The 57671-nt window shown below is 73.5% G+C and carries 49 protein-coding genes (1 of these 49 cut by a window edge); 20 read left to right on the forward strand and 29 right to left on the reverse strand.

Annotation, left to right across the window (positions count from 1 at the left end; all coding sequences use genetic code 11):
- Positions 1 to 56 precede the first annotated feature (56 nt).
- On the reverse strand, positions 57 to 1022 hold the full coding sequence (locus tag FRAAL_RS19635; RefSeq protein WP_011605612.1) for a LysR substrate-binding domain-containing protein: 966 nt from the start codon (positions 1020 to 1022) through the stop codon (positions 57 to 59).
- Between the two features lie 123 nt (positions 1023 to 1145).
- Here FRAAL_RS19635 and FRAAL_RS19640 point away from each other — a divergent pair, with 123 nt between their 5' ends.
- The 5 genes from FRAAL_RS19640 (at position 1146) to FRAAL_RS19660 (ending at position 6250) form a co-directional block, all read left to right on the forward strand.
- The gene (locus FRAAL_RS19640) at positions 1146 to 1709 is read left to right on the forward strand and encodes a peroxiredoxin (protein WP_011605613.1); all 564 of its coding nucleotides are present in this window, start codon (positions 1146 to 1148) and stop codon (positions 1707 to 1709) included.
- Positions 1709 to 2266 (forward strand): alkylhydroperoxidase, AhpD family, encoded by a 558-nt coding sequence (ahpD, locus tag FRAAL_RS19645; protein ID WP_011605614.1) that lies wholly within the window; start codon positions 1709 to 1711, stop codon positions 2264 to 2266. Before FRAAL_RS19640 ends, ahpD begins: the two co-directional genes overlap by 1 nt.
- A 472-nt stretch (positions 2267 to 2738) precedes the next feature.
- Positions 2739 to 3638, forward strand: a complete 900-nt coding sequence (locus tag FRAAL_RS19650; protein ID WP_011605616.1) for a FadR/GntR family transcriptional regulator — start codon at positions 2739 to 2741, stop codon at positions 3636 to 3638.
- Between the two features lie 260 nt (positions 3639 to 3898).
- Positions 3899 to 5410 (forward strand): P-loop ATPase, Sll1717 family, encoded by a 1512-nt coding sequence (locus tag FRAAL_RS19655; RefSeq protein ID WP_231861113.1) that lies wholly within the window; start codon positions 3899 to 3901, stop codon positions 5408 to 5410.
- Positions 5411 to 5611: 201 nt separating this feature from the next.
- Positions 5612 to 6250, forward strand: coding sequence for a hypothetical protein (locus tag FRAAL_RS19660; RefSeq protein ID WP_011605618.1), 639 nt, complete (start codon positions 5612 to 5614; stop codon positions 6248 to 6250).
- Here FRAAL_RS19660 and FRAAL_RS19665 read toward each other — a convergent pair.
- From FRAAL_RS19665 to FRAAL_RS19700, 8 genes are all read right to left on the reverse strand, one after another.
- Positions 6211 to 6546 carry a hypothetical protein gene (locus FRAAL_RS19665; RefSeq protein ID WP_041940767.1) on the reverse strand — a complete coding sequence of 112 codons (336 nt, stop codon included), beginning with the start codon at positions 6544 to 6546 and terminating at the stop codon, positions 6211 to 6213. The two genes, FRAAL_RS19660 and FRAAL_RS19665, sit on opposite strands and share 40 nt — an antisense overlap.
- A gap of 298 nt (positions 6547 to 6844) precedes the next feature.
- The gene (locus FRAAL_RS19670) at positions 6845 to 8311 is read right to left on the reverse strand and encodes an alpha/beta hydrolase family protein (RefSeq protein ID WP_041940768.1); all 1467 of its coding nucleotides are present in this window, start codon (positions 8309 to 8311) and stop codon (positions 6845 to 6847) included.
- 129 nt (positions 8312 to 8440) lie between these two features.
- Positions 8441 to 8635 carry a (2Fe-2S)-binding protein gene (locus tag FRAAL_RS19675; RefSeq protein WP_041939521.1) on the reverse strand — a complete coding sequence of 65 codons (195 nt, stop codon included), beginning with the start codon at positions 8633 to 8635 and terminating at the stop codon, positions 8441 to 8443.
- 284 nt (positions 8636 to 8919) lie between these two features.
- Positions 8920 to 9741, reverse strand: coding sequence for a family 1 encapsulin nanocompartment shell protein (locus FRAAL_RS19680; protein WP_011605622.1), 822 nt, complete (start codon positions 9739 to 9741; stop codon positions 8920 to 8922).
- On the reverse strand, positions 9738 to 10148 hold the full coding sequence (locus FRAAL_RS19685) for an encapsulin-associated ferritin-like protein (protein WP_011605623.1): 411 nt from the start codon (positions 10146 to 10148) through the stop codon (positions 9738 to 9740). Before FRAAL_RS19685 ends, FRAAL_RS19680 begins: the two co-directional genes overlap by 4 nt.
- A 96-nt stretch (positions 10149 to 10244) precedes the next feature.
- Positions 10245 to 11399 carry an OmpA family protein gene (locus tag FRAAL_RS19690; protein ID WP_011605624.1) on the reverse strand — a complete coding sequence of 385 codons (1155 nt, stop codon included), beginning with the start codon at positions 11397 to 11399 and terminating at the stop codon, positions 10245 to 10247.
- Between the two features lie 267 nt (positions 11400 to 11666).
- Positions 11667 to 13034, reverse strand: coding sequence for a phosphatase PAP2 family protein (locus FRAAL_RS35865; protein ID WP_011605625.1), 1368 nt, complete (start codon positions 13032 to 13034; stop codon positions 11667 to 11669).
- Between the two features lie 692 nt (positions 13035 to 13726).
- Positions 13727 to 14998 carry a L,D-transpeptidase gene (locus FRAAL_RS19700; RefSeq protein WP_231861114.1) on the reverse strand — a complete coding sequence of 424 codons (1272 nt, stop codon included), beginning with the start codon at positions 14996 to 14998 and terminating at the stop codon, positions 13727 to 13729.
- Between the two features lie 928 nt (positions 14999 to 15926).
- On the opposite strand from FRAAL_RS19700, the gene pucL reads away from it, so the two are divergent.
- Positions 15927 to 16820, forward strand: a complete 894-nt coding sequence (gene pucL, locus FRAAL_RS19705; protein WP_041939523.1) for a factor-independent urate hydroxylase — start codon at positions 15927 to 15929, stop codon at positions 16818 to 16820.
- Between the two features lie 21 nt (positions 16821 to 16841).
- On the opposite strand, the gene FRAAL_RS19710 is transcribed toward pucL, so the two are convergent.
- Both FRAAL_RS19710 and FRAAL_RS35115 read right to left on the reverse strand, forming a co-directional pair.
- Positions 16842 to 17723, reverse strand: a complete 882-nt coding sequence (locus tag FRAAL_RS19710; RefSeq protein ID WP_011605628.1) for an SAM hydrolase/SAM-dependent halogenase family protein — start codon at positions 17721 to 17723, stop codon at positions 16842 to 16844.
- Positions 17720 to 18370, reverse strand: coding sequence for a DUF3099 domain-containing protein (locus FRAAL_RS35115; protein WP_050997186.1), 651 nt, complete (start codon positions 18368 to 18370; stop codon positions 17720 to 17722). Before FRAAL_RS35115 ends, FRAAL_RS19710 begins: the two co-directional genes overlap by 4 nt.
- Before the next feature lie 256 nt (positions 18371 to 18626).
- On the opposite strand from FRAAL_RS35115, the gene FRAAL_RS19720 reads away from it, so the two are divergent.
- From FRAAL_RS19720 to FRAAL_RS19735, 4 genes are all read left to right on the forward strand, one after another.
- On the forward strand, positions 18627 to 19793 hold the full coding sequence (locus tag FRAAL_RS19720; protein WP_197537209.1) for a glycosyltransferase family 4 protein: 1167 nt from the start codon (positions 18627 to 18629) through the stop codon (positions 19791 to 19793).
- Positions 19790 to 21199 carry a glycosyltransferase gene (locus tag FRAAL_RS19725; RefSeq protein WP_372665656.1) on the forward strand — a complete coding sequence of 470 codons (1410 nt, stop codon included), beginning with the start codon at positions 19790 to 19792 and terminating at the stop codon, positions 21197 to 21199. The genes FRAAL_RS19720 and FRAAL_RS19725 overlap by 4 nt, the downstream gene beginning before the upstream one ends.
- Positions 21200 to 21267: 68 nt before the next feature.
- Positions 21268 to 22062, forward strand: a complete 795-nt coding sequence (locus FRAAL_RS19730) for an SGNH/GDSL hydrolase family protein (protein ID WP_231861115.1) — start codon at positions 21268 to 21270, stop codon at positions 22060 to 22062.
- 29 nt (positions 22063 to 22091) lie between these two features.
- The gene (locus tag FRAAL_RS19735) at positions 22092 to 22886 is read left to right on the forward strand and encodes an Rv1486c family protein (protein ID WP_011605633.1); all 795 of its coding nucleotides are present in this window, start codon (positions 22092 to 22094) and stop codon (positions 22884 to 22886) included.
- Positions 22887 to 22901: 15 nt separating this feature from the next.
- On the opposite strand, the gene FRAAL_RS19740 is transcribed toward FRAAL_RS19735, so the two are convergent.
- From FRAAL_RS19740 to FRAAL_RS32505, 5 genes are all read right to left on the reverse strand, one after another.
- A complete protein-coding gene (locus FRAAL_RS19740) occupies positions 22902 to 23417 on the reverse strand; it encodes a DUF3090 domain-containing protein (RefSeq protein WP_011605634.1) in 516 nt (171 codons plus the stop codon).
- A gap of 16 nt (positions 23418 to 23433) precedes the next feature.
- Complete coding sequence (locus FRAAL_RS19745) at positions 23434 to 24600, reverse strand: ferrochelatase (protein ID WP_011605635.1); 1167 nt, start codon at positions 24598 to 24600, stop codon at positions 23434 to 23436.
- 5 nt (positions 24601 to 24605) lie between these two features.
- Positions 24606 to 24911, reverse strand: coding sequence for a hypothetical protein (locus tag FRAAL_RS19750; protein ID WP_041939524.1), 306 nt, complete (start codon positions 24909 to 24911; stop codon positions 24606 to 24608).
- Between the two features lie 425 nt (positions 24912 to 25336).
- A complete protein-coding gene (gene fabG, locus FRAAL_RS19755; protein ID WP_011605637.1) occupies positions 25337 to 26053 on the reverse strand; it encodes a 3-oxoacyl-ACP reductase FabG in 717 nt (238 codons plus the stop codon).
- A 164-nt stretch (positions 26054 to 26217) separates the two neighbouring features.
- Entirely contained in the window at positions 26218 to 26397 is a 180-nt protein-coding gene (locus tag FRAAL_RS32505; RefSeq protein WP_011605638.1) for a hypothetical protein, read from the reverse strand.
- Between FRAAL_RS32505 and FRAAL_RS19760 the strand changes: the two genes are divergently transcribed.
- Both FRAAL_RS19760 and FRAAL_RS19765 read left to right on the forward strand, forming a co-directional pair.
- Complete coding sequence (locus FRAAL_RS19760) at positions 26396 to 26722, forward strand: DUF167 domain-containing protein (protein WP_041939525.1); 327 nt, start codon at positions 26396 to 26398, stop codon at positions 26720 to 26722. The two genes, FRAAL_RS32505 and FRAAL_RS19760, sit on opposite strands and share 2 nt — an antisense overlap.
- A 333-nt stretch (positions 26723 to 27055) precedes the next feature.
- The gene (locus FRAAL_RS19765) at positions 27056 to 30217 is read left to right on the forward strand and encodes a thiamine pyrophosphate-dependent enzyme (protein ID WP_011605640.1); all 3162 of its coding nucleotides are present in this window, start codon (positions 27056 to 27058) and stop codon (positions 30215 to 30217) included.
- A 76-nt stretch (positions 30218 to 30293) separates the two neighbouring features.
- Here the strand turns inward: FRAAL_RS19765 and fabI are convergent, their stop codons facing one another.
- The 3 genes from fabI to FRAAL_RS19780 all read right to left on the reverse strand — a co-directional run bounded on the left by fabI (position 30294) and on the right by FRAAL_RS19780 (position 32930).
- Positions 30294 to 31067 carry an enoyl-ACP reductase FabI gene (gene fabI, locus FRAAL_RS19770; RefSeq protein ID WP_011605641.1) on the reverse strand — a complete coding sequence of 258 codons (774 nt, stop codon included), beginning with the start codon at positions 31065 to 31067 and terminating at the stop codon, positions 30294 to 30296.
- A gap of 177 nt (positions 31068 to 31244) precedes the next feature.
- Positions 31245 to 32426, reverse strand: coding sequence for a cation:proton antiporter (locus tag FRAAL_RS19775; protein ID WP_041939526.1), 1182 nt, complete (start codon positions 32424 to 32426; stop codon positions 31245 to 31247).
- Positions 32427 to 32447: 21 nt separating this feature from the next.
- Positions 32448 to 32930 (reverse strand): cation:proton antiporter regulatory subunit, encoded by a 483-nt coding sequence (locus tag FRAAL_RS19780; RefSeq protein ID WP_041939527.1) that lies wholly within the window; start codon positions 32928 to 32930, stop codon positions 32448 to 32450.
- 636 nt (positions 32931 to 33566) lie between these two features.
- Between FRAAL_RS19780 and FRAAL_RS19785 the strand changes: the two genes are divergently transcribed.
- On the forward strand, positions 33567 to 34097 hold the full coding sequence (locus FRAAL_RS19785; RefSeq protein WP_011605644.1) for a PGPGW domain-containing protein: 531 nt from the start codon (positions 33567 to 33569) through the stop codon (positions 34095 to 34097).
- A gap of 59 nt (positions 34098 to 34156) precedes the next feature.
- Here the strand turns inward: FRAAL_RS19785 and FRAAL_RS19790 are convergent, their stop codons facing one another.
- Positions 34157 to 34555: a hypothetical protein gene (locus tag FRAAL_RS19790; RefSeq protein ID WP_041939528.1), complete on the reverse strand. Its 399-nt coding sequence runs from the start codon at positions 34553 to 34555 to the stop codon at positions 34157 to 34159.
- Positions 34556 to 34925: 370 nt separating this feature from the next.
- On the opposite strand from FRAAL_RS19790, the gene FRAAL_RS19795 reads away from it, so the two are divergent.
- From FRAAL_RS19795 to FRAAL_RS19805, 3 genes are all read left to right on the forward strand, one after another.
- Positions 34926 to 36812 (forward strand): glycoside hydrolase family 15 protein, encoded by a 1887-nt coding sequence (locus FRAAL_RS19795; RefSeq protein WP_011605646.1) that lies wholly within the window; start codon positions 34926 to 34928, stop codon positions 36810 to 36812.
- Between the two features lie 209 nt (positions 36813 to 37021).
- Entirely contained in the window at positions 37022 to 38305 is a 1284-nt protein-coding gene (locus tag FRAAL_RS19800; RefSeq protein ID WP_041939529.1) for an L-2-hydroxyglutarate oxidase, read from the forward strand.
- Between the two features lie 100 nt (positions 38306 to 38405).
- Positions 38406 to 39689 (forward strand): aminotransferase class V-fold PLP-dependent enzyme, encoded by a 1284-nt coding sequence (locus FRAAL_RS19805; protein ID WP_231861119.1) that lies wholly within the window; start codon positions 38406 to 38408, stop codon positions 39687 to 39689.
- Between the two features lie 16 nt (positions 39690 to 39705).
- Here the strand turns inward: FRAAL_RS19805 and FRAAL_RS19810 are convergent, their stop codons facing one another.
- Positions 39706 to 41121, reverse strand: a complete 1416-nt coding sequence (locus FRAAL_RS19810; RefSeq protein WP_011605649.1) for an HNH endonuclease signature motif containing protein — start codon at positions 41119 to 41121, stop codon at positions 39706 to 39708.
- Between the two features lie 270 nt (positions 41122 to 41391).
- On the opposite strand from FRAAL_RS19810, the gene FRAAL_RS19815 reads away from it, so the two are divergent.
- Together FRAAL_RS19815 and FRAAL_RS19820 are read left to right on the forward strand one after the other, a co-directional pair.
- Positions 41392 to 42546 carry a DUF5685 family protein gene (locus FRAAL_RS19815; RefSeq protein WP_011605650.1) on the forward strand — a complete coding sequence of 385 codons (1155 nt, stop codon included), beginning with the start codon at positions 41392 to 41394 and terminating at the stop codon, positions 42544 to 42546.
- A gap of 214 nt (positions 42547 to 42760) precedes the next feature.
- The gene (locus tag FRAAL_RS19820; protein WP_011605651.1) at positions 42761 to 43441 is read left to right on the forward strand and encodes a response regulator; all 681 of its coding nucleotides are present in this window, start codon (positions 42761 to 42763) and stop codon (positions 43439 to 43441) included.
- Between the two features lie 414 nt (positions 43442 to 43855).
- Here the strand turns inward: FRAAL_RS19820 and FRAAL_RS35120 are convergent, their stop codons facing one another.
- The 3 genes from FRAAL_RS35120 to pyk all read right to left on the reverse strand — a co-directional run bounded on the left by FRAAL_RS35120 (position 43856) and on the right by pyk (position 50113).
- Positions 43856 to 44200, reverse strand: coding sequence for a hypothetical protein (locus tag FRAAL_RS35120; protein ID WP_231861120.1), 345 nt, complete (start codon positions 44198 to 44200; stop codon positions 43856 to 43858).
- Between the two features lie 652 nt (positions 44201 to 44852).
- Positions 44853 to 45500, reverse strand: coding sequence for a hypothetical protein (locus FRAAL_RS19830; RefSeq protein WP_193790316.1), 648 nt, complete (start codon positions 45498 to 45500; stop codon positions 44853 to 44855).
- A gap of 3197 nt (positions 45501 to 48697) precedes the next feature.
- On the reverse strand, positions 48698 to 50113 hold the full coding sequence (pyk, locus tag FRAAL_RS19845) for a pyruvate kinase (protein WP_041939531.1): 1416 nt from the start codon (positions 50111 to 50113) through the stop codon (positions 48698 to 48700).
- 271 nt (positions 50114 to 50384) lie between these two features.
- Between pyk and FRAAL_RS31940 the strand changes: the two genes are divergently transcribed.
- Positions 50385 to 50564, forward strand: coding sequence for a hypothetical protein (locus tag FRAAL_RS31940; protein WP_011605657.1), 180 nt, complete (start codon positions 50385 to 50387; stop codon positions 50562 to 50564).
- Between the two features lie 74 nt (positions 50565 to 50638).
- Here FRAAL_RS31940 and FRAAL_RS19850 read toward each other — a convergent pair whose 3' ends face one another.
- The 3 genes from FRAAL_RS19850 to FRAAL_RS19860 form a co-directional block, all read right to left on the reverse strand.
- The gene (locus FRAAL_RS19850; protein ID WP_505474298.1) at positions 50639 to 52537 is read right to left on the reverse strand and encodes an ABC transporter ATP-binding protein; all 1899 of its coding nucleotides are present in this window, start codon (positions 52535 to 52537) and stop codon (positions 50639 to 50641) included.
- 116 nt (positions 52538 to 52653) lie between these two features.
- Entirely contained in the window at positions 52654 to 53550 is an 897-nt protein-coding gene (locus FRAAL_RS19855; protein ID WP_011605659.1) for an enoyl-CoA hydratase/isomerase family protein, read from the reverse strand.
- 2 nt (positions 53551 to 53552) lie between these two features.
- Positions 53553 to 53771 (reverse strand): helix-turn-helix domain-containing protein, encoded by a 219-nt coding sequence (locus FRAAL_RS19860; RefSeq protein ID WP_009399485.1) that lies wholly within the window; start codon positions 53769 to 53771, stop codon positions 53553 to 53555.
- Between the two features lie 636 nt (positions 53772 to 54407).
- Here FRAAL_RS19860 and FRAAL_RS19865 point away from each other — a divergent pair.
- Positions 54408 to 56000: a hypothetical protein gene (locus tag FRAAL_RS19865; protein ID WP_011605660.1), complete on the forward strand. Its 1593-nt coding sequence runs from the start codon at positions 54408 to 54410 to the stop codon at positions 55998 to 56000.
- Between the two features lie 57 nt (positions 56001 to 56057).
- Here FRAAL_RS19865 and FRAAL_RS19870 read toward each other — a convergent pair whose 3' ends face one another.
- Both FRAAL_RS19870 and FRAAL_RS19875 read right to left on the reverse strand, forming a co-directional pair.
- On the reverse strand, positions 56058 to 57020 hold the full coding sequence (locus FRAAL_RS19870) for a cation diffusion facilitator family transporter (protein ID WP_011605661.1): 963 nt from the start codon (positions 57018 to 57020) through the stop codon (positions 56058 to 56060).
- Between the two features lie 178 nt (positions 57021 to 57198).
- Positions 57199 to 57671 carry the 3' portion of an ABC-F family ATP-binding cassette domain-containing protein gene (locus FRAAL_RS19875; protein WP_011605662.1) on the reverse strand. Its footprint extends 1141 nt past the window's final position, so 473 of the gene's 1614 nt are visible here — the last part of the coding sequence; its start codon lies beyond the right edge, outside the window; its stop codon occupies positions 57199 to 57201.

The raw sequence follows: 57671 nt of genomic DNA on the forward strand, positions 1-57671 counted from the left end.
CAACGAAAGCGCTCGGAGACGCAGCGGATCGGGCCGGAGTGTTCACCCGGCGAGGGTTACCCAGGATTTCCCGCCGGAGCTGGAACCGACACCGTAACCGGGCTGAGGTCCAGGTCCGTCCCGGGCAGCGCGGCGCGGACCTCCGTGGCCAACAGCCCCCAGTCCGTGACGCGCGCCGAGGTCGACCGGTGGGCCAGGCCGATGCGCCGGTGCGGCGCCGGGCGGCGGAAGGTGGCGACCGCGAGGCCGCGTCCCTCCCCCACCTCGACGGCGACGGCGGCGGCGGGCAGCAACGTCAGCCCCAGCCCGCCGGCGACCATCTGGACGATCGTCGACAGGCTGGCCGCCCGCAGCGTGGCCCGCTCCCGCGCCCCGGCCTCCCGGCAGACGTCCAGCGCCTGCGCCCGGAAGCAGTGCCCGTCCTCCAGCAGGAGCACGTCCTGGCCGGCGAGCCCGGCGACGGGTACGGCGCTGCCGCCGGCCAGCGGATGCTCGGCGGGCGTCACGAGGACGAAGTCCTCGTCGTAGAGCGGGATCTCGGCGATGCCCGGCTCGTCGTTGGGCAGCGCGAGCAGTGCCAGGTCGAGCGCGCCGCCGCGCAGCTCCGCCAGCAGGGCCGCGGTCTGCGCCTCGCGCAGCCGCAGGCGCGCCTGCGGCCAGCGCGCGCGCAGCGTGGGCAGCAGCCGCGGCAGCAGGTAGGGCGCGACCGTGGGGATGACGCCGAGCCGGATGTCGCCGGTCAGCGGGGCGCGGGCCCGCACCGCGACCTCCGCGATGTCGTCGACCGCGCCGAGCACCCCCCGGGCCCGCGCGACGATCTGCTCGCCCACCGCGGTGAGCAGGACGCTGCGCGTGGTGCGCTCGACGAGCTGGACGCCGAGGGTGCGCTCCAGCGCCGCGACCGCGCTGGACAGCGTCGGCTGGCTCACGTGCAGCGCCGCCGCCGCCCGGCCGAAGTGCCGATGGTCGGCGACGCCGACGAGCGCACGCAACTGGGTGAGCGTCGGCTGCGGAGTAGCCATAGACCGAGGCTATCAAACTTGCCGAATCTTTCGATTTCCCTTCTGAGTCGACGGTCGCAAGAGTGGGCTCTGCCCGGCCACCACCGCAGACCCGAACGTCACCGCAGAGAGGACCACCTCGACATGCTCACCGTCGGCGACACCTTCCCCGCCTACGATCTGACCGGCGTCGTCTCCAACGACCCCGACACCGCCTTCGTCCGGGAGACCGCCACCAGCCGCCCCGGCACGTGGCGCGTCGTGTTCTTCTGGCCGAAGGACTTCACGTTCGTGTGTCCCACCGAGATCGCCGCGTTCGGCCGGCTCAACGACGAGTTCGCCGACCGGGACGCGCAGGTCCTCGGCGTGTCCACGGACAGCGAGTACGTCCACCTGGCGTGGCGGCAGAACCACCCGGACCTGACCGACCTGCCCTTCCCGATGCTCGCCGACATCCGCAAGGACCTGACCGCCGCCGCCGGGGTGCTCGGCGACGACGGGGTGGCGCAGCGGGCGACCTTCATCGTCGACCCGGACAACGTCATCCAGTTCGTCATGGTCACCGCGGGCAGCGTCGGGCGGAACCCGGCCGAGGTCCTGCGGGTGCTCGACGCGCTGCAGACCGACGAGCTGTGCCCCTGCAACTGGCAGAAGGGCCAGGCGACGCTGGGCGCCGCCGCGCCCACCCCGGTCGAGGTGGCCGCCTGATGACCGTCGCCCGCCTGCGGGAGCTGCTGCCCGACTACGCCCGCGACCTGCGCCTCAACCTCGGCTCGGTGACCAGCCAGTCGAACCTGTCCGCCCAGCAGTTGTGGGGCACGGTGCTCGCGGCGGCCATCGCCAGCCGCGGGCGCACCGTGCTGGTCGAGCTCGAGCCCGAGGCGCTCGACCACCTGAGCGCCGAGGCGGCCACCGCGGCGCGCACGGCGGCGGCGCTGATGGCGATGAACAACGTCTACTACCGCAGCCTGCACCTGCTGGAGGACGAGGAGTACTCCCGGCTGCGGGCCGGGCTGCGGATGAACGCCCTCGCCAACCCCGGTGTCGACAAGGTCGATGTCGAGCTCTGGTCGCTGGCGGTCTCCGCGGTCAACGGCTGCGGCCGCTGCCTGACCGCCCACGAGCACGAGCTGCGCGGCCGCGGGGTCGCCCGCGAGGTGATCCAGGACGCGATCCGGGTCGCCTCGGTCGTGCATGCGGTCGCGGTGACCGTCGAGGCGCTGGAGACCTCCAGCGGCACCAACCGGGTCGCCGCCGCGGACTGAGGCCGCGATCCGCCGGCGCCGCGTGATCGGCGTCCGCCCGCGTGCGTCGGACCGCGACTGGCTGTAGTCGATGCCGAGATCGGTACCGTCGGGTCCTTGCCGGGCATACTGGCGCGCCTTCTCGTCGCGCGTACCACGCCGCGGTGACGGGCGGGACGACATCCCTGGTCAACGAGGTCGCGGCCGTCGCATCTCAGGATCCGGCCGCGCCGACCCACACCGAAGTGATCAGCTCGGTACGCGGATGGCACGCCGACAATCTTATGCACTCTGAGTAACAGAGTACGGATCACACCGTGGTACTCCCCCGGCCCCGCCCACCCCAGGTTCCGGCACGCTGCCACAATGCGACTTTGTAAGCACGGTTCGTAGCCAACTCATCGCAGTGACCACTATCCGTACATCATCAGTCGCAGCCCGAAACGGGAGGTCCACCCGGCCGGGCAGCCGCCACCAGGGGGAGCACAAGATCATGTCGTTAACGCAGCCGACCGACACCTCGACGCCCCGCATCGCGCCGCACCCGGTGCGCCTCGCGCGCACGGCCGGGGCCGACGGCGCGGCGGCCCCGGCCGGGTCTCCCGGGACGCCGGCCCGCGCACTGTCCGGCCCGCTGCTCGCGACGAGCCGCGTCGGGCAGCATGTCCGCGTTCCGAAGACCGCCGAACTCGTCGCCGCCCACCTACGCCGCCAGATCGTCCGCGGCGAACTCCACGAAGGCGACGCCCTGCCCCCCGAAGCCGTCCTCATGGAACAGTTCGGCGTCTCCCGCCCCACCCTGCGCGAAGCCTTCCGCGTCCTCGAATCCGAAGCCCTCATCAGCGTCCGCCGCGGCGCCCACGGCGGCGCCCGCGTCCACACCCCCAACGGCCACGTCGCCGCCCGCTACACCGCCCTCGTCCTCGAACACCAACACACCACCCTCGCCGACATCCACACCGCCCACACCCACCTCGAACCCGCCGCCATCCGCCTACTCGCCACCACCGCCACCGACACCCACCTCACCCACCTCACCACCCACCTCACCACCACCGACCACGCCCTCGCCACCCCCCACCCCAACCCCACCGACATCCACACCCACCACCTCAACTTCCACACCCTCCTGCTCACCACCCCCGCCAACCACACCCTCACCATGATCAGCAGCATGCTCCGCCACATCCTCGACGCCACCACCCCCACCCCCGACACCCCCACCCCCGACCTCACCACCCTGCGCCACCAACACACCACCCACCACCAACTCCTCACCCACCTCACCAACCACGACCCCGACGCCGCCGAAACCCTCTGGCGCCACCACCTCACCACCACCCCCCACACCCCCCACCAACCCACCACCCCCCTCGACCTCCTCGGCGACTAGGCCGCGTAGCCGACCGTGATCAGGGGGTCCGGCCGGCCGGGTCCTCGCGACCCGCCCGGCTGTCCGGCTGCCCGCCCGCAGTCGGCGGAAGCCAGTCCCGTACCGGATCGATCCGGCCCGCCGGGACTCCGACCTGCACGAATGGCGACCGGATCGGCCGGACCCAGCGGCGGCAGGGACGTCGAGCGCATATACGGGAAATAATTCGCCCGCAATGCGACAGTGTTCGCGGTATCGTCGTGGAAGTTCAGACTCGGACCATGCGCCGGCGTTCAGCCGAAAGGGTTCTGATGGTCGATCTTGCCCGACTCAGCTTCGGCGCGGCCGCCGCGGAACGGGACATCCGCCGGGGGCTCGACTCCTATTTCATCGAGTCCTCCGCGTACAACCAGGTGAACTCGGGGATGAAGACGATCCTGGTCGCGAACCGGGGCGCCGGCAAGAGTGCGATCTTCAAGACCATGGCGCATCGGCAACGGGACGCGGGCCGCTCGGTGATCGAACTGGCCCCGGAGGACTACTCCTACGAGTTTCTCAGTTCCGCCATGACCCGGGAGCTCGACGGCTCGTGGGCGAAGCTGGGAGCCTACGCGACGGCGTGGAAATACCTGATCCTCGTGCTGATCATGAAGGAGCTGACCCGCCGCCACGGCCGGCTGCGCCGCGGCGCGGAGAGCCAGATCCACACCTACCTACGGGACCATCATGCGGGCGGCGCGACAAGCGCCTTCGACTCCTTCGTCTCCTATCTTCGCCGGATCGAGTCGGTGAAGATAGGCCGGTACGAGGCGGGTGTGCGCACCCGGGAGCTGCAGTACCTGTACAAACTCCAGGAGATCGAACATCTGCTGCCCCCGCTGGTCCGCCTGTGCGAACGCAGTCGGGTCACGGTGGTCGTCGACGAACTGGACCGCGGCTGGGACGCCTCCGAGGACGCCCAGGCATTCGTCGCCGGCCTGTTCCAGGCCTGCATGTCGATCAATGATCTCTCTCCGCACCTGCGGATCTGCATGTCGCTGCGGCAGGAGCTCTACGACAGCATCCCCGCGATCTACGACGACGCCCAGAAGTTCCGCGACCTCATCGAGGTCATCTCGTGGGACGAGGAAGGGCTCTGGAAGATGATAGCCGGCCGCATCCGGCACACGGTTCCCGACCTGAGGAGCCGCTCCGACGACGACTGCTGGGGAGCGGTCTTCACCCGGCCGGTGTGGTCCTTCCGGTACATGACCGACCGTTCCCTGTGTCGTCCCCGGGAAATCATCCAGTACTGCAGCCACGCGCTCGACCATGCTCGCACACACAGCTCGCGCAAGTCGGTCAGAATCGCCCCACGGGACATACAGGCGGTCGAATCGACATATTCGGCCGAGCGGTCGCGCGACATCGCGGCCGAGTACCGGTTCCAGCATCCCGGCCTGCTCGGCGTCTTCCAGACGTTCCGCGCCGGGCCGCCCGTCTGGAGCCGCGCGGAACTGGAACTGTTCCTGCTGGACCTGGCCACCGGGGCGGTCCATACGGCCCCGGAGGCCCGCTCCTGGGTCGACAGCCGGGAACCGGAGGTGATCCTCGAGGTGCTGTGGAACGTCGGTTTCCTCGTTCCCGCCGGGGACATCGCCGCCGATCGCGAGCAGGTGCCGGTCGGCGCCGCATCCCAGCAGGCGGCCGGAGCCGGCCAGACCCGCCGGCCCCGGCGTCCGCGGCCCGCCCTGCACGGCGTCACCGAGTTCACGATCCATCCGATGTTCCACCGCTACGTCGTCGATCGGTGAGTCGTCCGATCGGTGAGTCGTCCCATCGGCGCGTCGTCCGATCGGTGAAAAGCCGGCGTCGGCGAATGGGCGGGCGCGACGGCGAGATGACGGTGCCGAGTGCCGACGGGAAGAAAAGGCCGGGGCGGCCGCACAACCGTTTTCACATCGCGCAGCCAACACCTCTGGTCCCGTCTTGTTGCTGGGGTTACCGTGGGCCGCATGCCATCGGCGGGTCTGGCCTGGCAGACCCTTTCCGACCCCGGGGCGCTCGCGCTCGTCGACGCCGACTCCGGCCGAGCCGCCGCGCTGGCCCGGCCTCATCCCACCGACCTGCCAATGGTTCAGATCGTCGACATCGAACGCCTCGCCTGGGGCTGGTTGGCGCCGGCGAGCCGGCCGCAGTCCGAGCGGCACCTACACGAGCAGGTCGCCGCCGATCCGCTGAACACGATGCGCGGGCTGTGCTGGCTGATGGCGATGTGGGTCGTGGCCGTGCATCTGCGCACCGGCCGCCAGCCGACCGTCCTCGTCGCGGAACTGCGCGTCCCGGGGATCTGGCAGGGACCCGAGACGCCGGCGAGCGCGGCGGTCTGGGCGGAGCTGGCGGATCGCATCCGGCTCGGCGTCCTCGCCGCGCTCACCAGCGACGGCGACGCCGACGCGCGGTTCGGGGAGGCCCTGCGCCACCCCGTGGGCATCGCGCCCATCCTGCTCGGCTACGCGCTGCGCATGCTCACGGATCTACACCGGCAGATGCTGGACCACGGCATCGATCCGCGCGAGATGGCGGGCACCCTGGCGCTGTACACCGTCGACCCTCAGGATCGCGCGACCGCCTGCTTCCGCCCGCTGACCTGACCGCCCGCCCGGCCGGCCGGGCCGAGGGAGTCCGGCGGCGTCACCGCGGAGCGCGCCGGAGGAGTCTGGTCGGCCGCGTCGATGTAGACGACCCGGGTCGTCCCGCCGTGCCCGTGGATGGCGAGCAGGGTCTCCATCGTCGGATAGATCGCGATGGAGTCGTGCTCGGAGTCCCACCACAGCACGCAGGTGCCGTCGGGCGCCTGCGCCCCGAACGCCACCGCGCCCGTCCCGGACACCCCTGAGACGTCGACCTCACGCTCCAGCTCGAACCGCCGCACCTGGCGAGCAGACATCGCCACGACCTCCTTGCGGGGCACCGCACCGTACCCGTAGGCATCGCCCGTGATCCGGTTCGGTGGGCGACTCGGGCACCGGGTCCGGATGAGGCGCCGACGCGACCGGATCAACTGGCCGGCGCTGCGCATCGTGACGCCCGCCGGCCGGTTGGCCAACGGTAGCCGGTGATGTCGGGGTGGGTCACCTGTATGCCTGCATAGCACCGTCCGGGTAGCCCGACCGGGGTAGTACCTCCGGGGAGGACACCGGTCACGCTCATACGCGGCGACGCCGGCCGTCTCCCCCGCGCGACGATCACGGACTCGACCGAACGGTCGCCAGCCGCGCGTCGCCCGCGTCCGGGGTCGTGAGGTAGCGCGCGTAGCCGTCGTCTCCACGCAGGTGCAGGGAGAGGAAGGCCACGACGTAGCGGTTCGCGAGCCGGTGGGCGTCGGCAGGGGCGACCTGCGGCGGCCAGCAGGTGGCCGCGGAGGTCAGCGCGACCTGCATGCCCAGCGGGGCGGGGATCCCGGCGGCGCCGAGCAGCCCGGCCTGCCGGCAGATCTCGGTGAACGAGTTGTGCACGGCGCCGGTGATGGCGACGGTCATCCGCGGGTGGGAGTGGATCAGGAGGTTGAACGCCCGGTCGTTGTTCTCGGGAATCGGCACCGTCCTGTCCCCGGTGCCGCCGATGAGCAGCGTCGGCACCCGCACCTGGGCGAGTGACGCCGCGGGCAGCGGGGAGGTCGCCGCCGCGATCCCCACCGACGCCCGGATGCGCACGTCCGCCGGCATGGGCAGGTTGGCGATGCTCGACACGATCGCGGTGAAGCCGCCGAAGGAGAACCCGACGATGCCGATCTGGTCGGGACGGACCCGCGGGGCGTCCGGGCAGGACGTGGCGGTCAGCGCGTCGATGACCGCGGAGACGTCGCGGGGCCGGTCCGTGGCCAGGTTGAGCTGGCGCTCCTCCCGCCCGGCCGCGGCGTCGGCCATCGTGTCGCCGGGATGATCGGGGGCGGCGACGAGGAAGCCGTGACTGGCCAGCGCCTCCATCAGGAAGGCGGACTGCGTTCGGCTGCCGACACTGCCGTGGGAGAACACGACGAGGGGGAACGGGCCCGGAGCCGGGGCGGCGTCGGTCACGGCGCTCGCCGAGGGGAGCCCGACGTTTCCTGCCAACGGGTAGAACGCCGGCTGTCCGGGCCCACCGAGGCCCGCGGGCCCCGCGGCCGCGACCTCGGGGCAGGCGCCACCGACACCGGGTTCGGCCGCCGCGCCCGACCCCCCGGCCGGGCCGTTCGCCCCAGTCGGGCCGTTCGCCCCAAGCAGGCCGTCAGCCCTCGCCGTGCCGGTTGTCCCCGCCGTCCCGGCCGTCGCGGGCGCCCCGGAAGGAGCCGAGCCGGAGCCGGAGGTGCCAGCCGTGTTCGCGCGGGCCGGATACCACAGCGAGGTCACGAGCACACGGCCCGGGCTGCTGGAGTTGACGATCCGCACCGTGCGGTAGCCGATCTTCCAGGGCCCGGGCAGGTCCGGGTCGGGCACGGCAGCGGCGGTGACGGCCGGCGCCGGGTCGGCCGGAGCTGCGGCGGCGGCGCCGGCGAGCGGCTCCTGGTCACTGCCGGGTGGCCCACCGCCCGCCATGGCCGGAGCCGCCGGGCCCACCAGGCAGCCCAGCAGGGCCAGCAGCGCCGGCAGAACGACGACCAGGGCCGTCGGGCGCCTCGCCGACGGTGCCGCGGTCCGGCGCGTCACCGCGTACCAGATCACGCTACGCATCATGGCCATGACACTACTGAGAGTGTCGGAACGTCGCCGACGCATCGCCTGCGCCGAGGGCGGGATGTGCCTCGACGCGCCGGTTTACAGGTGCGCGATTCCCGTCTCCGACAGGCGCGGGCGGCCCCGCGGCTAGCTCGCCCTGGCGATCAGACGGGCGCAGCGGGGGGCGACGGCGTCCAGCAGGTCCTCGATCTCCTCGACGCAGCCGCCGCAGCCCGTGCCGGCGTCGCAGCGCGCGCCGATCTCGTCCACGTCGCGAGCACCGGCGGCGATCACTGTGCGCAGCGTCCGGTCGGACACCGCGAAGCAAGAACAGACGAGCACCGCACCTCACCAGCCCGAGGCGGCCAACCCACCCGGGGTTGGCCGGCAGTTGGCGGACCCTGCCGGGAGGCCGCGGCGCCGGCCCAGACGGACCGATGCCTTAGCTAAGGCTTCCCTAATTGCAGGGTGCCATGCCGCACCCCCTCGGCGCAAGACGGCCGTAACGCCCGCCACCACCGGGCCCGCCGGCCCCTCGCCCGCCGCCTGCCGGGCCCGTGCGCGGGGACGACCGGATCCGTGGTGCGGGGGACGAACGGGCCGTCCGTCCCCCGCACCACGGACGGTTACGCGCCGCCGCCGGCGGCCGGCACGAGCGCGACGGCCGCGTCGGGCTCGGTGACCCGGAAGGTGAAGCTCTCCTCCAGGTACAGGTCGACGGTGTCCGCCGTGTGCGACGCGTACCCGATCGAGAGATCCTGGCCCGACTCGAGCACGAAGTCGCCGCCACGCAGGCTGAGCACGACCGCGCCGGTGACCCCGGGGGCCTGCACGACGGGCCCGTCGAGGATGTGCTGGAGGTGGGTCAGCAGCAGGTAGCCACCGTGCTCGGCGGTCTCGATCACCGCGGTGTAGCTGTCCGGCTCGAGGGCGAGCGCGTACGGACCGGCGATGCCGGCGCGACGCAGCAGGGCGACGGCCTTGGCCACGGTGCGCGGGTAGGTGTCGGTCCCCGCCTCCAGCGTGAGCTGGGGATGCGACGACGCCTGGGTGATGCCGACCAGGCCGGCCTCCTGGTAGCCGTGGAAGACGACCGAGTTCTCGGTGACGGCGATGCGGCGGACAGCCTCCTCCAGCGGCGCGAGGTCGAGGTCGTCGGCGCCGCGGTCGGCGTCGGCGAGCTCGGCGCGATCGAGGGTGAAGCCGACGCGCAGCTCGATGACCGGCTGCACCTGCCGGACCCGGGCCTGCACCCCGGCGGCCGGCGGCGCGGACAGGGCCGCCACCCGGCCCAGTGCGGTGGCGGAGTACTCCCAGCCGTGCGGCCCGGCGAAGTCCACCACCTTGCGGGCGGCCAGGTTCGTCGTGAGGCGGGCCTTCGCCTCGTCGTCCACCGCCTTCCAGGCAGCGTCCGTCAGCGGGGCGTGGCCGCGCAGCAGATGATTCACTCGCCTACACCTTTCAGACTGCCGATTCCGAGGGAGCCGTCACCGGGCCCCGCCGCCTGCCGCTCCGTCACCGCGTCCGGGTCGCCGGAGCCGCCCCGGTCCATGGTCTCCTCCTCGACCTCGGTCACCGGCCCGGAGGTGAACAGGTAGGTCCGTAGCTGGGTGTCCAGCACGGGGTCGTGGCGACGCAGCCATTCCAGCGTCATCGCCGCGTGTTCCTTCTCCTCGTCCCGGTTGTGCGCCAGCACCTGGGCCAGTTCCGGGTCCGTCGCGGCGTCGACCCGCTGGTCGTACCAGTCGACCGCCTCCAGCTCCTCCATCAGCGAGACGATCGCCCGGTGCCGGTCGACCGTCTGCGCGGAGAGCTTGTCGGGCTGCTCGTGCAGCCCCATGCTTGAGTCGCCCATGGCGTCTGCCTACCACGCTGACCCGGTGTTACGCCGGCACGGGTGCGCCAGCCACACCCACCGTCACCGCCGTAGGCGCCGCCGTCGTCGCTGCCGTCAGCGCGACGGCAACGGGATGATCTCGATGCGGCGGTTGGCGGCGCGGCCCTGCGGGGTGCCGTTGCCCGCGACCGGTTCGCGGGAGCCGAACCCGGCGGCCCGCACGAGGTCGGCGGGGACACCCCGGCTGGTCAGGTAGTCCGCGGCGGCCTGGGCCCGGTTCAGCGACAACGCCTGGTTCAACGCCGACGGCCCCGAGGTGTCGGTGTAGCCACCGACGAGGACGGCGAGATCCCCCCCGCGCAGGACGGCGGCGACGGAGTCCAGACGGGCCTGCGCCGACGGGCTCAACCGCGCCCCGGACACCGGGAAGGTGACGGCAGGCCCGTCGAGGGCCGCCCGCAGGGCCGCGAGGGACCCCGACTGCCGCCTCGCCGCCGCGACGCGATCCGGCGTGACGGCGGCTCCGGACCCGGCGGCTGCGGATCCCGCGGCTGCGGGTCCGGCGGCTGCGGGTCCGGCGGCCCGGGCGACGACCAGGTGGTCCGCCAGCGTGGCGCCGGGGACGACCGCGGCGGTCGCGGCCAGCGCCGCCGCGCCGAGCCGGCGGCGGGCGGCCTCGTCGGGAGCGCCGCCGGTGAGGGCGACGGTCGAGCCGGACACCGTCGCGGAGTGCTCCCCCGCCACTGCGTGTAGCGCGACGGCGAGGGCGGAGACGGCCTCGACCGGCGGTTCGGCGACCGCCGGGTCGACGAGCACCTGGCCGTGCACCGTGCCGCCGGCGGCGTCGGCGACGGCGGCCAGCAGGGCTGCGCGGCTCGCCTCGTCGGGCACGGTCGCGGTGACCGACAGGCCCCGTCCTGCGACGGCGAGCACCAGCGGCCTCGGCGGCTGGGTGGCGATGAGCACGTCGTCGCCGAGGCGGGCCGACGTGGTCCCGGAGACCGCGGCCGAGGCTCGCGCCTGCTCCGCGGCCGCCGCGTTGGGGAAGCGCCCGGTGACGATCGCCTCCCGCCCCTCGATGCGCACCTGGGCGTGCACGCCGCCGGCCGCCCGGACGGCCGCCGTCGCCCGGGCGCCCAGGTCGTCCTGGATGGGCCCGCGACGCAGCGCGAAGGCGATCAGGGCGAGCAGCAGCCAGGCCAGCACCAGCGACACGACGAACGCGACCGGGCGAGGACGGTGCAGCCGCGCGGCCAGGGACGGGGACATCGATCGGACTCCGAGCGGGATCGGACCGGACGCGCAACCCGGGGGCGGTGCCGAAGGGTCGGAGTGCATCTCACGGGGCGCGGCCCGGGCAGGCGAGGCAGGGAGGTGTGCGGCCGACGCCGGCCGCGGCACAACCTTCGCACATCGCCCACCCAGGCAACACACCGGGGGTCACAAAGCACCCATCCTGGACACCTCACCCCGGCGTCGCCCCACCGGCCGCCGGTGGCCTGCCGGCACCGCGCGGCTCCCCGGCCCGGACGAGGATCAGACCGCGCGCGCCCCGTCCGGACGGACGGCCCGGTCCGACCGCAGGGAGATCTCGGGCGCGGCGGGGGCCGGCACGGGGGGCACGGGCGCCGCCGACGGCGGGCCCTGCCGACCGGTGACCGGCGCCGCCCGTGTCGAAGAGGCGGGTTCCGCCGGCGGGGTGGGCGGGGCCGCGGTCGGTTCCACCGGCGGTTCGAGCGGCTCGGGTGAGAGGGGCGACGCGGCGCCCGCGGCGGCGCCCGGACCAGCGGCGGGATCGCGGCCGACAGACGGATCGCGATCGGCGGACGGATCCCGACCGGTCACCAGATCACGACCGGCCGACAGACCACGACCGGCCGACAGACCACGACCGGCCGACAGGTCACGACCGGCCGACGATTCGGGACCGGCCGACGGACCGCGACCGGCCGACGATTCGACGACGACGGACGGCACCGCACCAGCCGGCGACGTCGGATCCGCCCGGGGGTGCGCCGCCCCAGCCGCCGTCGAGGCGGCGAGCGTGACCGGCTCCGCCGTGCCCGATCCACCGGCGTCCGCCACGGCGGCCGGGGACGCCGATCCGGCCGGCCAGGGCGACTCCCGCTGCGGCACCGGTGCGGCGCCGACCGCGGTTGCCCGGACCCGCCGCCGCCAGGCGAACACCAGCGCGACGGAACCGGCGGCGACGCCGAGGACCATCCAGCCGGCCACCGCGTCGAGCAGGTAGTGGTTGGCGGTCGACATGACGACGAAGAACGTGGCCGCCGGGTAGAGCACCCCCAGGATCCTGGTCACCGTCCGGCGCCCGAAGCGCACGAGCAGGAACCCGCACCACAACGACCAGGCGCAGTGCAGCGACGGCAGCGCCGCGTACTGGTTGGTGATGCCTTCCAGACCGTTCGGGGCGGCACTGGCGGTCCCGGTCCACCAGCCCCAGCCCGCGAAGTGCGACATGGTGTCGGTGTACGAGGTGCCGGTGAGCAGGCGGGGCGGCGCCGTCGGGAACAGGAAGAACCCGACGAGGCAGATCAGCGTGGTCGCCACGAGCGTCCAGCGCGCCTGCGCATAGTGCCGGGTGTGCCGGCGGTGCGTCCACACCAACATTCCCGGCGTGACCACGAAGTGCAACGTCGCGTAGTAGTAGCAACACACGACTGCCAGCACCGGGACGCTCTGCAACCACCGGTTGAGGCTGAGCTCGACGTCGAGGTGCAGGAAGGTCTCGAACCGCAGCAGATCGTGGCCCATCCGCATCGCCTCGCCCACCGATGCGTCGGCGACGGACCGGGTGCCGGTGTACGAGTAGTACAGGATGGCCAACATCAGCAGCTCGACCCACCAGACCGGCAGACCGGTGGTCTGGTTGCGCAAGCGCCTCACGATGCACCTCTCGAACGTCGCACTCTTCCCAACCGTCGCGTTCTCTCCGAAGGGCGTGCCCTTCCCGCAGGACAGGCCCTTCCCGAAGGGCGCAGTCCTCCTGGGCGTCGCGGCGAGCCCGAAGGTACCGCTCCGCCCGGATGTCGCGATCTTCCCCGACCGTCACGACGGCCGCGGTCAGCGCGCCGGGCACGGCCGGCACGCAAGCCGCGAACGCCGGCCCCAGCCGGTCGCGGCCCGCCGGGGCGCCGCGCCAGCGCGCACTTCATGCTTCCACTCAACAGCATGGGCCGGTGGACGCCGTCACGGGCCGATGCGTGACCGGGTTCGGCGCGACATTCACTGACTTGTTACGTCCCCGTCGTCCGTCGTCCGCGGCCTCCCGGCCTGGTCCGGCCACGACGAGGGGCGCTGCGCGCCCCCCGGACCACGCCACACCGGTGGGCTCGCCGGGCGCCCCACACCACCAGCGCACCTCGCACCACCGACGCACCCCACACCACCAACGAACGTCACATCTGCAACGAGCCCCACAACACGGACGAACCCACCAGCGACGCCGGACCCAGCAGCGACGCGCCGGACCCAGCAAAGGCGTCACCCCGGCGAGGGCGACGACCGGAACCACCGCAACGCCGACGACCGGTCACGACCCCGTGGGGGGTGACCGGTCGGCGTCGAGGCGGAGTGGATCAGGCACCGCCGGCCGCTGCGGCACCGGGCGCACCGGGAACCGCGGTGCTCGCCGCCGGCGGGATCGTCGGTGCCGCCGTCTCGAGCTGGTCCGACACGGGCAGGGCGCTGCCCGCCTTCCAGACCGACCACGGTACCGACCAGAAGTTTCCGAGCTGGCTCGTGTCCGGCGGGCGGCCGGTGTTGACGATGTCGACGATGTCACCAAGACGGCTGATTCCGTAGAACCACTGGGCGTCGGCCGGGGAGGCGTTCACGCAGCCGTGGGAGACGTTCGTCCGCCCCTGGGAGGCCACGGACCAGGGCGCGGAGTGCACGTACTGCCCGCCGCTGGTGTAGTTCACCGCCCACTGCACCTTTTCGTAGTAGTAGTCCGGGTTGCCCTTGGGGATGCCCACCGTCGCCGAATCCATAATCACCTCGGGCGACTTGCCGAGAACGTTGTGGGGGCCGTCCATCGACGGCGACGAGGGCTTGCCGAGGCTCACCGGCATCGTGCGCAGCAACTGACCGTTGCGGAACACCTGCATCACGTGGGTGGCCGCGTCAACCCTGGAAATCTGCGCGGAGCCGACGACGAAGTCCATCGCCCGGTCCTTCACGCCGAGGCGTCCCCCGCCCGCGTCGTACCCGGCGAGGTTCGCCTCCACATGGACCTTCGTTCCCGGCGTCCAGTACTGCTGCGGGCGCCAGACGACGACCCGGTTCGAGATCCAGTTCCAGGCACCGAGGACGGGCGGATCGGTGCGCACGGACAGCATGCGCTGCACGGCGGCGCGGTCCGGCGCGGCGGCGCTGAAGGTCAGGCTGATCGGCGCGCCGACCCCGACCGTCTGCCCGGCGACCGGATCCCAGGAGACCTTGAACGACTTCTCCGGCACTCCCGTGACGAAACTCGTACGCACCGACTTGGTCCCGACGATCCCCGCCGCAGGGCTGGTGGTGGCGGCGACCTGGTAGCGGGAGTCGGAGAACAGGCCACCCGCGGACGTCCACGTGCGCCGGTCGGCTGAGAACGTCCCGAGCAGCACCCCCGGCTCGGTCTTCTCCGACGCGCTCGCCTCTCGGGCGACGCTCACGTCGGCCAGCGGGGCGTTGGCGTGGACGACGACGTGATCGGTGAGGGTAACGCCCCTGGTGTCGTCGCCCGGGGTGACGGTCACGCTCGCCGCGGGATCCGGCGCGGCGACGCCCGCCGGCTTCGACGAGCCGCCGCCGGGCGAGCAGGCGGCGACGGTCAGCGCCGTGACGAACGCGAGCGCCCCACCCATCCACCGGCCACGCCGATACCCGAAAGTGCCGGCCGGCCGCCGACTCGGACGACTCGGGCCCCACCCACGAGAAACACGTGAGGGAATCATTACCGAGCGAGACATGTAATGCCCTCTTCCGAAGAACGCGACCGGCATCGTCGCCGGACGGAAGCCTAGGTCTGAACGGTACCCAGGGGTCGGCACCTCGTCCCGTCGATCACCGGACTGGCCGGTGTCAGTCGCCCGACCATCACTCCGCGTGGAACAGATAAATACGGAGGGTAGCAACCTCCGGGTATTCCCCATAAACCCCTCCCCTTTCCCCTCTTCCGACGCGCGGTCACCGGATGAGGTTGCCCCCCGGGATGACAATTCGCCGATCCGCCGAAAGCGACGACCTGTACCCATCGCGCCACCAAAGACGGCGCAACCGGTCACACCGAGAGAGGGTTTTCCGCAACTCACGGACGACCGGGCGGGACAGCCGGTCGACACCAACCCAGGAGCATCCCGGATCATTGCGATGTCGATGGAATTCCGGCGGGAACCGCGGATTCGTTGGGCAGCCTGTGATCGAAAGCTCACGGAACCGGGGGCGGTGGGGCCGGCGGCGATCTGCACCCACCTCCGGCCACCACGGGCCCGTGGGCGGACCGTCAGAGGATCATCGGCGGCCCTGGCACGGGTGGCCGGCGGCCGGGCGGCGCGGGCCCGGCGGGCGGAAACGGCCACGAAACCCACGGGCGGCGCGCGCCGTCACACCGCTGCCCCAGGATGGGCGGGGCCGCGGGCGGGGCGTCCCGGGGCACCGTCGGGCCGCGCGGGCCGCGCGGGCGTGGCGCTGCGTGCCGGGCCGTGCCGGGCCCGGCACGGGGACCGGGCCAGACTCGTCGGTGAGCGGCCCTCACCGCGAGGGAACGCACGTCCCCGTGACCAGGGAGGCTCGATGGCGATCGTGCTCGGACCGAACCAGTTCGGCAAGGCGGAGATCCGTCTCGTCCACGTGGACCGCACGGGTCCGGCGCATCACCTCACCGATCTGAACGTATCCACCGCGCTTCGCGGCGACTTCGCCGCGGCCCATCTGACCGGCGACAACTCCCATGTCCTCACCACCGATGCGCAGAAGAACACCGTCTACGCCTTCGCCCGGGAGCATGGAATCGGCCAGATCGAGGATTTCGCGATCCGGCTGGGCCGACATTTCGTTGATTCCTTCCCGTGGATCGACGGGGCCCGGATAGAGATCGAGCAGTACCACTGGAATCGGATCCCGGTCGGCGGGGTGCCGCACGACCACGCGTTCAGTCGGGCGGGTGGGGAAAGACGGACGACGGTCGTGACGGTGGACGGCGACGCCGCGTTCGTCGTTTCCGGACTCGCCGGGCTGGTCGTGCTCAAGTCGACCGGTTCGGAGTTCTGGGGGTTTCCCCGCGACCCCTACACGACGCTGGCCGAGACCACCGACCGCATCCTCGCGACCGAGGTGACGGCCCGCTGGCGTTACATCGGGGCCGGTCATGACTTCGGGCCGTTGTTCGACGGCGTCCGCGAGACCCTGATGGGCACCTTCGCCGACGTCCACAGCCTGGCGCTGCAGCAGACGCTCTACCGGATGGGTGAAGCCGCCCTGACCGCCTTCCCCCAGGTCGCCGAGGTCCGGATGTCGATGCCGAACAAGCACCACTTCCTGGTCGACCTCGAACCGTTCGGGCTGGACAACCCGGACATCGTCTACCAGGCACCGGACCGTCCCTACGGGCGGATCGAGGCGGCGGTGCTGCGCGACGACGCGCCCGACCCCGGCCCGAGCTGGCAGGCCGTCCCCGGCTTCTGCTGACCCGCCGACGGCCCACGCCGCTCAGGCTCCGGCGCCCGCCCGACGCAGCGCGAGCCGGTCCGCCGGGGCGACGGCCAGGGTGCGAGCCGCGTCGCCGTCGCGGACCGCGATCGCGCCCATGCCCGCGGCGTCCACGTAGAGCACCAGCTCGCCGGGCGCCACCGACCCGAACGTCACCCCCACCGCCAGCTCGATGCCACCGGCCGCATCGAGGGACTGTTCGCCGCCGCGGGATCGGCCGGCGCCGGGAGAGGGGCCAGGAGAGGGGCCGGCGCCGGGGGTGGCGGCCCAGACCAGCGCCCGACCGGGCGGTCGCAGCCCGGCGTCGGCGAGCAACGGCCCCGCGGCCGCGAGCTGCACGTTGCCGAAGGTGTCGACGAGCAGCACCTCGGCCTCGAGCACCCCGTCCGACCGCAGCCGGGCGTGCGGGGCGGGCAGGCGGACGAGCGTCGCCGGGTCGAGTGGCGCACCGAGCGCGGTCAGCTCCGTCCCCCGGGCGAGCTCGGCGGCGGCGGGCGCGAACACGTCGCGACCGTGGAACGTGGCGGGCGCCGCGGCCGGCACCGGCAGCGTCACCGCCGCCTGGACGCCGCCGAGCCGCTCGGCCGCCGCGATCAGCAGGCCGTTGTCGGGCCCGACGAGATCCCCACCGGCCGCGCGCACCGCCACCGCTCGGCGCACCGTGCCCACCCCCGGGTCCACCACCGCGAGGTGCACCCCGCGCGGCAGCGAGCCGACGGTCTGGGCGAGTACCGCCGCCGCGCGGCGCACGTCGCCCGGCGGCACGAGATGGGTGACGTCGATGATGCGGGCCGTCGGCACCGCCCGCAGGATCACCCCGTGGCACGCCGCGACGAAACCGTCCGCGAGCCCGTAGTCCGTGGTGAAGCTGACGAACGTCACCGCGCCGGGGCGTCGACCACGGGCTCGGGATCAGCCTGCGCGGAGGATTCGGCGAACCCGGACGGCTCGTCGACGGGGAACGCCGAACCGGACACTGACGAACCGGACGCTGACGAACCGGACGCTGACGAACCGGACATCGACGAACCGGTGGGCGACGAACCGGTGGGCGACGAACCGGTGGGCGACGAACCGGTGGGCGACGAACCGGTGGGCGGGGGATCCGCCGCCGGATGCCCGGGCGCCGCATCCGCCGTCGCGGACCCCCCGCCGGCCGGCGCCGTCGAGGGGCGGCCGTGAACCCAGCCCTCGTCGTCGACCCAGCCATCGCTGTCGACCACGCGGTGGGGATCGGCGGTCAGCGCCGCCGGGGCGTCCTGCACCGCCCGCACCGGATCGAAGGTGGCGGGTCGGTCCCGCTCGGGAGGCGGGCCACCATTGGCGACGACGACCGCCACCCAGGGCAGGATGACGGCGATCGCGACGGCGACGAATCGCAGCCAGCCGTGGAAGGCCACCACGGCGAGCACGAAGCAGACGACCCGGAAGAACATCGAGGCCAGGTAGCGCAGCTCCCGGCGGTGGATGTCGGACTGCCGCGACCGGCCGGCGGACGTGATGAGCACCGTCTCCCGGCGTTTGAACATCACCTGGTCACCTCGATGGTTCTCCCTGTCGGTTCGTCCCCGCCCTGCCCCTCCCAATATCCTCCTCACCGGGTCGCGGGGAAAACGGCCGCGATCGGGCTTCCACCCCGCCACAGGGCCTGGACAGCCCGGGCCACCCGGACCGCAGCCGCTCGGCCCCGGGCGCCGCGGCCGGCACGAAGCTGTGCGGGAACGTTCACGTATCGGTCGGCTGGCCGTCCGCGGGACGGCTCCGTGCCCTGCCACCGTGCTCGGTGTGCGCGTAGCCGTGATCACCGAGTCGTTCCTCCCCCACGTCGACGGGGTGACGAACACGGTGTGCCGAGTTCTGGAGCATCTACGCGACCGCGGCCACGAGGCGATGGTCGTCGCCCCGGCCCCGGCACCGGCCGCCCGGCGCACCGCCCCCCGCGCGCACGCCGACGCACCCGTGCTGTGGGCACCCTCGGCGCCGATGCCCGGCTACCCGGCGTTCCGCTTCGCCGTCCCGTGGCCCGCGCTGCCCGCGGCGCTGCGCGAGTTCGACCCGGACGTCGTCCATCTCGCGGCCCCGGCCGGGCTGGGCGCGCAGGCGGTGTTCGCGGCCCGGCGGCTCGACGTGCCGAGCGTCGCCGTCTACCAGACCGACATCGCGGCATTCGCGGCCCGCTACGGGCTGGCCACCGCCGAGCGCACGATCTGGCGCTGGCTCGCCACCGTGCACCGGCTCGCGGCGCGCACGCTCGCGCCGTCCTGGGATTCGGTCGACGCCCTGTTGCGCCGGGGGGTGCAGCGGGTCGCCCGGTGGAGCCGGGGCGTGGATCTCGAACGGTTCGATCCGGGGCACCGCGACGCCGACCTGCGCCGCCAGTTGGCCCCGGGCGGCGAGCTGCTCGTCGGCTACGTCGGCCGGCTCGCCCGGGAGAAGCGGGTGGACCTGCTGGGTGCGGTCGCCGACCTGCCGGGCACCCGGCTCGTCGTCGTCGGCGACGGCCCGTCCCGACCGGCCCTCACCCGTTCGCTGCCGGACGCCGCCTTCCTGGGCTTCCGCAGCGGCCGCGAGCTGTCCGCCGCGGTGGCGAGCCTGGACGTGTTCGTGCACACCGGCGTGCACGAGACGTTCTGCCAGGCCGCCCAGGAGGCCAAGGCCAGCGGGGTACCGGTGGTCGCCCCGGCGGCCGGCGGGCTGCTCGACGTCGTCGAGCACGGCCGCACCGGCCTGCACTACGCCCCCGGGGATCCGGTGGCGCTGCGCACCCAGGTCGCCGCGCTGGTCGGCGACCCGCAGCGGCGGGTCGCCATGGCGCTGGCCGCGCGGGAGTCCGTCGCCGGCTGCGGCTGGAGCGCGGTCGGCGACGAGCTGCTCGGCCACTACCGCGATGTTCTCGGCACCGGTGGCGGACAGACCGCACGTCACGGCGGACACGACAGGCGGACACCATGAAGATCGTGCAGGCGGCGAACTTCGTCGCGCCGGCCTCCGGCGGAATCCGGACGACGCTGCGCCACCTCGCCGCGGGTTACACGGCCGCCGGTCACGAGGTCGTCCAGATCGTGCCCGGGGAGCGCGACGAGGTCGAGCGGCGCCCCGACGCGCTGGTGCTGCGGGTCCGGGCACCCCGCCTGCCCGGCACCGGCTATCGGGTCATCACCCAGCCGTGGCGGGTGGCGGCCCTGCTCGACCGGGAGCAACCCGACCGGTTGGAGGTCCACGACCGGGCGACGCTGCGTCCGCTGGGCGGCTGGGCGCGCCGGCACGGCGTGCCGTCCCTGGTCGTCAGCCACGAGCGGCTCGACCGGCTGCTCGGCACCTGGACGCCGCCGGCGCTGCGGGGCGTGCTGCCCGTGACAGCGGCGGCGGACCGGGCGAACGCCTCGCTCGCCGGCGGGTTCGACACGGTCGTCACGACGACGGCGTGGGCCGCGGCCGAGTTTGTCCGGCTCGGCACGCCGAATCTGCGCCACATCCCGCTCGGCGTCGAACTCGACCGGTTCCACCCCGACCACCGCGACCGCACGCTGCGCCGGGCGTTCGCCCGGGACCGGGAGGCACTACTGGTCGTGGCCAGCCGGCTGGCGCCGGAGAAGCGGGTGGACACCGCCGTCGACGCCGTCGCCGAGCTCGTCCGCCGGCGGGTTCCGGTCCGCCTGGTGATCGCCGGCGACGGCGCGCACCGCGGCCGGCTGGAACGACGGGCCGCGGGGCTGCCCGTGACCTTTCTCGGCTTCGTCGCCGACCGCGAACGGCTCGCCGGCCTGCTCGCCAGCGCCGACCTCGCGCTCGCCCCGGGACCGGTCGAGACGTTCGGGCTGGCCGCCCTGGAGGCCCTCGCCAGCGGCACGCCGGTGGTGGTCAACCATGCCAGCGCGCTGGCCGAGCTGGTGGTGCCGGGGGTGGGCGCGATCGCCGCCGGCAGCGGGTTCACGTTCGCCGACGCGGTCGTCGACCTGCTGTCGATGCCGCCGGCAGGGGAGGTCGAGCGCCGCGCGGCGGCGCGGGCCCGGGCCGAGCAGTTCACCTGGTCGGCCACGGTCGCCGGCTTTCTCGGTTGCCACGCCGAGTCGCCGACAGCCAGCCCAGACCAACCGGGTCAGGCCACCCGACAGGCGCAGGCGGCCCACGGGGGGCAGACGGCGCGGGCAGCCCACGGGGCGCAGGCAGCCGAGGCAGCCCACGCGGCGCAGGCAGCCCACGCGGCGCAGGCAGCCCACGCGGCGCAGGCAGCCCACGCGGCGCAGGGGGCCCACGCCGCCCACGCGGCCGAACCAGCTGACGCGGTTGGGCCCGCCGGCACTGCTGCGGTTGCCGCACCGGCCCCGGGGCCGCCGGCACCGCCGCTGGCCGCCTGAAGCCGGCACCACCGGTGGCCGCGAACCGGTCAGGCCGGCGCCCCCCACCGGCGACACGCTTCGTCGCGTTGGGCGACAGCATCACCGTCGGGCTGGGTGACGGAGTCACCATGGGGCGCGAGCACCGCCGCACCGCCACCCATGGTCGAGGGTTCGCCGCCCGGCTCGCCGAACGCCTCGGACCGCCCGGCGCCGTCGACTACACCAACCTCGCCACGACCGGCGCGACGGCCCGCGACGTGCGCACCCGCCAGCTACCGGTCGCGCTCACCCGCGACCCGCAGGTGGCCACCGTCGTCGCGGGCATGAACGACGTGCTCAAGCGGACGTTCGACCCGCTGCAGGTGCGTCAGGACCTGGTCTGGACGGTGAGCCGGCTGCGTGCCGGCGGGGCGGTCGTGCTCACCGCGACCCTGCCCGACCCCGGCCGGTTGCTGCCGCTGCCGGCACCGCTGGCCCGCGTGCTCGCCTACCGGGTCGGACGGCTCAACGCCGCCGTGCGCGCCACCGCCCGGGCCGATCCCGGGGTGCTCGTCGTCGACCTCGGCCGTCATCCGGCCGTGCGCCACCGGTCCAGCTTCGACGTCGACCGGGTCCATCCGGGGCCGCACGGGCACCGGCTGATCGCGCAGGCGTTCGCCCTCCGGCTCGCCCAGGCCGGGTTACCACTTGTCGGCGCGCCGTCCGGGCCGGGTGCCGCAGGTGACCTCGACGCCGAGGTCACGGCCCCGGGTACGCTCCGGCACTCCTACTGGCTGCTCAGCGTCGGCCTGCCCTGGCTCGCCGGGCGGTGCCTCCCCGGCGGGGACCGGAACGCCTATCACACGGAAAATCGGCTCGTGAGCCACCCTCGGCGCGCCTGAGAGCCCCTCGATTGCCTACGGTAGGCAATGTGCTTCCCGCCCTGTCAGCCTCGCCCCGGTCCGGCGTCCTCACCGGCTGGGGCAACGCATGGCTTGCCGGGCTCGTCGGACTGGACGACGTCATCACGCAGGTGCACCGCGCGCTCGGCGGCGAGTCGGCGCCGCACACCCTCGGCGACGAGCCGCTCGTCCTCGGTCTGGGTGCCCTGCGCACGGCCGGCGCGCAGCGGCTGCGCCTCATCCTGCCCGCCCCGGGTGACGTCGCCGGCCTGCCCGGCCCGGCGGAGGTGAACCGCGACGCGATCACTGCGGGTGAGGCCGTCCTCGTCGTCGGGCCGACCCCGCCGCTGTTGCTCGTCCCCAGCGTGGTCGTGCACGGTCCGGCGCTGGAGGGCCGGCTGGAGTCGGTGCACTGGCGGGTGCTGCCGGCGGCCAGGGTGCCCCCGCCCGGCGCCGGGCTGCGCGCCGCCGAGCACGACCTCAGCGACGCGATCCGCACGACGACGGCCGCCCTGGTGCACCTAGACATCGCCAGCGCCCGCCCCGAGGTGCTCGCTCTGCTGCGTGACCGGGGCGAGGAGGAACCGGGGCCGGGGCTCGGTCCGGGCCATCCGTCGGCCGCCCACGCCCTGCTCGCCCGCGCGGAACGGCTGTCGACCCTGCTGGACCTGGCGGCCCGCGACGACGGCGCCGCGGTGACGGCCCACGAGATCGCGCGGCGGTCGGCGGCCCTGCGCAGCCTGTCCGCGGCGGTGCGGCGCGCCTACGAGGCCGCCTATGACGCGTTCGACCCCTCCTGCGCGACGGTGCCGCCACCGCACTGAACCGGCGGCGCCGGCTCAGTTCAGCCGGGGGCAGAAGTGGCCCGCGGGATCGTCGGGGCGACCGCACAGGACGCACGCCGGGCGACCGGCGGCGACGATCGTGCGGGCCCGCTCGATGAAGGCTCGGGCCTGCCGGATCGACAGGCCGACCCGCAGTGAGTCGAGCTCGTCCTCGCTCTCGGGCAGCCGGATCTCGCCGGGCGAGATCCCGGCGGCCTCGACGAACACCCGATGGCCGTCCCAGGAGACGGTGAGCTGCCCCAGGTGGAAGTCCTCCTGAAACGGCGCGTCCAGCGGGGCGAGATCGATCTCGACGTCGGAGGCGGCCGGAAGCGGTATCCCCTGGGTCTGGCCGACCTGGCCGAGCAGCGTGTTCAGCCCCTCGGCGAGTGCTGTGACCTCGGTTTTCTCCAGGCCCACGGTCACGACCTGCCCCCGGCCGGCGGCCTGCAGGAAGAAGACCCTGTCACCGGGTTGGCCCACCGTTCCCACCACGAACCGCTCCGGGGATTCGAACACGTAGCGCTGCATATCTCCGATCGCTCCGTTACCTTCGTTCGCCTCGTCGTCCGGTGCTGGTTGCGTCGTTCCCCATCAGTATCGCCGCATCCCCACGACGTCCAGTCGCCGCGGCGTCCGTGACGGCGCGCGACGCATGCTGCGGCGACTGCCGCGGCGGCACGCAGCAGTGCGCGGCGCAGCTCTGCGGCCACGGTCCGAACTCGGTCAGCGCCCGGCGGGGCAGGTCCGGATTCCGGACCTCCTCGACGAGCTCCCGCACCATCGCGACGAACCGCGGGTCGGTGCCCACCGTGCCGGCGCGCGCGACCGGCAGCCCGACCTGCGCCGCCCGCTGCGCGGCGAGCACGTCGAGATCGTAGGCGACCTCCATGTGATCGCTGACGAAACCGAGCGGCACGACGACGGCGCCCACCGCCCCGGCGCCGGCGAGCTCGACCAGCCGGTCGCCCACGTCCGGTTCCAGCCAGGGCACCGCCGGCGGTCCGCTGCGGCTGCAGTAGGCCAGTTCGACGGGATGGCGGACCCCGGTCACGCGCTCGACCCCGGCGGCGATCACTTCCGCCACGGCGCGGAGCTGGCGCGGGTAGGCGTCGCCGCGGGGACCGCTCGCCCGCGCCTGCGACAGCGGCAGGGAGTGCGCGGTGAACAGCAGGTGGGCGTCGGTACGTGCCTTCTCGGGCAGCTCGGCCAGCGCGGCGACGCACCGGTCGACCATCGGTTCCACGAAGCCGGGATGGTCGAAGAACAGACGCAGCTTGACCAGCTCCGGGACGGCGAGGGCCGGCGGGAGAGCGGCGAGTGCCGCGGCCAGGTTCTCCCGGTACTGGCGGCAGCCCGAGTACGACGAGAACGCCGAGGTGACGAAGCAGGCCGCCCGGCGGACCCCGGCGGCAGCCATCTCGGCGACCGTGTCGGTCAGGTAGGGCGCCCAGTTGCGGTTGCCCCAGTAGACGGGCAGGCCGGGCAACTCCGCCCGCAGCGCCTCGGCCAGCGCACGGTTCTGGTCGTTGAGCGGGCTGCGTCCACCGAACATCCGGTACTGCTCGGCGACGACCTCGAGCCGCGACCGCGGGACGTCCCGCCCGGCCGTCACGTTACGCAGAAACGGCAGCACGTCGTCGGGGCCCTCGGGGCCGCCGAAGGACACGAGCAGCAGCGCGTCGACGGCGCCGGCCGGCTGCGACGCGGTCATCGAGGTCATCGAGGCACGCGGTTGGCGAGGTCGGCCGGATAGGTCGGGAAGTAGCGGCCGATGGTCGACAGCTCGAACTCCGTCAGGATCGCTCCCGCCGGTTCCCGGGCCAGCAGGTACTCGAACGACGCGCGGACCAGGGCGATCATGCCCGGCACGTCGCCGACGTCCGTCCCGCTCGCCGCGAGCACCGCGTCGTCGACGGTGACCCGGAACGAGAAGGAGAGCCCGGGGACGCCCGGCGAGGTCTCCTCGGCGACCTCCACGTCGAAGTCGCGGCCACCACGCGGTTCCACCCGGATCACGCTCATCGGACCCACCCCTTCGTGGCTGCGGCGACCTCGACGCCACCACCCGGGAGGCGGGCGGTGGGCCAGGACCGGCGCCGTGTGACGCCGGCCGCCGCGCACGGCCACGGCTCGACGGCGCGCGGCAAGGCTCCGCCGACCACGATATCCGTCGGCGACGATCCTCACCCACCCGCGGGCGTGACCGACGGGTGCCGGCGGGAGCGCGGCCCGCGCGGGCCGGCGCCTGGGTTCGACGGCCATGCGGCTCGGTGCGGGCCTGACGAGGTGGTCCTCTCGGCGGCCGGGGCACCGTTCGCGAGGTGCGTGCGGCCTGTGACGAGTGACGAGAGGCCTACGGCGTAGCGCGAGGGGCTCAGGGGCTCAGGGGCTCAGGGGCTCAGGGGCGGCCGGGACCTGCGCCCGGCCGCGGTCAACCAGTCCGCGAGTCAGTGCCCCATGCTCAGGCCGCCGTCGACCGGGATCAACGCGCCGCTGATGTACCCGGCCGCGGGCGAGGCCAGGAAGGCGACGAGGGCGGCGACGTCCGCCGGCTCGCCCATCCGCCCGCCGGGCACCTGGGCGGTGAGGGCCGCCCGCTGGGCCTCGGTCAGGGCGTCGGTCATGTCTGTGCGGATCGGGCCGGGGGCGACGACGTTGGCGGTGATGTTGCGGGGCGCCAGCTCCCGGGCGAGGGAGCGGGCGAAACCGATCAGGCCGGCCTTGGAGGCGGCGTAGTTGGACTGTCCGGGCCCGCCGGTGGACGCGACGACGGAGGAGACGAAGATGAGTCGCCCGCGGCGCAGCCGCATCATCGGCCGCGCCGCCCGCTTGGCCACCCGGTAGGCGCCGAGCAGGTTCGTGTCGACGACCTCCTGGAAGGCGTCCTCGCTCATGGTGGCCAGCAGGGTGTCACGCACGATGCCCGCGTTGGACACGACGATCTCGACCGGGCCGAACTCGGCCTCGACCTCCGCGAACGCCTTGTCGACGCTCTCGGTGTTGGCGACGTCCATCCGGACGCCGAGCATGCCCTCGGGGGCGGAACCACCGCGGCTGGCGACCGCGACCCGGTCCCCCGCGGCGGCGAGCGCGACCGCGCAGGCGGCGCCGATGCCGCGGTTACCACCCGTCACCAGGGCCACGCGACCCTCGTTTTCGACCATGGCCGGATAGTAGCCGGCCGACAGACCGCTTCCGGACCGTCCCGGCCGACGACACACACATCCCGGAGGACTGCGGGGAACTGTCACCTCCGCGGTCACCCCTTGGTGGCACTGCACCCGCGTCGGCACCACTGGCACGCGGTGTCCGGATCCGCTCTCCTTCGTCACGCCGCGGCACTCTCGTGCGGTGCGGCGGTGCGGCGGTGCGGCGGTGCGGCGGTGCGGCGGTGCGGCGGTGCGGCGGTGCGGCGGTGCGGCGGTGCGGCGGTGCGGCGGTGCGGCGGTGCGGCGGTGCGGCGGTGCGGCGGTGCGGCGGTGCGGCGGTGCGGCACGATAGCAGTCATGCGGGTGACGATCCGGGTCCACCCGGGCGCCGGGCGGGCCGCCGTGGGCGGGCGCTGGACGGATCCGCGGGCGGGTTCGATAGTGATCGTCCGGGTGACCGAACGGGCCGTCGACGGTCGGGCGACCGAGGCCGCCCTGCGTGCCCTGGCCGGGGCGCTCGGCCTGCGCCGAACCCAGGTGCGGCTCGTCCGCGGGGCCACGAGCCGGGTCAAGACCTTCGAGCTCACGACTCCCGCGGCGGACGAACCGGCCCTCCGGGCCCGCCTCGACCGCCTGCTCGCCGGTGACGACCTCGACGGGACGGCCAGCGCCACGACGGGCTGACGGGTCCTGCCCGGCCACGCGACCGATCCGGGGCGTCGCCGGTGGGGCGGGCGGCAGAGCCGGATGTCGCCGCGGAGCCGGAATGTCGCCGGGGAGCCGGAATGTCGCCGGCGGAGCCGGGGCGTCGCCGGTGGGGCGCGCACCGGCGCCGTGGGGTGCGTGGACTCCGGCCAGCGGCACCGCAACCGCCCACGGATGCTGAAATGGTGCGACCACCATGAAACAGGACGCCGGACGCGGGCCTGCCGCGCGTAGTGGACGTGTGTCGCAGATCCGGCCGGCGGCACAACCTCTGGCCTACACCGCACGTCCGGACATGGGGAGGTCGGTGTCGTGGGACGAAGGCCGGTCATGCGCAGACCGGAAGTGCGACCGGCGGACGCCATGCGGGCGCACACGGGTCGGGGGGAGCTGACCATGGGACCAGACATCCCGGATGTCCCTGCCGCCGCGGACGTCCGCGGCACCGCAGGGGTCCCGGACACGGCAGAGGTCCCCGACACGGCGGAGATCCCCGACACGGCGGAGATCCCCAACACGGCAGAGGTCCCCGACGACCGGAACATCGCCCTGCCGGCCGCCGCACAACGACCGGGCCAGAAGGACGGCGCGACGGCCCCGGCCCGCCCGCCCCGGCGATCCGGCTCGCCCATCCAGCACGATCGAGACGAGGACTCCATGGTGACGTCGCCGGCCGCCGCCCGCCGCCCCCGGCCCGCCGACGCCGAGGCCGGGAAGCCCGCGGGGCCAGCCATGGCGCCGGGCGCCCTGGTGCCGGCCACGCCCCACGGGCCGTCCGGGCACGGCAGACCGGACCTGCCTGCCCGCAGCGCGCCGGAACCGGTCACGCCGGGCCCGCCCGGTGGGGTGCTCGATCTCGCCGCGCTGGCCGCGGTGGAGCGTCGGCTGCGGGCCACCGCCACCGCGGTCGTCGAGGACGGCGTGCGCTCCGGACGGCGCTCGGCGGCCGCCGCCCGCAGCGAGCGGGCGGGTGTGGCCGCGGCCTCGAGCATCGCGACCGTCCTGTGGTTCGACGCACTCCGCGCCGAGGACCGGGTCAGCGTGACGCCCCGGGCCGCCGCCCTGGTCCACGCCGTCCATCACGTGCTCGAGGACGCGAGGGTGGGCGTCGACCCGATCGGCGCGCCGGCGGTGGGCGATCCGCCGGCCGGTTGGCTGCGGCCCGACAGCGTGCCGCCCCCGGCGGACTCCCGCCCCCTGCGCGTGCTGGGCGCCGGCAACGTCGGGCCGAGCGGAACGGTGTGGGCGGCGCTGGCCCGGCGTTACGCCGGCGAGCGCTTCGACCACACCCCGCGGGGACGCCAGATCTGCCTGATCGACTACGCCGAGCTACGCGACCCGGCCGTCTGGGAGACGATCGCCGACGAGCGGGCCGCCCACCTCGGCGAGCTGTTCTGGGTGGTGATGGTGACCGGGACCGGAGTGTCCGCCGCCACCGGCGGCCCCGGCGGGATCGGCGGGCCGGCCCGCGCGGCGCGGCTGTTCGAGGCGGCCGGCTGGCAGGTCCTGACCGTGCGCTACGGTCGCCGGCTCGAGGCGCTGTTCCGGGCGCCCGGCGGCCACGCGCTGCGGTCCCGCCTCGACCTGCTCACCCCGGCCGAGTTCCAGGACCTGCTGCACGCCCGCGGTGCGGACCTGCGCCGCCGCCTCGCCGGGCCGGGCACGGCCGGGGCGGGCATCAGCCGGTTGTTGGACACCCTCACCGACGAGCAGATCCTCGCCTGTCTGGGTGATCTGGGCGGGCACGACATCCCGCTGCTGATCGACGCCTTCGACGAGGTGGCCGCGGACCGTCCCACGGTGCTGTTCGCCTACACCGGCGACCTGCTCGCACCGGAGGACGACCCGTATCCCGCCGCGGACACCGGTCGCCGCGAACCGCCCGGGCAGGCGGCCACGCAGCTCGCCTCCCGCAACGGGGCCGGTGCGACGGTCGACGCCGACGGGGCGCTCGTCGCCCTGCCGCAGGATCCGGCGGCGGGGCGGCTCGCCCGCCACGTCGCGCGCTATCTCGACCGTGCTCCGGTGCCGCTGCGCGGTCCCGCCCCGGTGCCCGCGCACGCCGCCCGCCGCTTCCCGGAACGGATCTCCACCCAGGAGGCGTTCGGGGACCTGCTGCGGGATCTGCCGCGGCTTGCCCCGCAGGCGGCGGCCGCGGTGGTCACGATCAGCACCCGGGCCGCCGATCCCGTGCTCGCCGGGTGGCTGGCCGCCACCCGAGAGCCGGCCGCCACCCGAGAGCCGGCCGACGTCGGAGCACCCGCCGCCGGAAAGCCCGCCGAGGTGGGCACGGCGTCGCGCGATGGCAGCACCGACGGCGCCGGCAGGGCCGAGGGGGCGATCACCGGGCCGGCCGGTGGTGGATCGCCGGCGAACGGGATGCCCGCGGCGGCGAACGACCGCGTGCACGCTGGCAGCAGCGTGGACGTCGGCGCGGCCGGTGGCAGCGACGCGGGTGTCGCCAGCGGGGCGGGTGTCGCCAGCGGGGCGGGCAGCGCGACCGACCTGATGCGGCCGGGCGGCGCGGACGATGGCGATGGCGACGGCGACGGCGACGGCGATGGCGTTGCCCCGGCGGGGCGGCACGTGGCCGGCGGCCTGTCGGCGGCGGCCTTCGGTGGGGTTCTCGGCTCGCTGGGGGTGGCCTGGAGCCGGCAGGGTTTGCCGCTGCTGCCGATCGGAGTCGCCGACGAGGTGTCGGCGGGTCGGGTGCTGCCCGGCTGGCTCGCCAGCGCCAGCGCCGACGCCCGCTCCGTACTGGCGGTGGCCGACACCGGACTCGATCCGGTCACCCGCGCCCTGGCGTGGAACGGCGGCGACGGTGCCCCGGCCGGGATCGCGACGACCTGGGTCCCGGCGTTCGCTCACGATCTCGCGTGGTGCCTGTTGGCGGGGCTCGGCCGGCTGGCCCGACTCGACGGTGGGTCCAGCCTGATCCAGCTCTCCGCCCGACCGGTGGACCAGCGGCTCGCCGAACTCCCGGTGGACGCGGACGGCTGGCGCCGCCGTCGCGCCCTGGTGCTCGCCGGCGGCTACCGGTTGCACGAGGGCGGCCCGGCAGCCGCGATTACCCTGGTCGGTGTCGGCCCGGTCATGCCGGAGGTGCTGCGCGCCGCGGCGGAGTTGCGCGCCGGGCTCGGTCACGAGGTGAGCGTGGTCTGCCTGACCTCGCCTGGAGCCGTCTTCCAGGCGCTGCAGGCCCGCCGCGGGCTGGCCGAGGGGTCGGACGCGCTGCTCGCCGAGCTCTTCCCGGCCGACCGGCGCGCTCCCATGGTCACCGTGGTCGACGGCGATCCGCGGACGCTGAGTTTTCTGGCGGGCGTGCACGGCGATCCGATCTCGACCCTCGGCTCGGCCGCGCCGCCGCCGGACGCCGCCGGGGCGGCGGCCCGGCCGGGAGCCGTACCCGTCACGGTGGACGTGATCGTCGGAACGGCGTTGGATCTGCTCGACGAGGCGGCGAACGCGCGCTGACCGGCGGCGGGCGCACCGGCGGCGGGCCGACCTGGGGCACGCCACCCGGCGGTCGGCCCGGCGCGGGCGGTGCGCGTCAGACGCCGACCGCGTGGACGCCGCCGTCGACGTGGACGATCTCGCCGGTGGTCGCCGGGAACCAGTCCGACAGCAGCGCCACACACGCCTGGGCCGCGGGGGTCGTGTCGTGGACGCTCCAGCCCAGCGGCGCCCGACCGTCCCAGACGTCCTCGAACTGGCTGAATCCCGGAATGCTCTTGGCCGCCATCGTGCGCAGCGGGCCGGCCGCCACCAGGTTCACCCGGACGCCGCGCGGGCCGAGATCGCGGGCGAGGTAACGGGCCGTGGACGCCAGTCCCGCCTTGGCGACACCCATCCAGTCGTAGGAGGGCCAGGCGACGGAGGCGTCGAAGTCGAGGCCCACCACCGACGCCCGCTCCCCGAACAGGGGCAGGGCCGCCCGGGTCAGGGAGGCCAGCGACCAGGTCGACACCTGCAGGGCGGTGCCGACCTCCGACCACGCGGCCTCGACGAACGGTTTGCCCCCGAGGACCGACTCGGGGGCGAAACCGATCGCGTGCAGCACCCCGTCCAGGCCGTCGACGTGTTCGAGCACCCGCCCGGCGAGACCGGCCAGCTGCTCCTCGTCGGTGACGTCCAGCTCGACGACGGGCGCCTCGCTGGGCAGGCGCTTGGCAATGCGCCGCGTCAGCGACAGGCCACGTCCGAATCCGGAGAGAACCACCTGCGCGCCCTGTTCCTGCGCGATGCGGGCAACGCTGAACGCGATCGATGCTTCCGTGAGAACACCGGTGACGAGAACGCGCTTACCTTCGAGAAGTCCGCTCATGGGCCGCATCCTGCCAAACATGGCCGCCCATGTGGGCACACCCGGGCCCGGAAGTCTGCCCCCGTTCCGGTCGGGCGACGCCGCGGCCGTCGAACGACACACGGCGGGCCCATCCGATATCCCGAGAACGTGGATCAACCGTTGCGAACGCGTCGATGCGGCGCCGCGGGCCGGTGATCAGGATCGGCTCAGCCGGCCGCGGGCGCTGCGGGTCACCGGCTCGACGAAACGGGCGGCCAGCGGGCCGATAATCGCCATGAGCAGCACATAGCAGGCGGCGAGGGGCCCCAGTTTCGGTTCGATGCCGGCCGCCACGGCCAGACCGGCGATCACGATCGAGAACTCGCCGCGCGCGACGAGGGCCGCGCCCGCCCGGAACCGGCCCATCGTCCCGATCCCGGCGGAGCGGGCCGCCCACCACCCCGTCATGACCTTTGTCACGACTCCGGCGAGCGCCAGCAGCGACCCGGCGAGCAGTGCCGGGGGAATGTCGGCGGGGGCCGTCTGCATGCCGAAGAAGACGAAGAAGACGGCCGCGAACAGGTCCCGCAACGGCCGGAGCACCTCCTGCGCCCCCTCGGCCACGGGACCGGACAGGGCGATGCCGACGAGGAACGCGCCGACGGCGGAGGACACCTGCATCCGCTGGGCGAGGCCGGCCACGAGCAGCGCCAGCCCGAGCGCCCGCAGCAGCAGGACCTCGTCGTCGCGGTCCGCCGACGGGTTGAACACCAGGCGGGTCACCTTGTCGCTGTGCCGCAGCGCGACGTAGAGGACGGCCACGAGCAGGCCGAGGGCGATCGCCACCGTCAGCGACCCGCGGGCGAAGCTGTGGTGGGCCAGCAGCGCGGTCAGGATCGGTAGGTACACGGCCATCGCCAGGTCCTCGAGCACGAGGACGGACAGCACGACCGGCGTCTCCCGGTTACCGAGCCGCCCGAGGTCGCCGAGGACCTTCGCGATGATCCCGGACGAGGAGATCGCCGTCACTCCGCCGAGAACCACGGCGGCCGTCGGACCCCAGCCCAGGATGAACGCCGCCACGACGCCCGGCGTGGCGTTCAGGACGAGGTCGAGGACCCCCGCGCGGGCCTGTTTACGCAGGCCGGACAGCAGCTCGCCGGCGGTGTACTCCAAGCCGAGGGTGAGCAGCAGCAGGACGACGCCGATCTCGGCACCGACGCCGATGAACTCCTCACTGGCACCGAGCGGCAGCAACCCGCCGTGGCCGAAGGCCAGGCCACCGACGAGATAGAGCGGAATGGGAGAGATCCCGACGCGCAGCGCCAGATGTCCGAGGATGCCAAGGGAGAACAGAACTCCCCCGAGCTCGAGGAAGGTCGTCGCGGTGGAATGCACTCGATCCGGCCAGCCCGCTCGTCAGCCGGAGTGGAGCAACGCGGCCACGGACGCCGTGTTCTCCGGGGTCCCGACGACGACCACGATGTCCCCGGCCTCGAACCGGAAGTCCGGCCGGGGGGAGGCGTGGACGATCTGGTCGCGGACGACGGCGACGATGGAGGCGCCCGTGCGGGTGCGGGCCTGGGTGTCTCCCAGCGGGCGGCCCGCGAAGGGCGAATCGGGCAGAATCGCGATCTGCTCGCCGACCAGCCCGGCGAACGCGCTGCTGATGTCGGCCAGCTTCTCGACGATGTGCGGCGCGCCCAGCAGCTCCGAGAGCGCGTCGCTCTCCTCCGCCGTGAGCGCGATGGAGTCCCGGGAGGAGTCGGGATCGTCGGGATCGTAGATGACCAGATCACGCCGCCCGTGATGATGGGACACGACCCCCAGCCGACGGCCGCTGCGCGTCTGGAAGTCGTGCCGCAACCCGATGCCGGGGAGCGCGGTCTCCTCGATCTCCACAACAACCCTTTCCGCGCCTTGTTGGCCCGCTCGTCCGCAGGAAGCTCCTGGTGAGCCGCCTTATGCCACCCTAACGAACGATCCGGAGACGCCCCTGGTTCGCGGCGTCGGCACCGAAACGCGAAAGCCTCGGTAACCCGGCGACAGGTGGTCGTCACAGGATGCCCCCGTCCGGAACCGGGCAGTCGACGCGTCATCAGCGCCGATCGCGTTCTGGGCCGCGACCCGTCCGACGGGCAGGGGCATCGGGCCGGTCCCCTCCCGGCGACGTCGCGAAGCGCCGCGGCGAGAAGGCGGTCCAGGTCACGGAGCCGGTCTCGGCAACTCGGGCCACGATTGTGGTGCCCGGCGCGTTGCTAGGGGGTGACGACGTCGATGACGCCCGGCCGACATCCGCCCGGACGCCACGACCGGAGCCGGCGCCGGCAACCGCCGCCGGCTACCACCGCAGCCAGCAACCACCGCGTCAGGGAAACCACCACCGCCGCCATCAGCCACGCCACCAGGAACTACTGCCACCAGGAACCACTACCGCCAGCAACCACCATGGAGCCGTGGGGACCTGCGCGCACCCCGTCCCGCCCGCGCACCGTCCCACCCGCCCGGTCCCACCCCGTCCAGGGAGAGTCGCCGCCCGTGCTGACCCAAAGCGCTCGACTGCTGCGCAGGATCGCCCTCACCGTGCTGGGGATCGTGGTCCTCGGCGTCGGCATCGCGATGCTCGTCCTGCCCGGCCCGGGCTTCCTCGTGGTCGCCCTCGGGTTCTTCATCCTGAGCCTGGAGTACGAGTGGGCGCGCAGCCGCTTCGAGCGGGCCCGGCGCAAGGCCGCCGACCTCGCCGACCAGGCGGCCGCCAACCGGTTCTCCTCGGCGTTCACGATCCTGTTCGGGCTCGGCATGATCGCCGCGGGCATCGCCTGGATCGTCGTCGACAGCCTGCCCGCCTCCTCGCCCTGGACCGGTGGGAGTCTGATCTTCAGCGGACTCGTCGTGCTGGCGACGATGATCGTCAGCCTTTGGCAGGCCAAGCAGGCGCGGGACGCCGGTCTGCCGACCCCCGCCGAACTCCTCGAAGAGCGCGAGCAGGAGGAGCAGGCGGGCGCCGAGTCCGACGAGGAGACGCGGGAGCGCGCCGACGAGGAGACGGGGGGCGTGCCACGGGGGTGACGCAGGACCCGGCCAGCCGCCCCGGCTGATCCTCGCCGCCCGACCCCGGTTCGAGGGTGTTACTGGCCCTGGGTCTCCTGGCTCATGCCCATCACGCCCGGCTGGTCGTGGACGCACCGGTACACGGCCGCGCGGTCGGCGGTCGACGCCTTCGCGACGTCGTAGCGCAGCGGATAGGCCCTGCTGACGGCCAGGTTGTTGCGGTCCTTCGGTTCCTGGATCGCGCGGCCCACCGAGGGGCACGCGGCGCGCACGGCCTCCTTCTGCGCCGCCGTCGCCTCCGGCGTGAAGTAGACCACAGCCTCCTGCTTGGGGGGTGGCCCGCTCAGCGTCGCGTAGATCCCGAACACGATCAGGCCCACGGCGGCGAGGGCGATCGCCACCACCGCCGTGCGGCGCCGCGGATCGACCAGGTACCGCACGGCACGGGTGGTGGCGGTGGGCGACGAAGAGGCCACGTCGTGAGTCCTGTCACATCGGGGAAGGAATTCTGGTCCGGATTACGGGTGGACCACCACGAAGTCCGGACCCCCAAACTAGCCGGCCGGCGCAGTCCGTAAGGTGAACGCCTTTGTGAGGCTCGGCGACCTCCGCCACGTGTGACCGCCTCCCCCGCCCGGCCCACCTGCCGGCCGGGGGCGCGCGCCCAACCCGGGCACGCGCAGCGGCACACCGTCGACCGGCGGCGCCCGCCCACGATCGGGCCCAACGACGGGTCACCCGCGATGGGCCACATCCGATGACGCCGGCGACGGCGTTCATCCCACATCCGGCGATCATCACGTCCGATGATCGCGACCAGCGAACCATGGGAGCGAGGAACAGGTCGTGCCATCCCTGATCGAGGACTACGCGCTGATCGGCGACACCCACTCTGCGGCACTCGTGGCGCGCACGGGCTCGATCGACTGGCTGTGCCTGCCCCGGTTCGACTCGCCGTCCTGCTTCGCCGCGTTGCTCGGCGACGCCGACGACGGGCACTGGCAGATCGCCCCGGTCGAGCCGGTCCTCGGCGTCAGCCGCCGCTACCGCGGCGACACCCTGGTGCTGGAGACGGACATGACCACCGCCTCCGGCACCGTGCGCATCGTCGACGCGATGTTCCCCCACGCCGGCACCCACACGGTGCTGCGCCTCGTCGAGTGTCTCGAGGGCGCCGTCCACATGCGCTCGGAAACCCGCTTCCGTTTCGACTACGGCTCGATCGTGCCGTGGGTGCGCCGCGTCGACGAGCACACCATGTCGGCCGTTGCCGGCCCGGACGCCGTCACCCTGCGCACCACCGCCCCGATGGAGGGGCACGACATGGCCACCTACGCCGACTTCCACGTCGCGGCCGGCCAGTCGGTGCCCTTCTCCCTGACCTGGACGCCGTCGCACCAGACGCCGCCGCCGGTCCACGACGTCCGCCGCATGATCACCCTCACCGAGGCGTGGTGGTCGGACTGGATGGCCGGCTGCACCTACGACGGTCAGTGGCAGCCCGCCGTGCGCCGCTCCCTGATCACCCTCAAGGCCCTGACCTACGCCCCGACCGGTGGCATCGTCGCCGCCGTCACCACGTCGCTGCCGGAGCACATCGGCGGGGTGCGCAACTGGGACTACCGGTACTGCTGGCTGCGCGACGCGACCATCACCCTGCTCGCCCTGCTCGACGCCGGGTTCACCAGCGAGGCGACCGCCTGGCGGGAATGGCTGCTGCGCGCGGTCGCGGGCGACCCGTCCCGGGTACAGATCATGTACGGCGTCGGGGGGGAACGCCGCCTGCCCGAGTACGAGGTGCCCTGGCTCGCCGGCTACGAGAACTCCTCCCCCGTTCGGGTCGGCAACGCCGCCGTCGACCAGTTCCAGCTCGACGTCTACGGCGAGGTCCTCGACGCCCTGCACGTCGCCCGGGTCGCGGTCGCCAACCGGCGGCCGTCCGTGCCCGGCCTGGTCCTGCCCGGCGGGCAGGCGCTCGCCGACCAGCACGGCGACGACTCCTGGCCGCTGCAGACCAAGCTGATGGACTTCCTGGAGACCGGCTGGCGCAAGACCGACGAGGGCATCTGGGAGGTCCGCGGGCCACGCCGGCACTTCGTCCACTCGAAGGTGATGGCCTGGGTCGCGGCCGACCGGGCCGTTCGTGGCATCGTGGAGTCCGGCCTGCCCGGTCCCGTGGAACGCTGGTCCGCGCTGCGCGACGAGATCCACACCGAGGTCTGCGCGAGAGGCTTCGACCCGGACCGCAACACCTTCACCCAGTTCTACGGCTCCCGCGAGCTCGACGCGGCGCTGCTGTACATGCCGCTGGTCGGCTTCCTGCCGGCGACCGATCCCCGGGTCGTCGGCACGGTCGCGTCGATCGAACGGGAGCTGATGGAGGACGGTTTCGTCCTGCGCTACCCGACCGCCGAGGACGGCGCGGTCGACGGGCTGCCCGCCGGCGAGGGCGCGTTCCTCGCCTGCACTTTCTGGCTCGCCGACAACTACGCGCTGTCCGGACGGGTGCATGAGGCCCAGGAGCTGTTCGAACGCCTGCTGTCGCTGCGCAACGACGTCGGCCTGCTCGCCGAGGAGTACGACCCCCGGCTCGGGCGGATGACCGGCAACTTCCCGCAGGCGTTCAGCCACGTGCCGCTGGTCAACACGGCGCGCACGCTCACCGACGCGCTGCGCGGGGTGCCCCGCTCGCGCACCGACCGCGCGCACCCGCCGGGCCACTTCTTCGGCTGAGCCAACCCGGCGGCGGCGTGGGCGGCGCAGGCACGACCTGGCGGCGGCACGGCGGCGGCGTGGTTGGCGCAGGTCGTGCCATGCCGGGTCCACCGCACGGCCGCCGCACGGACTATCAGTTCGTCACACAGCGTGCATGCCGATACTTGTTCCGTACTGTCGGCGTGGCGGGAGACTCCAGCCGATCGACGAGGAGCAGGGGGCGGGGCGTGGCAGGTCGGATCGCGGTGATCGGCGGCGGCATACTCGGACTGGCGGTGGCCCGGCGTCTTGGCCAGGTCGAACCGGGAGCGACGGTGACCGTGTTCGAGAAGGAGCCCGACGTCGCCCGGCATCAGACCGGACGCAACAGCGGCGTCGTCCACGCCGGCCTCTACTACGTACCGGGCTCGCTGAAGGCCACCCTGTGCCGGCGCGGCGTCGGCCTGCTGCGCGAGTTCTGCGACACCCACGACATCCGCTACGACGAGTGCGGCAAGGTCGTCGTCGCGGTCGACGACAGCGAACTGGAACGGTTGGCCGCGATCGAGAAGCGCGCGCAGGCCAACGGAGTCCCCCGGACCCGCATGCTCGACGCCACCGAGCTGCGGACGATCGAGCCGCACGCCCGGGGAGTCGCCGCCCTGCACTCCCCCACCACCGCGATCGTCGACTATCCCGGGGTCGCGCAGGCGCTCCGCAAGGAGATCATCGCCGCGGGCGGCTCGGTGCGCACCGGTGCCGAGGTGATCGGTGTCGACGAGCGGCCGGACGGGGTGCACCTGCGCCTGACCGTCGCCGGCTCCGCCAGCGCCCGGCCCAACGGCACTCACGAGGTGGCCGCCCAGGACGGCGGGCGGGTCTCGGTCGTCTCCGAGCGCGTCGGTCCGTTCGACCTGCTGATCGCCTGCGCGGGGCTGCAGTCGGACCTGGTGGCGACCTTCACCGGCGAAGACCCGTCGCCTCAGATCGTCCCCTTCCGAGGCGACTACTGGCTGCTGCGCCCACAGCGGCGGGACCTGGTCCGCGGGCTGATCTATCCGGTGCCGGATCCGCGATACCCCTTCCTCGGCATCCACCTCACCAAACGGATTGACGGAGAGGTCCTCGTCGGGCCCAACGCGGTGCTCGCCACCGCCCGCGAGGGCTACACGGTCGGCACCGTCCAGGCCAGCGATCTGCGTCGGACCCTCGCCTGGCCGGGCTTCCACAAGATGGCCAGGACGCACTGGAAGACCGGCGCCAAGGAGATCCTGCACACCGTCAGCAAGCGTGCGTTCGTCGCAGAAGCCCGGCGCTACGTACCCGAGCTACGGACCACCGACGTGGTGCGTGGGCCGGCAGGGGTGCGGGCCCAGGCTGTGGCCCGGGATGGCAACCTCGTCGACGACTTCGTCCTGTCGCACACCGGGCGGGTCCTCCATGTACGCAACGCGCCGTCGCCGGGTGCGACCGCATCGCTCGCGATCGCGGAGCACATCGTCAGCAAGGTCGTTCCCGAACCGGCGAGCTGACGCCTGCGACTCGGCGGCACGACACGGCGACATTGCTGTCCGGACGCCGGGGACCCGCATCCCCGGGGTTCGGACGCTCGACGGATGCGATCCTGGTCCGGTGAGTGTGACGCCGGACCGCCAGGGTCGTGATGTTCTCGCCGACGCCGAAAAGGACCACGGTGCGGGTCTCGAGCTGGCCCGACGTTGGCGCGCCGCACGGTCGGCCTCGGCCGTGACCCACCTGGACGCGGCCGCCGCCGCCAGGCCCAGCCAGGCGACCCTCGACGTTCAGATCGCCCACCTGCAGCGCGAAGGCGAGCATGGTGCGTACGTCGCCGAGATGGAAGCGGGCGAGGCGCTGCACTCCGCGCGGGCGGCACTCGCCGATCTCCTCGGACCCGGCCTCAGCCCTGACGATGTCACCTTTCACCATTCGGCGAGCACCGCCTTCGCCGCGCTGCTCGCCGCCTGGCCTCTGCCTCCGGGCGCCAGAATCGGAGTTCTCCCGAGCGAGTACGGCTCCAACATGTTCGTGCTCGAGGCCCGGGCGCGGCAGGCCCCACTCGAGTTGATCGATCTGCCCGTCGACCCGCAGGGTGTCATCGACCTCGACGTCCTCGACAGAATGGGGATCACCAGCCCCGGGGCTGCCCGTCCGCTCGCGCTCACCGAGCTGGATCTCGTCGTCTTTCCCCATGTCCCCAGCCAAAGCGGCATCGTGCAGCCGGCTGCCGAGATCGGTAGCCGCTGTGCCGCCGCCGGGGTACCGCTCATCCTCGACGTCGCCCAGTCCCTCGGCCAGATCGGTGTCTCCGACATCCAAGCCAGCGCCTACGTGGGGACATCGCGCAAGTGGCTGTGCGGCCCGCGGGGCACCGGCTTCCTCGCTGTGCGGGGGGACCTGGCCGAGCGCATCAACGTCGCGGTTCCGAGTCTCTACAGCATGGGTCGGGGCAGGGACGGGCGGCCGGTTCCCCTACCCGGCCTGGCTCGGCTCGGCATCGGTGAAGCCTCGATAGCCTCCCGGGTCGGTCTCGCGCAGGCGCTTTCCGAGCTGCTCGTCAGCGATCCCCCGCTCGTGTTCGCCCGGATCGTGTACCTCGCCTCCTGTGGGCGCCGCGTCCTGGACGGTGCCGGCGGATGGCGGGTGCGCGAGCGGCCGGACTCGCCGACCGGCATCGTCACGCTGGAACCACCACCCGGCGTGGACCTCGTGGCAGTCCATGATCGTCTCTACCGGCAGGATGCGATCCTCACCAGCGCCATCCCGGTCCAGCGGAGCCGTGATCTCGCGGGGCCGGTCCTGCGGGTGAGCGCCCACGTGTACAACGATCCGGGCGAGTTCGAGCGGCTCGCCGCAGCGCTGAGCCGCGAGGACGGCAACTCCCCGTCGCGCGCCTGAAACGGACATGCACGCTTCAGGCGGCACCCGGCGTGGCCGGCCCCGCGGGGGGCGGGACATCCAGATAGGGCTCTGGCAGTACTCGGTAGGTTCGTCCCTCCGGGCTGGTCCAGAGGAAGACGCCGGGCGTCGGCTGCTCGCACTTCCAGTCGGCGGCGGGAGGCTGCGTGCGGCCGCGGACGGTAGGCTCCGCCGGCGGGCGGCCCGGGCCGGCACCGCCAGCGTGCCTGCGCCGGGTCCGACGCCGACGGCGGCTCTCCGCGTGCTTCAGGTGATGGTGCCGGGCGCAGGCTGGGCCGAGATTTTCCTCCTCCGTGCGGCCGCCTTCGCCGTGTGGTTTCGTGTGGTCGATCTCGCAGTTGATCGCGGGCTTTCCGCAGCCCGGAAAGATGCACTGGCGGTTTCTCGCACGCACGGCCCGCGCCAGGCCGGGTGAGGGGAAGCGCCGATCCCCGACCTCGACGACCTGGCCGTTCCGCGGATCGGTGAGCATCCGCCGCCAGGTCGACTGCGAGTCGGCGGCGAGCTCGCGGGCGAGATCCGCCGGGATCGGGCCGTATCCGGCAAGCTCGCCCGGCTCGTCCGAGAGCCCCATCAGGGTCGAGATCGGCACCACGACCTGCACCTCGGGGCGGATGCTGTGGCGGTCCTGTCCCATCAACAGCTCGTAGAGGACGTCAGCCCGGCGCTCATCGAGCGTGCGCTTGTCTTCCGGATCGGTGCCCGAGAGACGGGCGAACACATCGACGCGGTGGTACACCGCCACCATCCGCTCGGCGGAGAGCAGCGCCCGCAACGTGCCCATGCCGTCCTCGCCGTCGGTGATCCGCACGCAGCGTCCCCGCACCGCATGACGATGCCGGCGGTTCGCCCCCTGCGGATCGACCTTCAACACCCGGCGCCGTACCGCGGCGCGGAAAGTCGCATGGCTGGCCCGGCCTCCCTGCTCGAGGGCTGCCCGCTCGACGGCGCCGGCCTGCACAGCGTTCAGCGCCGCGGTCTGGCGGGCGAGGCTCTCCACCCGCAGCAGGTCGATCTCGCCTTCGTGTAGGGCACGCAGACTCGCCGGCAGCCGGGTGCACACCTCGACCGCCAGCGTCAGCCTACGGGTGCCGAGAGCCGGCGCGACTCCCAGCTCGGCGGCCAGCTCCTCGCCCGCGAACTCACTGAAAGGTCGGTCTTCCGACTCGCCCTCCAGCCGCGGACGGTGCTCGACGAACCGAGCTCGCACCGCGAGTTGCTGTGCCTGCAGTCGCGCGATCTGCCGTTCGAGTCGGACATCGAACCGCAGGCATTCGTCCGCGCTCAGCTCGTCGACGACCCGGTCGAACACGCGCATCGCGCTGTGGCCGGGCGGGGTCCGCGCCTCGGCCTCCCCCTGGCTGGCGGCCGGCCGACTCACGTCGCGCTCGCCTGGCAGGTCTGCTGGCATCGTCGCACCATCGCTTCCTCGACGACGTATGACACCACCCCGTCAGGCTTCCGGCCGGGCGAGGGAGCTCGATCCCGTTTCGAACTCGTGTTCGATCGTACGCTATCGTCGTCCGCATGAGAACGATCCTTCCGGCGTCCGGCCGGCCTCCGCGCCGACGACCCGCCTCGCTCGGCAGTCCCGCCCCTGCGGGCCCACTGTCGCAAGCCAGACAGGGCGACTCGAGCCGCGCGCACCTGTCGCCACCTGCTCTTCTGAGAGGGTGCGTCCATGTTCGGAGTGGTTCGCCCCTGCCGGCACCAGCTGTCCGACGACCTGCACGCGGCGTGGATGTCGCATCTCTGCGGGTTGTGCCTGGCCCTGCGCGACCATCACGGTCAGTGGGCCCGCGTCACCACGAACGTGGACGCGGTTCTCGTGTCGGTGCTGGTCGCCGCGCAGCCCGGCAGGCCGACAGAACGCCGCCGGGCAGGGCCGTGTCCGCTTCGCGGGATGCGCCGGATCGAGGTGGCGGCATCCGCCGAGGCGGGCCCGCGGCTGGCGGCCGCAGTGTCCCTGGCCGCCGGCGCGATCGCCGTGGGTGACCACATCGCGGACGGCGACGGTCTTCTGCGCCGCCGCCCCGCGGCCGCGATCGCGCAGCGGGTGGCCGACCGGGCCGCGGCAGCCGCCGAGCGCACCGGCTCCGGGGTCGGGCTCGGTGTCGCCCTGCTGGAACGTGCGGCGGCGGAGCAACGCGCCCGGGAGGGCGCCAGCGCCCGGGGCGGGGCGGCGCTGTTGGACGCGCTGGCCCCCACCGAGACCGCGGTTTCCGCAGTTCTCGCGCACACCGCCGTCGTGGCCGGGTGCGACGACAACCGCGCGCCGCTCGCGGCGGTGGGACGATACTTCGGCCGCGTCGTCCATCTGCTCGACGCCGTCACCGATCAGCTCGACGACGCCCGGACGGGATCGTGGAACCCGCTGACAGCGACGGGAACCAGCCCGGCCGAGGCCCGCCTCCTGTGCGAGGACGGCCGGCGGGACCTGCGGCACGCGTTGGCCGAAGTGCGGTTCACCGACTCGGTCGATGCCCGACTCGCCCGTCTCCTCTTCGGCGACGGGCTCGACCATGCCGTCGACCGGACCTTCGCGTCCACCGCACAGTCGCCGGGGCCCGGGCGGCCCGGCCAGCCGCCGGATGATCGCCCCGACCGCCGGTCGCCACAGCGCCGACGGACGGGCTCGGCCTGCCTGGTCGCCGCCGGGATGTTCCTGACCTGCCGGATGTGCGGCGAATACACGTCGCCGCTGGACGGGCAGCGAAAGGAGGGTCTGTGCAGCCGTGGCTGCGACCTCGACGGTGCCTGCGACTGCTGCGACTGCTGCGAGTCCTGCGGCGAGTGCGCGGAGTGCGACTGTTGCGGATGCGACTGTAACTGCTGAGAGTGCCCGATGTTTCGACCTCGTTGCGCATGACGGAACCTGGTCGTGACGTCCGGTAGGGATCTGCTGAAATGGTGAACGTCGCGCGAGCGGAGTCCCCGACGCTCCTCGCGGCCGGGGACGCCCCCACGTCCCCACTGGCGGGCACCGACGCCCGTACGGCCGTGTCGAGGTCTGTCATGGCTCGCAAGTCCGGGAGAACGACTGGACCACCATGAACGCAGAGGACGACACGACGGTTTCCGACATCATCACGGTTGCGGCGGTCGACGATCACCCGATCGTGCTGCGCGGTCTCGCTGACCTGCTGCACGACGTGAAGGACTTCGACCTGATCGACACGGCCTGTTCCCTCGACGCGCTGCTCGCTGGGCCCGGGCGACACGCACAGGTGGTCCTGCTGGATCTGGACCTCGGTGACGGCACCGAGCCTCCGGACAACCTCCGGCGGCTGCTGTCCGACGAACGGGCCGTGGTGGTGTTCAGCGCCGCGGCGTCACCGGCCACTGTCCGGGACGCGATGCGCGCCGGTGCCTCAGGCTTCGTTCCGAAGACCGACGACGTCGAGGATCTGGCAACCGCGATCCGGGCGGCCGCCGCCGGCACCGGATGGATCTCTCCACAGCTTGCCTTCCTCCTCCTCACCGACGACTCTCCCGACAAGCCGGACCTGTCGCCGAAGGAGATCGAGGCGCTGCGCCTGTACGCGACAGGGATGCCGTTGAAGACCGTGGCACGGAAGATGAACGTCTCCCCGGAGACGGCCAAGCAGTACATCGACCGGGTCCGCCAGAAGTACCGCCGGGTCGGCCGAGACGCGGCGACGAAGGTCGACCTGTTCAAGCGGGCGATCGAGGATGGTCATCTCGATCGCCGGGCAGAGGGGATGGCCTGACCGAGGCGTCAGACCGCTGAAACCAGCGACCTGCAGGTCGGCGTTTCGCCCGCCACGACCGAGGCGACCAGATTCCGACCGGCTCGAGAAAGCGCAGTGGGCGCCGACACCCCCATGTCAGCGCCCACCACCCCGGCACACACCGAATCCCCGTATCCGATGCGCGCCCTCGCGCCACCCCCCGCGTGGCGTGAGGGCGCGCGATCCGGTCAAGTGCGGAACATCTCCGGCACGTCCCCCGACCGAGCCTCGCTGCTCCCCCCGTATGCCCTTGACCTCGTTCATCGTGCCCGATGTCGCGGTTGCCGTCATGACCCCAAATCCACCGAACCGGACGTCCCCCCATTGGGGGTCACACCCCCCTCGATCGGGCACCGCCATCCCCGGGACCAGGACGAGACACCCGGCCGCCGATCAACGCCGGGGCTCGCCGCCGCCGGCCACGGGCCGACGCGTGAACCGCGCAACCACTCCAGCCACCAGAACAACGAACCCACAGCAAGCGATCACCCACAATCCGGGGCCGACCGTGGTTGCCGTCCGCAGCCCGCTGTTGACGAACGGACCTCCCCGGTAAAGCTGCACGAGGTCGACCGCGGCGGTCAGCAGGACCATGAGGCCCGTCATGGTGGCGAGCATGCGCCCCCACTCCCTGCGTCCGGCGGCGAGGAGAAGGCCCGCGACCACGGCGAGGATGCCGAGTAGCACCGTCAATCTCCCATGCTGGTCGGGATCGGTTCCCCGCACGGTGAACTCCACGAACCCGTAGGCTCGCACCGTCGCCCACCGCATCCCTGACGCAATGATCACAGCGACGCCGGCGCAGACGGCCAGCGGACCGGGTAGCCAGGCGCAGCGGGACGCGAGCCGATGCGACCACGAGTGCTCGGCTGGTCCGGCCGTCCGCGATGACGCCGACGCCGACGCCGCGACCACCGAGGGCACGTCCCACGGATGTGCCCGAGACGCTGTGGGCGATGACCGCACCTCCGGCGCGGCGCCGCCAACTGCCACGCCGACCTGGGGCGTCACCAGGGAGACCGTGCCGGATCCCGCTCGTGACCAGGCGGGGTCCGCCGTCGCCGCAGCCCGCGCCCGCCACGCTCGCAGCTCGGCGGCGACCGCGGCTCTACGGCCGTCTTCCTCTGGTCCTTCCGGTACCTCCGGCGGGCGTGGGCCGGCCGCGGGTAGTGCCGTCCCACCGTCCCGGGCGTCGCCCCCCGCACCCCCGGCGGCGACGGATGAACCACCACCCCCCGGGCGGGCCCACGGACTCTGCTGTTGACCGGTCACCCACGCCACCACCGTCCGACACCACGGGAGGGGTCTGACGACCGCCCCGCACGGTCGTATCACGCGTGGGAGCCGCCCGCATGGTCGCGAGACAGAACCACCCAAACCGGGCGGGTCATCACCGGCCACCTCCTCCCGCCGCCACCGTGCGCCGCTCCAGCAGGACGGCGCCGATCAGGGCGAGGATGCCGGACAAAAGCGTGACCATGACCCCGTTCTGCGGATGGATGGAGATCACGTCCGCCGAGATGGCCCGAAAGGACGCGAGCGTCGGCGGTCCGTAGGCCCGATCGAGCCCGGCAATCACCACGATCAGGATCGCGACCACGCGGGCGACCAGGACATCTGCAGCACTACCGCCGATCGGCCGGCGCACGAGCCGCGCCGCACCCACGATCCCCAGGAGTACGGCCAGGACGAGGACCACTCGGCCGTCCCCGACGACGATGCCGTTGAAGGTCCGAGTCTCGTCCGCGCTGGACATCTCGCTCCAGGGCAGGACGCTGCCGATGACGCTACCCACCGCACCGACGATCATGGCCAGCGCGGCCGCCGGTCGTGTGCGGTCCGGCGCCGTCGCGGGCCCGGTCACGGTCTGGCCGGCCGCCTCGAGCTGGTGCGGCGGCTCACCGGCGCCCGGCCGGCCGGGCCGCTGCCCCCGTTCCCGTACCGTGCGGTGGCCGGGACCCAGGGACGGCCGGTTCGGGTCGGCGGGCTCGCCGGGCCGGGGCACCTCATGTTCCGGCGCCACGCCCGGCCCAGCCACGGCATCGTGACCGTGCAGGCGGGGCGAAGCGACGGAGCCGGCGCGGCCGCCTTCAAAGTCCGGCGACACGTCCAACGTCTTTGACGCGTCAGACCTCTCGTACACGCCAGTCGCCTCGTACACGCCAGTCGCCTCGGAGACGTCCGGGGCCGGGTGCTGTCCCGGATCCGCGAGACGCCAGCCGTCGTCGGTCGCCGCGAACCGCTTCGCAGCCTCGCCGTGGCCGTCACTCCCGCGATCGCGACGCAACCCGACGCGCATGGTCGGCGGATCGAGCGCCGATTGTGCGGTCGACAGCTGGGCCGTGCCGGCGCCGGCATGGCTCCCGGGGGCGCTTCCAGCTGCCGGCTCGGTCCTGTCGCCGGTGCCGCGGGCCGGTGCGCGGTGCGGTTCCGGTGTACTCTGGCGGCCTGGCCTGGCGACGTCCGCGCCCCCGGCGCGGGCCGAGGCGTCTCGGGCGGGCGGCAACGCCACGGGCAGCTCCCCGCCGCGTTCTGTGCGTCTCGGTAGCGGCTCGGAACCCCGGGAGGCGGCCGGGTTCTGATCGGGCCCGCGGCCGCGGGGAGGCCCGGCCGGCCGGCCGGCCGGCGGGCGATCCGCGGCGTCGCGTTCCCCGGACGGCCAGCCCACTCCGGCGTCGACGGGCCGGACGGACGATCGTGGCGCCTCGCGCTCGAACCACGTGGGCCGAGGTGCGGCGTCTGCCGGCGCGGAGGCGGCCTGAGGCGGCGAGGACGGAGCTGCGGCGGGCGGAGCGACATCGGTCCTCGTCGGCGATACAGGCGACGGTAGCGGCGTGGGCGGCGCGGGCGCGACGACGTTCGGATGCCCCGCGTCTGCCGCCACGTCGGCGGCGGGTCGCGGCGGCGGGGCGACGCGCGGCGGCGTAGCGGTTCGCGGCGGTGTAGCGGTTCGCGGCGGTGTAGCGGTTCGCAGCGGGTCAGCCTGCTGGCTGACGGCCGGTCGGGCCTGCGGCGTCCACGGCTGCTGATCGACGGGGCGCGACGCCTGGTTCTGGCCCGACCCGGGTGCCGGGCTGGAGCCCGGCCCGCCAGCCCGCGAGCCGGGCGGGGGGGCCGGCGGGACTGGTGCCCGCGTCCCCGCGGCGGATCCCGGCGACGCGCCGGGAGCGGACCGGCTCGCCCCGGGGGGTGGCACAGAGAGGTCGCGGTCCACGTCCCGGTCGACGCGCGACGGCTTCGGGGCCCCACCGTCCTTGCCCTGTGGCCGCGGAGCAGCACCGGCCGCGGAGGTCGACCCGTCCGGTGCACGGTTGTCGGCCGAGCCAGCCTGACCCGTGATCGCCGATCGCGCTCGAGATCCGTCGCCCGCGCTCCCCGCCGGTTCGGCCGCGCCACCTCCTGCTGATCCGGCCGCGCCGCCTGCATCGGCCCGCCCAGTACGGGTCGCCGCCCCCGGCGATGCTCTGCCGGGATCCCCGGACGACACCGGCGCACCGGCCAGCCCGCTCGAGACGCCCGAGACGCCGGACGCACCCGACCGGGCCGGTGACCGCCCGGGCCACTGCCCCGCCGCAGGCGCTACCCGGGCGGTGGGCTGCCCGGAGGGCGGACGGGGCGCACCGGCGCCGGGCCGGGCGGTCGGCCGCTCGCCGGCAGATCCGCCCGGCGGCGTCCCGGCGGCGCTCGGACGTGCGCCGGCGTTTCCCGCCGACGGCCCCGCAGCGTTCGGCGGGAGGCCGGCCCGGTCCTGGCCGGGGGGGCCAGCGGGCGCACCGGCCGCCGACTGCCGGCCACGCGCGACCGAATCGGGTGTCATGCGGACGGGGCCGGCGCCACCCGGTCCGCGGTTGTCACGAAGGGGAGACGGATTCTGTCGCGCCGGCGGGGCGCCGGTGGGCTGGGACCGGTTCGGCGCGAGCGGCGGGCGGATCGGGCCACGGGCGCCGTCGGCGGTTCGCGTGCCCCCTTCCGGAGGACGGGACGCACCGGGCCGGTCACCGGCGCCGGACCCGCTGCCCGCCGAACCGGCCGAACCGGCCGAACCCGCCGAACCTGACCCTGCTGAACCTGGCGTCCCCACCGAACCAGACGAGGCGCCCGAACCAGACCGTCCGGGCGGAGCAGCGGTCGAGGAGGCACCGGCCGCGCGCGCGCTCTGGGGCGGAGCGGGCAGGCCGGCGGCGGGGCGGGCGCCGGCGGACGAGGCGGAGGCGGGCCGGGCGGGCGGTTCGGAGGCGACGCGGCCCGCGGGTGCGGCACGAGGCGGAGTACGCGAATCCGGGGACGCCGAGGTGCCGGCACCCGAGTGGTCGTCGGCCGCGACGGATCGGGACCGGCCGTCTGCCTGGGGCTGTCCAGCGGACCGAGACTGGCCCGCGGACCGGGCCTGCCCAGCGGACTGCGACAGATCAGCCGACCCAGGTTGCCCGGAGGGCCGGGGCTGCCCCCCGGAGGGCCGGGGCTGCCCGGAGGGTCGGGGCTGCCCAGCAGACCGGGGCTGCTCGGTGGACGGCGACCGCCCGGTGGACCGGGACTGCCGGGACTGCTCGGCGGACGGAGACTGCTCTGCGGGCCGGGACTGCTCTGCGGGCCGGGACTGGTCGGCGGGCCGGGACTGGTCGGCGGGCCGGGACTGCGACCCGCGGCCGGGCGGGCTCGGGTCGGCCGCCGGCGTGCCCGCGGGTGCCTGATCGTCCGGCCCGCTCCCCTGCTCGACCATGCAACCACTCCCTGACCATGCGCCCTTGTCCGACTGGCTGCCGCCCGATCCGATCCGGACCCGCGTCGACGGATCCCCCGCGGTCCCGGTCGGCGGGTTGGGACGCGGCCGGCATCATCATGACAGCCGCCAGGCGCCTGTCGGACGGGCACGGCCGATCGCTGAGCAGCGAGGTCGGCGCCCGCGGCCGAGGCGACCGGTGCCTGCGCGGAACTCGATCCGGATACGCGTGGGAGGTCCGGGAATCCCCGACTCCGGCGCCGTGGGTCGGCGCGGGCGCGGGCGCGGACGCCGGGCCCGCCACCGCACCCAGGCGAGGGGTGTGCGGTGGTCCGGGGGCGGCGTCCGCTCGAGGTGGCGGGGCGCCCGACCGTCGGTCGGCGCGGGTGGGGCCCCGCGGCAACCGCCCGCCGGTCAGGCGTCGGGTCACGTCAGGTCGAGGTCAGGTCAGGTGGAGCCGGGTGAAGAACGACACGACACGACGTCGCGTCCTCACGACTGCACGTGTGCGGCCGTCAGACCGCCTCGCCGATGCGGTGGACCCGCATCGTGTTGGTCATTCCGGCGACGCCGGGCGGGGTGCCGGCGACGACGACGACGAGCTCACCGGGCCGGCAGCGGCCGATCTGGAGTAGGGCGGAGTCGACCTGGCGGACCATCTCGTCGGTGCTCTCCGCGAACGGCACGAGGAAGGTCTCCACGCCCCAGAACAGCGCCATCTGGTTGCGCACGGCGGGGATGGGCGTGAAGGCCAGCACCGGGACCTCGCTGCGGTACCGGGCCAGCCGCCGGGCCGTGTCACCGCTGAGGGTGTGGGCGACGAGGTAGCGGGCGCCGACGGCGTGTCCGACGGAGGCGGCCGCCTGGGCGATCGCCCCGCCGAGGGTCCTCGGCTCGGTGCGCAGTGGCGGGATCCGCCCGAGGTCGGCCTCGGCCGTCTCGATGATCCGCGCCATGGTGGACACCGACTCGATCGGATAGGCCCCGACGCTCGTCTCGGCCGAGAGCATGATCGCGTCGGCACCGTCGAGGACCGCGTTCGCGCAGTCACTGGCCTCGGCGCGGGTCGGCCTCGGCGCGCTGACCATGGACTCGAGCACCTGAGTGGCGACGATCACGGGCTTCGCCCGCTCCCGGGCCTGGCCGACGGCCCGCTTCTGCACCAGCGGCACGTCCTCGAGGGGCAGCTCGACGCCGAGGTCGCCGCGGGCGATCATCAGCCCGTCGAAGGCCTCGATGATGCCGTCGAGGGCGGCGACCGCCTGCGGCTTCTCGATCTTGGCATGGACCGGGACGCGGGTGCCGACCTCATCCATGATCGCGTGCACCGACTTGACGTCGGCAGCGCTGCGCACGAAGGACAGCGCGATCATGTCGACACCGAGTTCGAGGGCGTAGCGCAGGTCGTCGGCATCCTTCTCGCTCAGCGCCGGCACGGTGAGCGCAGCCCCGGGGATGTTCATCCCCTTGTGGTCGCTGACCGGGCCGCCGATGACGACGGTGGTGTGGACGTCGGTGTCGGTGACGCCGTCGATCTGCAGGACGAGGCGGCCGTCGTCCACGAGGATGCGGTCTCCGGCGGAGACGTCGGCGGGCAGGCCCGAGTACGTGGTGCCGACCTGGTGCTGGTCGCCGGGCACGTCCCGGATGGTGACGGTGAACCGCTGGCCCGGCAGCAGGGTGACGCCACCGTCGGCGAAGGTGCCGAGGCGGATCTTCGGGCCCTGCAGGTCGGCGAGGATGCCGACGCTGCGCTCGGCGGCCTCGGCCGCCTCCCGCACCCGGGCGTAGGTGACGGCGTGCTGTTCGTGTGTTCCGTGGGAGAAGTTTAGGCGGGCAATGTCCATTCCGGCGTCGACGAGGGCCCGGACCTTCTCTGGCGAGCTGGTGGCCGGGCCGAGGGTACAAACAATCTTGGCTCTACGTGGCACAGACAAAGCCTAAGTACTGATCGTCGGTCATTGCACACGGGGGCCGCCGAGAGACGCGCGTCGCGCACCCGGCAGTAGTCAGATCAGGTCGATCAGGTACATGCTGCGCGTGGTCGCTCGGCGGCGTACCGTCCGACTCGTCCCCCGCGCCACCCCCGTCCGTCGGCGCGCGTGATACGGGAAAGACGGCAAGGGTGCCGACGTTCCTGGGAGCCGCTCCACCCGGACGCGGAAGTCGGTATGACACGGTCGAGCACCCCCGGAGTCGGGCATGAATCGAAATCCCGCTATTCACCGTCAGCCGTCCGGCGACATCGACATCGCCGTGGTCGACGTCACCACCGCACCCGACCCCGGTCCCGCCGCCGCGGCTCCGCGTCCCGGGTCCGCACCCGCGCAGTCCACCGCGCTCGCCCCGGCACCGCCACGTTCGGTGGAACCCGGTACCTGACCGAACGGGTTACCCCGCCGCCTCCCCCGGCCGAGGGCGCCCGGGTCCGCGGCGCGGCCCGGCCCCGGTCCGGCTCAGGCCGGGACCGCGGCCGCGGAGTCGGCGGAGTCGGCGGAGTCGGCGGACTGTGCCGGCTCCGCGGCGGGGCGGAACTGGGTCCGGTACAGCTCGGCGTACAGGCCGCCGCGCGCCAGCAACTCGTCGTGGGTGCCGCTCTGCACGATGCGACCGCCGTCGACGACGAGGATGCGGTCGGCCTCCCGCACCGTGGACAGTCGGTGCGCGATCACCAGCGAGGTCCGCCCGGCCAACGCTGCGCCCAGCGCCTGTTGCACCGCGGCCTCGGACTCGCTGTCGAGATGCGCGGTCGCCTCGTCCAGCACGACGATGCCCGGCGCGCGCAGCAGCAGCCGGGCGATCGCGAGCCGCTGCTTCTCCCCGCCGGACAGCCGGTGCCCGCGGTCGCCGACGACGGTCTCCAGCCCGTCCGGCAGCGCGCGCACCAGTTCCCCGATCCGGGCGGCGTCCAGCGCGGACCACATCTGCTCGTCGGTGGCGTCCGGCCGGGCGAAGGCCAGGTTGGCCCGCACCGTGTCGTGGAACAGGTGGGAGTCCTGGGTGACCACGCCGACCGCGGCGCGCAGTGACTGCAGGCTCAGGTCTCGCACGTCGTGCCCGCCGACCCGGACCGCGCCGGACCGGACGTCGTACATCCGCGGGATCAGCTGACTGATCGTCGTCTTGCCGGCACCGGACGGTCCGACCAGCGCGATCATCTGGCCGGGATCCGCCCGGAAGGTGATGTCGTGCAGCACCGGCGCGGGGATCCTGGTGTCGAGAACCGCGACGGATTCCAGGGAGGCCAGGGAAACCTCGTCCGCGGCGGGGTACCGGAATCCGACGTGGTCGAACTCCACGGCCGCCGCCTCCGCCGGCAGCTCGACGGCATCGGGCCGGTCGACGATCGCCGGTTCGAGGTCGAGAACCTCGAAGACCCGCTCGAACGACACGAGTGCGGTCATGACGTCGACGTGCACGTTCGACAACTGGGTGAGCGGCCCGTAGAGCCGGCCGAGATACGCGGTGAGCGCGACCAGGGTGCCGACCTCGAGATCTCCCCGGGCCGCGAGCCGACCGCCGAAGCCGTAGACGATCGCGGTCGCCAGCGAGGCGACGAGGCTGAGCGAGACGAAGAATATTCGGCCGTACATGGCCTGGGTGACCCCGATGTCGCGTACCTGCCGGGCCCGGCCGCGGAAGTTGACCTCCTCGCGTTCCGGGGACCCGTAGAGCTGGGCCAGCATCGCGCCCGAAACGTTGAATCGTTCGGTCATGGTGTTGTGCATGTCCGCGTTCAGCCCGTACCGTTCCCGGGTCAGCCGGGCGAGCCGCGGCGCGAACGCACGAGCGGGAAAAATGAAAACCGGTAGTAACACCAGTGACACAACAGTGATCTGCCATGACAGTACGAGCATCGCGGCGAGCACGAACCCGACCGAGAGCACATTCGACAGCACTGCGGACAGCGTGTTGGTGAACGCCGACTGCGCGCCGAGCACGTCGTTGTTCAACCGGCTGGTGAGCGCCCCGGTCTGGGTACGGGTGAAGAACGCCAGCGGTTGGCGTTGCACGTGCCGGAAGATCTGGCTGCGCATCTCGTAGATCAGGCCTTCGCCGATACGGGCCGAGAACCAGCGCTGGGCGAGGGACAGGCCGGCGTCGAGGACGGCCAGGGCGGCGACGATCGCCGCCAGCACCTCGACGTAGCCCACCCGGTGACGCTCGATCCCGCCGTCGATGATCTCCTTGAGGATCAGTGGGACGACCGCGCCGAGCGCGGCACTGACCGCGATGAGGAGAAGAAACCAGCCAAGCTGGCCACGCCAGGGCCGGGCGAAGGCCGCGATGCGACGCAGCGTCCCCGGCCGCACCGAGGTCCTCGCCGCCGATCGGTCCCGGGTGACCGATCGCATGAAGGCCCCGCTGTCCGAACCCGGCCGCATTCCGCCTCCCACCCCCGTTGCTTGCACTGTAATCATGTAAGCAAGGCGCGGGTCGGAGTCATTCCCGCCGGAGGGACGACGGCCTGTCAGCCCGCCGCGACGCCCCCCGAGGCGTCCAGCAGGTCGACGAGCGTGCGCGCCCACGCCTCACCCTCGGCGTCAGGAAGATCGCGATGGTCGGCACCGGCACCGGCACCGGCCGAAGCCGCGGCCCGCGTCGGGCCCGCCGCTCGCGTCGAAACCACCGGCGGGCCGGCCGGGCGGGCGCCGCGCAGGAGCGCCTTGACCTCGGCGGCGACGGCACGGGATGCGGCGAGCAGGCCCGCGACCACCGTGTCGACCTCGTCGTCCAGACGCGGGCCGGGTACCAGCCGCTGGGCCAGCCCGAGCCGGGCGGCCTCGGCCGCGCCAAGCGGGCGCCCGCCGGTCAGGCACAGGTCGAGGGCACGAGACCAGCCCACGATGTCGGCCAGGCGGGTCAGCGCACCCGCCGCGGGCAGCAGGCCACCGTGCGCCCAGACCGGGCGCAGTCCCGCGTCAGCGGCGAAGATCCGCAGGTCGCAGGCGACGGCGAGAGCGGTGCCCACGTCCCCGGTGACCTCCGCGACCGCGGCGATGCTGATGAGGTCGGCGCGCATGGTCAGCCGATCGAGCGCCGCCCGCCAGACCCGGTACCCCTCGATCAGGGCGGCCGGATCCGCGTGCGCGGGCGACGAGGGAAAGGACAATGAGAACGGTGCGTAGCCGGCCGCGCCCGGTGAAAGCACCGGGGTGCCGGCGCCCGAGGAGGCCTGACCGCCCACGCGCAGGACGACGACCCGGACGTCGCCGCCCATGCGCCGCTGGGCGTCGTCAAGGGCGGAACCGAGGCCCCCCAGGGACCCGGGATCTCCGGGTCCGGACAGCCGGATGGTCGCGACCGGTCCGACGACCTCCACCCGCAGTCCGGCCGCCGCCGATTCGGCGGCGGCCGGCACCGCCATGATCAGGCGCTCTTCTTCTTGGTGCCCCGGGTCGCACCGCCACGGCCACGCAGGGTCGTGCCGGACTCCGACAGGATCCGGTGGACGAAACCGTACGAACGGCCAGAGGACTCGGCGAGCAGACGGATGCTCTGCCCACCTTCGTACTTCTTCCGAAGTTCGGCAGCGAGCTTGTCCCGCTCGGCGCCGGTGATCCGGGTTCCTTTCCTAAGCTCGGCCAACGTGGCCCCCTCCGTGTTCGATGATCTGCGAACCGATCTTCACTCAGCTCGAGTGAACGCGCCACTCGAAGCAGATGTGATCCATCACACGCGGCGCGCCGGTGCGTGACCGTGCCCTCGCGCTTCCATCTCCACGCCGACGCCAGCGCCGACATAGCCCGGGTCGCACCCGCCCGCAGGCACGCTGGGTGTCCACGGCCGACCATGCACGGTGACCAGTGTCCCCAATCCCCTGCGCACGGCCTAACAACGGCAACGGCGCGTCGCCACGAACATCGTCACCCGCATGATCGGCGATCTTCCCTCAACGCAATACCGCAGGTACAACCAACAGTCGATCACTGTACCTAGCGCGTCGACGGACCGCGAACGCCGCAGATCAAACCGACTGATTACTCACACCCCGCGGCGGCCCGTACGCGGCCGAGGCCGGCCGCCAGACCGCCGCCGCGCGGTGCCCGCCGCCCCGCGACGACGGCCCGAGTGTGGGTTCGCGCACCCGGGACCCGCGCGCCGATCGGCCCTGGACCGCCGCCGGCGGGAGACTCGTTACCGTGCAGGGGTGGCCCGTGAAGTGGTGATCGCCGGTTCGGCGCCGGGTACGTCCCGGCACGCGGCGACCGGTGAGGCGAGGCCGTGAGCGTCACCGGCAGTGCGTCGGAGCGGACGGGCGTCCCGGCGGCCGCGCGCGGATCGGCGGACCGGCGGGCCGGCGCGCGCACCACGGCGCTCGGGCCGGCGGTGCGCGCGGAACTCGCCGAGGCCGGGATCTGGCTGGTCCTGGTCGCGTTCGGGCTCGCCGGCACCGCCGTGCTGGCAGGCACCGACGTCGATCTCGGCCTGACGAGCCCCCCGTGGCACGACGGCTGGCAGCCGCGGCTGGACCCCGTCGTCGTCGTCCCGCTCGCGGTCGCCGCAGTCATGATCGCGGTCACGGCCTGGTGGGCGTCGACGATCCGGCCCGGCGGCGCCACACAGCCCGACAGCACCACACAGCCCGACAGCACCACACAGCCCGGCGGCACCCAGCCCGCCGACCCCGTCATGGGAACCGCCACCACCCCGACCGACACCACTCCGACCGCCGCGCCACCGGTCACCACCCGCGCAGCCCCGGCCGCGCGGTCGGTGGCGTTCCGACTGCCCTGGAGCACTCTGCTGCTGCTGGGCTATGTGGGCTCGTTGGCGTGGAGCCTCGCGCTTGCCCTGGTCGCCCCCGGGGATCTCGCCGCCGGTCTGCGCGCACCGGCGGACCTGCTCGAGGCGGCCGGCGCGGTCGGCGACGACCCGCGCGGCCTGCTCGCCGCCTACACGACGACGACGCCACACGCGGCCGCCGGCGCGGTCGCCGTGCTGCCGGCGCACCCGCCGGGGCCGGTGCTCGCCACCTGGCTGCTCACCCGGGCGGGGTTGCACGGCGCCGTGACGATCGGCGTGCTGTTCACCGCGCTCGGCGCGCTGACCGTCCCGGTGGTGTGCGTCGCCGTGCGCTCGCTGTGCCACGAGACCGCGGCCCGCCGCCTGGTTCCCGTCCTCGTCCTGGCGCCGTGGAGCGGATGGATGGCGGCCTCCCCGGACGCCGTCACCGCCACGCTCGCCGCGCTGGCAGTCGCCGTCGGCGTGGTCGGCTGCGAGCCGGCGCGCCGGTCGGTCTGGTGGGCGCTGGCGAGCGGACTGCTGCTGGGTCTGGCGGCGCTGTTCGGCTACGCCCCGGTGTGGCTGGGGGTCGCGGTCGCAGCCGCCTACTTCGTTCGGCGCCGGCCGCTGCTCAACGTCATCACCGGGCTCGGCGCGCTGCTGCCACTGTGGCTGTTCTACGCCTGGGGCTTCTCCTGGCCGGACGGGCTGACCCTGGCCAGCGCGCCGCGGCCGTCGGCCGGAGCCGCGCTGGCCTGGCTCTTCCTGGACCTGACCGTGCTGGTTCTCGCCACCGGTCCCGTCGCCGTCCGCGCCGCGCGCCGGCTACGCCTGACGCCGGGCTGGCCGTTCCTGGTCGGCGCCACGGCCACCGTGCTGTTCGCGGTGCCGCTGGGCCTCGCCGAGGGCGGGGCGGAACGGAGCTGGCTGCCGGTGTTTCCCTGGCTGCTGGTCGCGGCGGTGGCACCCCGGCCCCGACCGGCCCGGCCGGGCGACCGGTTGCAGGCCGGCAGCCTGCCGGTCATCCTCGTGTCGCTGGGTGCGATCGGGGCCCTCGCCCTGCGACTCTGCCTCGGCGGCCCCCAGGCCTGACCCGCGCCCGCCGACGGCCGCGACCGGCTCCGAGCCCGACGGCGCCGGCGGACGGCGTCAGGCAGGTGCGGAGGTCGCCTCGGTGCCGCTCGCGGCCGGTCGGGGCAGCGCGTCGCGGGGGATGTCCGGCTCCAGGAAGATCCGCATCGGGACCGTCAGGGACGCCCGCAGCGCCTCCTCGGCGCCGTCGATGGTCGCGGCGACCTCCCGCATCGTCGCCGTCGGCGCAATCCCGATCTTGGCGGCGACGAGCAACTCGTCCGGGCCCAGGTGCAGGGTCCGCAGGTGGATGACCTTCGTCACCCCGGGTGCGGCGGCGAGCGTGCCGCGGATCGTCGCGACGGCCTGCGGGGTCGCGGCCTCCCCGACAAGCATGCCGTACGCCTCGGTCGCGACGAGCACCGCGACGACGAGCAGCAGGATGCCGATGGCCAGGGTGCCGGCGCCGTCCCAGATGGGATCGTCGAGCAGCAGGGTCAGCCCGACGCCGAGCAGAGCGAAGATCAGCCCCAGCTCGGCGGCGAGGTCCTCGAGCAGGACGATCGGCAGCTCCGGGGCGCGCGCCTCCCGGATGAACTGCCACCAGGAGCGGTCTCCTCTGGTCTTGCTCGACTCGCGGACCGCGGTGGACAGCGAGTAGGACTCGAGCCCGACGGCGATCACCAGGATGACGACGGCGATGAGGCCGCTTTCCAGCTCGTGCGGATGGCGCAGCTTCTCGACTCCCTCGTAGACGGAGAACAGCCCGCCGACGCTGAACAGCACGATGGCGACGAGGAAGGCGGCGATGTACCGCGCGCGGCCGTACCCGAAGGGGTGCTCCTCGTCCGGCGGGCTGGCCGACTTGCGCTGGCCGAGCAGCAGCAGACCCTGGTTGCCGGAGTCGGCGACCGAGTGAATGGATTCGGCGAGCATCGACGACGACTGCGTGAGCAGGAACGCCACGAACTTCGTCACCGCGATGCCCAGATTGGCGGCCAGCGCCGCCAGAACCGCCTTGGTGCCGCCCTGCGTACTCACAAAGACTCTCCACTTCGGGTCAGGCCGGTGTCCCCTCCGACCTGACGTCCCAGTCTGGCAAGTCCGACCCGCCGGCCGTGCGGCGGGTGCGCGCGGGCCCGGTGGCGCGGACGCCCCGACCTCGCGGCCGCCCGGACGCCGCGACCGGCCGCCCGGCGGGCATCACGCCAGGGTGACCTCACGCCAGGGTGATGAGCTCCATCAGATCGGGTGACCAGTTGTCCTCGACGCCGTCGGGCAGCATCAGCACCTTCTGCGGATCGAGCGCCTCGACCGCGCCCGGGTCGTGCGTGACGAGCACCACGGAGCCCTTGTAGGTGGTCAGCGCGGCGAGCACCTCGTCCCGGGAGGCGGGGTCGAGGTTGTTCGTCGGCTCGTCGAGCAGCAGCACGTTCGCCGAGCTGCACACCAGGCCGGCCAACGCCAGGCGGGTCTTCTCGCCGCCGGAGAGCGTCTGCGCGCGCTGCTCGACGGTGTCACCGCTGAACAGGAACGCGCCGAGGATGCGCCGCAGCTCCACGTCGGAGGTGCCCGGTGCGGCGGCCCGCATGTTGTCGAGCACGGAGCGGTCGGTGTCCAGCGTCTCGTGCTCCTGCGCGTAGTAACCCAGCCGCAGGCCGTGCCCCGGATGCACCTCGCCGGTGTCGGCGC

It is taken from the genome of Frankia alni ACN14a, assembly GCF_000058485.1.
GTDB classification, from domain to species: domain Bacteria; phylum Actinomycetota; class Actinomycetes; order Frankiales; family Frankiaceae; genus Frankia; species Frankia alni.

What these genes read in the sequence shown, in the direction of transcription:
- FRAAL_RS19635 (WP_011605612.1), bottom strand. Translation starts at nt 1,022, where the DNA reads ATGGCTACTCCGCAGCCGACGCTCACCCAGTTGCGTGCGCTCGTCGGC.
- FRAAL_RS19640 (WP_011605613.1), top strand. Translation starts at nt 1,146, where the DNA reads ATGCTCACCGTCGGCGACACCTTCCCCGCCTACGATCTGACCGGCGTC.
- ahpD (WP_011605614.1), top strand. Translation starts at nt 1,709, where the DNA reads ATGACCGTCGCCCGCCTGCGGGAGCTGCTGCCCGACTACGCCCGCGAC.
- FRAAL_RS19650 (WP_011605616.1), top strand. Translation starts at nt 2,739, where the DNA reads ATGTCGTTAACGCAGCCGACCGACACCTCGACGCCCCGCATCGCGCCG.
- FRAAL_RS19655 (WP_231861113.1), top strand. Translation starts at nt 3,899, where the DNA reads ATGCGCCGGCGTTCAGCCGAAAGGGTTCTGATGGTCGATCTTGCCCGA.
- FRAAL_RS19660 (WP_011605618.1), top strand. Translation starts at nt 5,612, where the DNA reads ATGCCATCGGCGGGTCTGGCCTGGCAGACCCTTTCCGACCCCGGGGCG.
- FRAAL_RS19665 (WP_041940767.1), bottom strand. Translation starts at nt 6,546, where the DNA reads ATGTCTGCTCGCCAGGTGCGGCGGTTCGAGCTGGAGCGTGAGGTCGAC.
- FRAAL_RS19670 (WP_041940768.1), bottom strand. Translation starts at nt 8,311, where the DNA reads ATGATGCGTAGCGTGATCTGGTACGCGGTGACGCGCCGGACCGCGGCA.
- FRAAL_RS19685 (WP_011605623.1), bottom strand. Translation starts at nt 10,148, where the DNA reads ATGGGCGACTCAAGCATGGGGCTGCACGAGCAGCCCGACAAGCTCTCC.
- FRAAL_RS19690 (WP_011605624.1), bottom strand. Translation starts at nt 11,399, where the DNA reads ATGTCCCCGTCCCTGGCCGCGCGGCTGCACCGTCCTCGCCCGGTCGCG.
- FRAAL_RS19700 (WP_231861114.1), bottom strand. Translation starts at nt 14,998, where the DNA reads ATGGGTGGGGCGCTCGCGTTCGTCACGGCGCTGACCGTCGCCGCCTGC.
- pucL (WP_041939523.1), top strand. Translation starts at nt 15,927, where the DNA reads ATGGCGATCGTGCTCGGACCGAACCAGTTCGGCAAGGCGGAGATCCGT.
- FRAAL_RS35115 (WP_050997186.1), bottom strand. Translation starts at nt 18,370, where the DNA reads ATGTTCAAACGCCGGGAGACGGTGCTCATCACGTCCGCCGGCCGGTCG.
- FRAAL_RS19725 (WP_372665656.1), top strand. Translation starts at nt 19,790, where the DNA reads ATGAAGATCGTGCAGGCGGCGAACTTCGTCGCGCCGGCCTCCGGCGGA.
- FRAAL_RS19740 (WP_011605634.1), bottom strand. Translation starts at nt 23,417, where the DNA reads ATGCAGCGCTACGTGTTCGAATCCCCGGAGCGGTTCGTGGTGGGAACG.
- FRAAL_RS19745 (WP_011605635.1), bottom strand. Translation starts at nt 24,600, where the DNA reads ATGACCGCGTCGCAGCCGGCCGGCGCCGTCGACGCGCTGCTGCTCGTG.
- FRAAL_RS19750 (WP_041939524.1), bottom strand. Translation starts at nt 24,911, where the DNA reads ATGAGCGTGATCCGGGTGGAACCGCGTGGTGGCCGCGACTTCGACGTG.
- fabG (WP_011605637.1), bottom strand. Translation starts at nt 26,053, where the DNA reads ATGGTCGAAAACGAGGGTCGCGTGGCCCTGGTGACGGGTGGTAACCGC.
- FRAAL_RS19760 (WP_041939525.1), top strand. Translation starts at nt 26,396, where the DNA reads ATGCGGGTGACGATCCGGGTCCACCCGGGCGCCGGGCGGGCCGCCGTG.
- FRAAL_RS32505 (WP_011605638.1), bottom strand. Translation starts at nt 26,397, where the DNA reads ATGACTGCTATCGTGCCGCACCGCCGCACCGCCGCACCGCCGCACCGC.
- fabI (WP_011605641.1), bottom strand. Translation starts at nt 31,067, where the DNA reads ATGAGCGGACTTCTCGAAGGTAAGCGCGTTCTCGTCACCGGTGTTCTC.
- FRAAL_RS19810 (WP_011605649.1), bottom strand. Translation starts at nt 41,121, where the DNA reads ATGCCAGCAGACCTGCCAGGCGAGCGCGACGTGAGTCGGCCGGCCGCC.
- FRAAL_RS19815 (WP_011605650.1), top strand. Translation starts at nt 41,392, where the DNA reads ATGTTCGGAGTGGTTCGCCCCTGCCGGCACCAGCTGTCCGACGACCTG.
- FRAAL_RS19820 (WP_011605651.1), top strand. Translation starts at nt 42,761, where the DNA reads ATGAACGCAGAGGACGACACGACGGTTTCCGACATCATCACGGTTGCG.
- FRAAL_RS31940 (WP_011605657.1), top strand. Translation starts at nt 50,385, where the DNA reads ATGAATCGAAATCCCGCTATTCACCGTCAGCCGTCCGGCGACATCGAC.
- FRAAL_RS19850 (WP_505474298.1), bottom strand. Translation starts at nt 52,537, where the DNA reads ATGCGATCGGTCACCCGGGACCGATCGGCGGCGAGGACCTCGGTGCGG.
- FRAAL_RS19855 (WP_011605659.1), bottom strand. Translation starts at nt 53,550, where the DNA reads ATGGCGGTGCCGGCCGCCGCCGAATCGGCGGCGGCCGGACTGCGGGTG.